We start from the raw sequence: 42,721 nt of genomic DNA, 5'->3' as shown, positions 1-42,721 counted from the left end.
GGTCGAGGGAGGCGGCGGGCGCGGCGGCCGGGGCGATCGCGACCGTCCGCACGAGCCCGCCGGAGGGGGCGACCGCGGCGCCCGAGGCGGCCGCGACGTCCGAGGGGGCCGCGGCCGCGGCCGGACCGGCCTTCAGCGCCGGGATGCCGTCGCGGATCTCCGGCATGTCGGTGATGCGCCCGAACCGCACCTCGCTCTGGCGCGGGCGCAGGATGTCGGTGACGACCGGGTAGGCGGCCGCCCCGAGCCCCGCGAAGCCACCGACGCCGAGGGCGGCCAGCATCGCGAGCCGGACCGGACGGCCCAGGCTCCGCGGGGCTGCCCGCGGCGTACGCATCTCTGTCGGATCGATCTCGACGGACATCATCGGCACGGGGCTCTCCACACGCAACGCCCTTGACCGTGCATCGAAGGCCACGAATCAGGCGCCAAGATGTCGGGCGGTGCGCGCCACCCGTGGATAAACCGGACGTTTCACGAATTCGTTAGCGTTCGCCGCGCGACGATGCCGCCCGCGCATCGCCCCGGGGCGGGGACGCCGGTTGACTCCCCGCCCGGCGAGGCGCTCCTGGCGCCGCGCGGGAGCGCGATCGCTGGCGCCGCGCGGAGGCGCGGTCGACGGGGAACGGGGTCGTGCGGGTGCGGAGAGAGGTCTGGATCGCCGCGGCCGCATTCGCGGCCGCGGCGGGCGCGGGCGCCTGGCTCGCCCGCGGGGGCGAGACCGGGCAGGAGATGACGGCGTTCCGCGAGGCGCGGGCGTTCGCGGTCTCGGCCCAGATCGGCCAGATCGCCGGCCCCTACAGCCTCCTCCTCGGCGATTCGCAGCTCGAGCGCCTCTACCTGCCGCGGCTCTGCGGCGCGCCGGCGGTCGACGCCGGCATCGCCGGGACCCGCGCGGCCGGGCTGCGGGGCGTCGTGGCCCGCATCCGCCTGCCCCGGCCGCCCGCCGCCATCGTGGTGACGGTCGGCACCAACGACCTCACCCGGCGCCACCGCGCCGCGGAGCGCGACGCGGCCGAGGGCTTCCGCCGGGACGTCCGCGGGCTGATGGCCGATCTCGCGCCCCTGACCCGGACGCTCGTCGCCACGCCGGTGCCGCCCTTCGATGCCGCGCGCGCGGGCATCGCCAGCCAGTATGACGCGGGCGAGGAGGCCGCCTACTCGGCGATCGTCGCGGAGGAATGCGCGCGCGCCGGCTGCCGCTTCCTCGACATCTACGCGGGCCGGCGCAGCCCCGAGGCCCTGGCGCTCTCGCCGGACGGCGTCCATCTCGGCCTCGACCCGGCGGCCCGGGACGACATCGCCGGGCGCCTCGAGGGCGCCCTCTGCGCCGACCGCGCCGTCGGCACGCGCTGAGCCCGCGCCCGGCTTCGCCGGGGCCGGCTTCGCCGGGGCCGGCCTCGCCGGCGGACCGCCTCGGGCCGGCCGGATCGGCATCCCGGCCGCCGCGCGTCAGTGTCGGAGAAGGTCGCGGCCCGCGGACGCGAGGCCGGCACCATCGTTTTACTTCGCCGCGCAGGGTTCCGACAGGTCGAGCACGCCCGGCTTCCCCGCGATCTGCCTCATCGCGATTGCCCGGTCGGCGCCTTCATCCCGCGGCCGAGCCGTTGTCCTGGAAACGTCTGTACGCGCCTGACGGAGAGGTGGTATCGGGATGCACTGTGTTGCGCCGGAACCAAGACTTCGTGTTTTCTCCGTGAACGGGATTTGCCAGACGCCGTCCCTGGGTTAGCAAGGAGAAGCTCTGTGCGTGCCCGATTCGGCCGGCGCCGCGATCGAGCCCCGGACGGCGCGGATGGTCGCCGTCGCGGCCCCGATCGGCGCCGACCGGTGGGACCCGGACGGTGCCGCGGGCGTGCGAGAAGGAAGACCGATGACCGTCCGGAGCCACCATCCGCTCAACGGCGTCCCGTTCCCGGTTCCGCTCGGCGATCTCGACGAGGGGGGCCGGGAGGAGGGCGCGGCGCGGGAGGCCGGCGACGCGCCCGCGCGCCTTCTGCTGGAGGCGATGCCGCACAAGGTCTGGCTGCTCGGCCCGGACGGCGCCGTCACGTTCGCCAACCGGTCGGCCCGCACGGCCTATTCCGACCTGTCGGAGACCCGCGGGGAGGCCGGCTGCCTCCACCCGGAGGACCGGGCCCGGGCCGTGGAGGCGCGGCGCGGCGCGCTCGCCTCGGGGGCGGCCTACGTGTTCACCGGCCGCTACCGGAGCGAGGACGGGAACTGGCGCTGGCACCAGACCGACACCGTGCCGATCCCGGGCGGGGGCGGGGTGGCCGGCTGGCTCGTGACCGCGGTCGACGTGGACGACGTCGTCGCCGACAACAAGGCCCTGGAGGCCACCACGAACCTGCTGCTCCTGGCCAAGAAGTCGGCCGGCGCCGGCCTCTGGGACTGGAACATGCGCTCCGGCGCCCTCTCCCTGTCGGAGCAGGGCGCGCACCTGCACGGGCTGGAGGCCCGCGCCTGCACGCTGACCTCCGCGGCCTGGACGGCGCTGATCGAGCCCGAGGACCGCAAGGTGCTGTGGGACGCCGTGACCCAGGCGGTGTCGACCCGGACGCCGTTCTCGGCCGACCTCCGGGTGCGGGACGGGGCCGGGGGCGTGCGCTGGATCCAGAGCATCGGCCGCGTGCTCGACGATGCCACCGGCACGAGCGCGCGCATCGTCGGCCTGGCCCTCGACATCACGGCCCGCAAGCAGTCCGAGCAGGCCCTGGCCCGGGCCCGGGACGACGCCGAGCGGGCGAGCCGCGCGAAGTCCGAGTTCCTCGACACCATGAGCCACGAGATCCGCACGCCCCTGAACGCCGTCCTGGGCTTCACCGACCACCTGCTCAAGCGCCCCCTCGACGGCGAGACGCTGCGCCAGATCGGCGTCGTGCACGACGCCGGGTCGGCGCTGCTGCGGGTCGTGGACGACGTGCTCGACATCGCCCAGATCGAGGCCGGCCGGGTCGCCTTCGACGTGGAGCCCTTCGGCCTCCAGGACCTCGTCGACGGGACCGTGGCGATCGCCCGCGGGGTCGCGTCCCGCAAGCGCCTGCCGATCGCCGTCCTGCGGGGCCCGGACCTGCCGGCCCGGGTCGTGGGCGACCCCGGGCGGATCCGGCAGGTGCTGCTGAACCTCCTCGACAACGCGGTGAAGTTCACGGCCGCCGGGTCCGCCACCCTGGCGGTGACCCTCGACGGCCTCGAGGCCGGGCAGGCCCGCCTGCGCTTCACGGTGAGCGACACCGGGATCGGGATCTCGCGGGCGCAGCTCGAGCAGCTCTTCGTCCGCTTCGGCCAGGCCGACGGCTCGATCCGGCGCCGCTTCGGCGGGTCGGGCCTCGGGCTCACGATCTGCCGCCACCTGATCGACCTCATGGGCGGCACGATCGGCATCGACAGCGAGCCCGGCCGCGGCACGCGGGTGTGGGTCAGCCTGCCGCTGCCGGTCGCGGAGGGGACGCCGGCGTGAGCGCCCGGCGGCAGTTCCGGTCGGGGCCGCGAGGCCCTATCATCCCGCGCCATGCAGTGGACGGATGACGGGCTGGTTCTCGGGGTGCGCCGGCACGGGGAGACCGGCAGCGTCCTCGAGCTGATGACGGCCGCGCACGGCCGCCACCTCGGCCTCGTGCACGGCGGGCGCTCGCGCCGGATGCAGCCGGTGCTCCAGCCCGGCAACCTGGTGCGGGCGGTGTGGCGCGCCCGCCTCGACGACAGCCTCGGCAGCTTCGCGGTGGAGCCGCTCGAGACCGCCGCCGCCCGGCTCATGGGGTCCCGGCTCGCCCTCTACGGCCTCGGCCACGCCGCCGGCCTGATGCGGCTGCTCCCGGAGCGCGATCCCCACCCGGCCCTGTACGCGGCGGCCCGGGTGCTGATCGAGCACCTGCACGACCCGGCCCTCGCCCCGGCCCTGATGGTGCGGTTCGAGCTCGCGATGCTGGCCGAGCTCGGCTTCGGCCTCGACCTCGCGACCTGCGCGGCGACGGGCACCAACGCCTACCTGGCCTACGTCTCGCCGAAGAGCGGCCGGGCGGTGAGCGCCGCCGCGGGCGAGCCCTGGCGCGACCGCCTGCTGGCCCTGCCCGACTTCCTGGTCCCGCGCGACGACCGCCGCGGCCTCAACGTGCCGAGCGCGGGCGACATTCGTCAGGGATTTACCTTGACGGGATATTTTCTCGACCAGCACATCTGGCGTCCGCGCGATGTTCCGGAGCCGGAGGAGCGGGCGCGTTTCGTCGCACTCGGCACCGCCGAGACGCGCTAAGTCACTGTCGGGCCTCGTGCCAGGACGTCGGGCGCGAACGGCGCGCTTCCTGGCCACGCGCCGATGTTCGTGTTATGTTCTGGTCTCGTGACCGGCGAATCGTGAGTTGACGGATCCCATGGGCAAGCCCTTCGAGCCACCCACCGACCGCGACGGCATCGAGAACGTCGACCTCAAGGCGGCGCTCGAGGAGCGCTACCTCGCCTACGCGCTCTCGACCATCATGCACCGGGCCCTGCCGGACGCGCGCGACGGCCTCAAGCCCGTGCACCGGCGCATCCTGCACGCCATGCGGCTGCTCAAGCTCGATCCCGGCAACGGCTACAAGAAGTGCGCCCGCGTCGTCGGCGACGTGATCGGCAAGTACCACCCGCACGGCGACACCGCGGTCTACGACGCCCTGGTGCGCCTGGCGCAGGACTTCGCGCAGCGCTACCCGCTGGTCGACGGCCAGGGCAATTTCGGCAACATCGACGGCGATAACGCGGCCGCCCAGCGCTACACCGAGTGCCGGATGACCGAGGTCGCCCGCCTCCTGCTCGACGGGATGGAGGAGGACGCGGTCGACTTCCGGCCCAATTACGACGGGCAGGAAGAGGAGCCGGTGGTGCTGCCGGCGGCCTTCCCGAACCTGCTGGCCAACGGCTCCCAGGGCATCGCGGTCGGCATGGCGACCTCGATCCCGCCCCACAACGCCGCCGAGCTCTGCGACGCGGCGCTCTACCTCATCACCCACCCGGCCGCGACCTCCGAGCAGCTGACGAACTTCGTCAAGGGACCGGACTTCCCGACCGGCGGCATCGTGATCGATTCCGCCGCCTCGATCGCGGAGGCCTACCGCACCGGGCGCGGCGGCTTCCGGGTGCGGGCGCGCTGGACGAGGGAGGATCTCGGCCGCGGCACCTGGGCCGTCGTGGTGACGGAGATCCCGTACGGCGTGCCGAAGGCGCGCCTGATCGAGAAGATGGCGGAGCTGCTCCAGGAACGGAAGCTGCCGCTCCTCGCCGACGTGCGCGACGAGTCGGCCGAGGACGTCCGGGTGGTGCTGGAGCCGCGCTCGCGCACGGTCGACCCCGTCATCCTGATGGAATCGCTGTTCCGGCTCACCGAGCTCGAGAGCCGCATCCCGCTCAACATGAACGTGCTGGTCGGCGGGCAGGTGCCCCGGGTCATCGGCCTCGCCGAGGCGCTGCGCGAGTGGCTCGACCACCGCCGCGTCGTGCTCCAGCGCCGCTCGCGCCACCGCCTCGACCAGATCGAGCGCCGCCTGGAGATCCTGGGCGGCCTGCTCATCGTCTACCTCGACCTCGACCGGGTGATCCAGATCATCCGCGAGGAGGACGAGCCCAAGGCCGAGCTGATGCGCGTCTTCCAGCTCACCGAGCTGCAGGCGAACGCCATCCTGGACACCCGCCTGCGCAGCCTGCGCAAGCTCGAGGAGATGGCGCTGAAGCGCGAGCTCGACGCGCTCACCAGGGAGAAGGCCGACCTCGACGCGCTGCTCGGCTCCGAGAGCCAGCAATGGACCTCCATCGCCAGGCAGATCCGGGCGGTGCGCAAGACCTACGGGCCCGAGACCGCGATCGGCCGCCGGCGCACCACCCTCGAGAACCCGCCCGACACCACGGGCATCGACTTCTCGGAGGCGATGGTCGAGCGCGAGCCGATCACCGTGATCGTGTCGCAGAAGGGCTGGATCCGGGCGCTGAAGAGCCACGTCGCCGACCTCTCGGGCGTCCAGTTCAAGGGCGACGACGCCCTCAAGCTCAGCTTCCCGACCGAGACGACCGCCAAGATCCTGGTGCTGGCCTCGAACGGCAAGGTCTTCACCCTGGAGGCGGCGCGCCTGCCGGGCGGGCGCGGCTTCGGCGACCCGCTTCGCCTGATGGTCGACCTCGACGAGGGCTCCGAGATCGTCACCGCCTGGGCCCACCGGCCGGGCGTCCGGCTGCTCTTCGCCACCAGCGACGGGCGCGGCTTCGTCACGCCGGCGGACGGGCTCGTGGCCAACACCCGCAAGGGCAGGCAGCTCGTGGCGCTCGACGACCCGGCGACCACGACCCACTGCGTCGAGGTCGGGGCGGGCGACCACGTCGCGGCCTGCGGCGAGAACCGGCTGCTCGTGGTCTTCCCCCTGGCCGAGGTGCCCGAGATGGCGAGGGGCAAGGGCGTGCGGCTCCAGCGCTACCGCGAGGGCGGCCTCGCGACCCTGAGCGTGTTCAAGCTCGCCGAGGGGCTGACCTGGCCCGACAGCGCCGGGCGCACCCGCACGGTGGCGGGCGAGGAGCTCGCCAAGTGGGTCGGCCACCGCGGCACGGTCGGGGTCATGGCGCCGCGCGGGTTCCCGAAGAGCAGCAGGGCATAGGGAGGCGGCAGGCCCGGCATGGCGAGCGGGCACCCCATCGATCAGAGCGGAGACCCGGGTCGCGGCGACGCCGCGGCCGAGGAGCGGCGGCGGGCGGAGGCGGCGCTCGCCCGGGACACGCTGATCCACAACGAGCAGGTGAAGCTCACCGCCAACCTGATGAATATCGGCGCGGCCGGGTTCGCCATCACGGGCATCGTCGCTCCGCTCACGGGCGCCCTGGCGACCACCGGCCGCATCGGCGACGATGCCCTGGCCCTGATGGTCGTTTGGTTCGTGCTCGGCGTTGGTCTACACTGCGGTGCGAGGCTGACGCTGACGAACCTGCGATGATGAGCCTGACGACCTACGCCTTCGTCCTCGTTCCGTGCCTGGTGAGCGGGGCCGCGGCGCTGGGCATCGTCACGCTCCGGCGCTCGGCCGCGCGGCTCGACCGGCGGATCGCCCGCCTCGCCGCCGAGGCCACCGCCTCGCCCCCTCGCGACCCCCTGGCCGACCGCTCCTGGCCGGCGCGCCGCGCCGTCGGGCGCTGAGCGGCGGCCCCCCTCCCGCGCCGGCCTGAAGAAGACCGGTACTCCCGGGAAGGCGCCGGCGGCCGGGCCCGCACGCCCGGCGCGCCGGCGATCCGGCCCGTTGCGGCGAGCTCGACCGATCCGATCCCCGCACGACCGGACCGCCGCCGCGGCCCCGGCTCCGCGCCCGGTCGCGCGCCGGCATGGCTGCGTGGCTGCGTGGCCGCGGCCGCGGCCGCGTTGGGTCGAGACAACCACAAGCGGTTGTGATCAAGCGTAACAACCAAGGTTCGTATGAGCGATAAATGCTCAAATTTAACTTGGCCATCGACTTATGAGCAAAAAGTGCTCTATTATTTTCTACTTGTCAGTGCTTGTGAAATTTACGATTGGGCCCTACAAGCGACTTCGGTCACCACTCCCGACGATGGCATCGCATGACAGCGAGATTCCGGCTCACTCGCGCCTACATCGACCTCGGCCGCGCGGGACGCCGACGCTGGCCGGCCGGCGCCGAGGGGCACCTGGTCAAGGAGCCGGCGGCGACCGGCGGGGAAGCCCGGGTCCCGGAGCGCGGGCGCGGCCTCGCGGCCTGCGCCGCCCCGGCCCCGCGGCGGCGCGCGACCGAGGCCGATCCGCTGGTGGCGGAGGTCCAGGCGCTCGCCGCGACGGTCGCCCGGCTCGGTCTCGGCCGCCTGCCGGCCCTGATCGAGCGCCGCTCCCGCGAGGACGTGACCTTCGGCACGCAGGCGCACGCGATCGACGGCCTTCGGGCCGACGTCGAGCAGAGCCTCGCGGCGCTCGGCCGGATGATCGACGCCGCGCAGGACCTCCTGCGGGCAGGGCGCGTCCCGGGCCCGGCGCTCGGGGCGCTGAGGGCGCGCATCAGGGTGGAGGCGGCGGCGTGCGGCCGCCGCCTCGAGGCCCTCATGGGCGCGCTCGAGGCCTCGGGCTGCCTGCCGGAGGCGGGCGGCGACGAGGCCGCCGGCTGATCCCGGGGCGGACGCGCCGCATGGGGGCGAAGGCCGGGCGGTCCTCGCGCCGGGGACGCCCTCGTCGGCCGCGCCGCCTCAGACCCAGGTGCCGGCGGCGGCCTCCGCCGCCCGCCGGAGCGCCGCGATGTTCGCCCCGTAGGCGTCGCGGCCCCCCTTGAAGATCGCCGAGCCGGCCACCAGCACGTTGGCGCCCGCCGCCACGACCGCGGCGGCGGTGTCCGGGGTGATGCCGCCATCGACCTCGACGTCGATGGGGCGGTCCCCCACCATCGCCCGCACGCGGCGCACGGTCTCGCAGGCGGAGGCGATGAAGCTCTGGCCCCCGAAGCCCGGGTTGACGGTCATGCAGAGGACGAGGTCGACCGCGTCGAGCACGGGCTCGACCAGGGACGCGGGCGTGCCCGGGTTCAGGGCCACGCCGGCGCGCTTGCCGAGCGCCCGGATGGCCTGGAGCGAGCGGAGCAGGTGGGGCCCGGCCTCGGCGTGGACCGTGATGATGTCGGCCCCCGCCTGCGCGAAGGCGTCGAGGTAGGGGTCGGCCGGGGCGATCATCAGGTGGACGTCGAAGACCGCCTGCGTGTGCGGGCGCAGCGCCCGGACCACGACCGGGCCGAAGCTCAGGTTCGGCACGAAGTGGCCGTCCATCACGTCGACATGGACCCAGTCCGCCCCCGCCGCGACCACGTCGCGGACCTCCTCCCCGAGCCGCGCGAAGTCGGACGACAGGATCGAGGGGGCGATCACCAGGGGACGGGTCATGGGTCTCAGGTCCGGGGCTCGGGTCCGTGACGTCGACGCAGAAGGGCCGGGGTTCTCACCCCGGCCCCAAGTGTCGGCTGGTCCGCGTGGCGCGGGCGGGTCGTCGGCGCCTCAGCGCCGGCGGAACTGGCCGCCGCGGAAGGGCGGGCGCGGCCCTGAGGCGCGCTCGTCCTTGTGCCGGAACACCAGCCGCCCCTTCTCGAGGTCGTAGGGCGACATCTCGACGGTGACGCGGTCCCCGGCCAGAGTCTTGATGCGGTTCTTCTTCATCTTGCCGGCCGTGTAGGCCACGATCTCGTGGCCCTGGTCGAGCTGCACGCGGTAGCGCGCGTCCGGCAGGATCTCGAGCACGAGACCGTCGAACTGCATCAACTCTTCTTTCGCCATTCACACTCTCCGCTCCGGGCGCCGTCGCGGTCGGCACGCCGGGAGCCTATTCTCGATCGAATCCAGCGCGACGCGGCCGGCCGTGAAGGAGCTCGGCCGGGGCCGGGCGCTCTGCGGACCTTCGAACGCTGGGCTGCATGTAAGGTGAGGCGTAGGGACGCGCAAGCCGTGCCGGTGACGGACGCACGGGTTCGTCACACGCGGGCGCCCGGAATCCGCGCGGGATGCCGGGCGCTCGCGCGCGGGGCGGGCCGGCCGGAGCGCCTCCGGCCGGCCGCCGGGAGGGCGGCGCCCTACTGGGTCAGCTCGTTGCCGGTGTAGTCGATGCGGCCGTCGGCGCCCTTCTTCCACACGTACATGATGTAGTCCGGGCGGGTGATGTCGCCCTTCTTGTCGTACGAGATGTCGCCGATCACGGTCTTGAACGGCTTGCCCTCGTGCATGTAGGCGGCGACCTTCTTGCCGTCGGTCGACTTCGTCGCCTCCATGGCGGCCTTCAGGATCTGGACGGCGGCGTAGGAGTAGAGGGTGTAGGCCTCGGGATCGTAGTTGCGGGCCTTGAACTCGGCCACGACGTCCTTGGCGTTGGGGTTCTTGCGGGCGTCGGGCGCGAAGGTCATGAGGGTGCCGTCGGCGCCCGGGCCGGCGATCTGGGCGTACTCCTTGTCGGTGATGCCGTCGCCGCTCATCAGGGGCGCGTTGAGGCCCTGGTCGCGCATCTGGCGCACGATCAGGCCGGCCTCCGTGTGCAGGCCGCCGTAGTAGATCACGTCGGTCTTGGCCTGCTTCAGCTTGGAGACGAGGGCGGAGTAGTCCTTCTCGCCGGGGTTGATGCCCTCGAACAGCACGTCCTTGCCGCCCTTGGCCTTGAGGGACTTGAGGGTCTCGTCCGCGAGGCCGCGGCCGTAGGGCGTCTTGTCGTGCACGAAGGCGATGTTCTTGCCCTTGAACTTGTCGGCCAGGTAGCTGCCGGCGACCGCGCCCTGCTGGTCGTCGCGGCCGCAGGTCCGGAAGGTGTTCCAGAGCTTGCGGTCGGTGAATTTCGGGTTGGTCGAGGCCGGCGTGATCTGGACGATGCCGGACTCGCCGTAGACGTCGGAGGCCGGGATCGAGACGCCGGAGTTGAAGTGGCCGACCACGGCCTTGACGCCGTCGGCCGAGAACTTGTTGGCGACCGAGACGCCCTGCTTCGGATCCGAGGCGTCGTCGCCGACCACCAGCACGATCTTCTGGCCGTTGATGCCGCCGGCCTTGTTGATGTCGGCGACCGCCTGCTCGGCGCCGTTCTTGAGCTGGGCCCCGAAGGCCGCGTTGGGGCCGGTGATCGGGCCCGCGACGCCGATCTTGACCTGGGCCTGGGCGGTGCCGGCCCAGGCGAGGCCGGCCGCGAGGGCGAAGCCGGCCAGTAGCGTGCGCTTCATCGGTGAACTCCTCTGGATCAGGTTCTGACGTCAGGCTTGTTGGGCCCCCGGGGGGGCCGGGACGAACCGGAGGGAGACCTCCGGAATCCTGCAACTCTCGCGCGCCGCTCCGTCGAAGTCACGACGGAAAAAGCGGCGCCCGCCCTACGCGCCCGCCCCGCCGCGGGTCCGCCACGTCAGCGGGCCGGTGCGCTCGTAGAGCCAGCGGTACTGGGTCGTCATCTGCCGGGCCCGGGTCGTGCGGTAGCCGAGCGAGCCGACGGCCAGCAGCACGATCGTGTCGACGACGTAGTAGTGCGGCGACACGAAGGTGCCCTCGAACAGCGCGTGGTGGATGAAGCGCACGGCGACGCCGAGGAGCAGCAGCGCCACGACGACCTGCCAGTAGGGCCGCCACCCCAGGGCGATGCCCCGGGCGATCATCCAGGCGCCCCAGCCGCCCATCACCACCGTCACGAACAGGAAGAGCCAGACCGTGCTCTCCTCGTAGAGGATGCCCTGCATCAGTGCCGCCCCCCCTCGAGGTAGGCCGCCTTCACGGACGGGTCGTCGAGCAGCTGCTTGCCCGAGCCCGACATCGTGATGGTGCCGGTGACCATGACGTAGCCGCGATGCGCGAGCTTGAGAGCGTGGTAGGCGTTCTGCTCCACCAGGAACACCGTCATCCCGTCGCGCTCGTTGAGCTCCCGGATCACCGAGAAGATCTGCTTGACGATCAGCGGCGCGAGCCCGAGCGAGGGCTCGTCGAGGAGCAGGAGCCGGGGCCGGCTCATCAGCGCCCGGGCGATGGCGAGCATCTGCTGCTCGCCGCCCGACATGGTGCCGCCGCGCTGGTGCAGGCGCTCCTTGAGGCGCGGGAACAGGCCGCAGACGCGCTCCAGGTCCTGCACGAAGTGGGTGCCGCCGTTGACCGCGGCCCCCATCTGGAGGTTCTCGTAGACGGTCATGCGCGGGAAGATGCGCCGGCCCTCGGGCGATTGCGCCAGGTTGAGCCGGGCGATCTCGTGCGTGGGCATCCGGGTGATGTCCCGGCCCGCGTAGGTGATGCTGCCTTCCCGGGCCCGCGGGCTGCCGAAGATCGTCATCATCAGGGTCGACTTGCCGGCCCCGTTCGCCCCGATCAGGGTGACGATCTCGCCCTCGTTGACGTCGAGGTCGACGCCCTTGAGGGCGATGATGTTGCCGTAATAGGTCTTCACGCCCCGCACGGTGAGGAGCGGCGCGCGGGCGCCCGCTTCGCGGGCGCGGGTCTCGTCGACCAGGACGTTGATGCCCGCGACGCTCACGGCGCGCTCCGGGCCGCGGCGAGGCCGGCCCCGATCAGGAGGCCGCCGCCGAGACGGTTGAGGAGGCGCCGCCGCCCGGGCCGGGCGAGGAGCCCGCCGGCCCGGGAGGCGGCGAGCGCGTAGCCGAGGGCGTTGAGGAGCGCGAGGGAGACGAAGGTCGCCTCGAAGATCGCCATCTGGGTCAAGAGGTCCCCTTGCGGGTCGAGGAACTGGGGCAGGAAGGCGATGAAGAACGTCAGGCTCTTCGGGTTGAGGGTGGTGACGAGCCAGGCCTGCGCCGCCATGCGGAGCGCCGGGGCGCCCGCCCGCGGCGGGGCCGCGACGGCGCCGCCCGCCCGCCAGAGCTTCACCCCGACCCAGACCAGGTAGGCCGCGCCGCACCACTTGAGGAGCGTGAACAGGCTGCCGGAGGCCGCCAGGAGCGCGCCGAGCCCGAGGAGCGAGAGCGTCATCGCGGTGAGGTCCCCGAGGGCGACCCCGATCGCGGCCGGCAGGGCCGCCCGGAAGCCGCTCCCGACGGCGTAGGAGACGACGAGGAGGATCGTCGGTCCGGGGATCACCAGCAGGAGCGCCGACGCCGCCGCGAAGGCCGCCCAGGTCGAGACCGTCATACGCCCACCTCCGCCTCGACCGTCTCGACTTCCTCGTCCTCGACGCCGAGATAGGCCGCGATCACGCTCTGGTCGCTCTGGATCTCGGCCGGGGTGCCGTCCGCGATCTTGGTGCCGTAATCGAGCACCACGACGTGGTCGGAGATCTCCATCACCACCGACATGTCGTGCTCGATCAGGAGCACGGAGGTGTCGTGGTCGTCCCGGATGGCCCGCAGGAGGTCGTTGAGCGCCAGCGATTCCCGGGGGTTGAGGCCGGCCGCGGGCTCGTCGAGGCAGAGCAGCACCGGGTCGGTGCACATCGCCCGGGCGATCTCGAGCCGGCGCTGGTCGCCGTAGGGCAGGTCCCCGGCCGGGTCGTCGGCCCGGTGGATCAGGTGGATGCGGGTGAGCCACTCCACCGCCTTGTCGATCGCCGCCTTCTCGGCCCGCCGGTAGGCCGGCAGGCCGACGAGGCCCGCGAGCGTGTAGCCGGAGGCCCGCATCATCGGGTTGTGCTGGGCCACCAGGAGGTTCTCGAGCACCGTCATGCCGGTGAAGAGGCGGATGTTCTGGAAGGTGCGGGCCACGCGGGCGCGGCGGTTCACCGCGTAGCCGGGCAGGCGCTCGAGCAGGAACTCCGCGCCGTCCCGGTGGCGCAGGGTCATCATGCCCTCGGTCGGCTTGTAGAAGCCGGTGATGCAGTTGAAGACCGTGGTCTTGCCGGCGCCGTTGGGCCCGATGAGGGCGGTGATGTCGCCGCGCCCGGCCCGGAACGTGAGGTCGTTGACGGCCACGAGGCCGCCGAACCGCATGGTGACGTGGTCGACCGTCAGCACCGGGTCGTCGAGGCGGGGGGAGGGGGCGCCCATCAGCCGTGCCCCTCCTTCACGAACGAGCCCGAGATGCGCTTGCGCTCCTTCAGCACCAGGGAGGGCGAGCGCTCCGAGATCAGGCCGCGGGGGCGCCAGATCATCATCAGCACCATGGCGAGGCCGAAGAGGAGCAGGCGGTACTCGTTGGGGTCGAAGCCCTCGCCGAAGACCGCGCTCAGGAAGCCGAGGTTGCGCAGCATCTCGGGCCCGCCGACCATCGCCACCGCCGCGATGGCGACGCCGATCTGCGAGCCCATGCCGCCCAGGACCACGATGGCCAGGATGATGGCGCTCTCCAGGAAGTTGAAGCTCTCGGGGCTGACGAAGCCCTGCCGGACGGCGAAGAAGGAGCCCGCGAACCCCCCGAACATGGCGCCGAGCGCGAAGGCGGTGAGCTTCGTGTTGGTGGTGTTGATGCCGAGCGAGCGGCAGGCGATCTCGTCCTCGCGCAGGGCCTCCCAGGCCCGCCCGATCGGCAGCCGGCGCAGGCGCAGGGTGACGAGGTTGGTGACCAGGGCGAGGGCCAGGATCAGGTAGTAGAGGAAGATCACCCGGTGCATCGGGCTGAACGGGAGCCCGAGCCGGGCCGCGAAGCCGTCCTCGTCCGCCGTGAACGGGATGCCGAAGAAGGTGGCGCGGGGGATGGACGAGATGCCGGCACCGCCCCCCGAGAAGTCCTGCCAGTTGATCAGGACGAGGCGGATGATCTCCCCGAAGGCGAGCGTCACGATGGCGAGGTAGTCGCCGCGCAGGCGCAGCACCGGGAAGCCGAGGATCATCCCCCACAGGCCCGCGAACAAGCCGGCGAGCGGCAGGCAGACCCAGAACGACCAGCCGAGCGTGGTGGAGAGGAGCGCGTACGAGTAGGCGCCCACCGCGTAGAAGGCTACGTAGCCGAGGTCGAGGAGGCCGGCGAGGCCCACCACGATGTTGAGGCCCCAGCCGAGCATCACGTAGGTGAGGATCAGGATGCCGAGGTCGACCCAGTAGCGCGATTCGCCGAGCCCCCCGGTGCCCAGGACGGCGAGGAGCGGGAACGTCGCGGCGACGCCGAGGAACAGCGGCAGGGCGAGGCCCGACACCCTCTGGCCGGCGTTCGGGGTCGCGTCCACGGCCTCGGTGGCCTGCCGGGGCGCCGGCGTCAGGGCCCGGCGCGCGTCGCGGTTGGCCACCACCGCGCGCTGGGCGAGGCGGCCCAGGAACACGAGCCCGCACAGGATGGCGACGAGGCCCCAGCGCGGCTTCAGGCCGAGGGCGCTGGTCTCGCTGAGGTCGGTGCGGAAGGCGATGATCGGGACGCAGAGGCCGAAGGTCACGAGCGCGAACAGGGCCGCGTCCCTGACGATCCCGGCGACGTCGAGGGGGGGGCGGGCCGCCGCGGGGGCGGCCGCGATGGCGGGGGCGGGGGCCGGCGTTGCCATCAGACCTTCTCGACCTCGGGCCGGCCGAGGATGCCGGAGGGCATGAAGATCAGCACGATGGCGAGGATCGAGAACGCCGCCACGTCCTTGTACTCGATCGAGAAGTAGGCCGACCAGAAGGTCTCGACGAGGCCGATGATGAGCCCGCCGAGCACTGCCCCCGGCAGGCTGCCGATGCCGCCGAGCACCGCCGCCGTGAAGGCCTTGACCCCCGGCACGAAGCCGTCGGCGAACGACACGACGCCGTAATAGAGGAGGTACATGGTGCCGGCCACGGCCGCGAGGCCGGCCCCGAGCACGAAGGTCAGCGAGATGGTGCGGTCGACGTCGATGCCGAGCAACGCCGCCATCTTGCGGTCCTGCTCGCAGGCCCGCTGGGCCCGGCCGAGGGGCGTGCGCTGCACGAGGTACCAGAACCCGGCGAGCAGCACGGCGGTCACCGCCATGATGACGATCTGCCGGTAGGAGAGCGCGACCGCGTAGCCGTTCTCCCCGGTCCAGAGCACGATGACCTCGCGCATCATCGGCGGCGTCGGCTTGTTGCGGGCGCCCTGCACCACCTGGACGAAGTTCGACAGGAAGATCGAGACGCCGATGGCCGAGATCAGGGGCGCCAGCCGGAACGAGCCCCGCAGGGGCCGGTAGGCGATGCGCTCGATCGACCAGCCCCAGAGGGCGGTCAGCACCATCGCCACCACCAGCACGATCAGGAGCGCGAGGGCGATCGACGAGATGCCGAGCCAGGTGGTGAGGATCAGGAAGGTGATCAGCGCGATGAAGGCGGACAGCATGAACACGTCGCCATGGGCGAAGTTGATCATCCCGATGATGCCGAACACCATCGTGTAGCCGATGGCGATGAGGCCGTAGATCGACCCCAGCGTCAGCCCGTTGATGAGCTGCTGCGCGAAGACCTCCATGCGGTCACGTTCTCCATAATCCTGGAGCGCAGCGGCGCTCGGGCCCCCCGGGTCGGCCGCGCGCGTGTCCCCGCGTGCCGGCCGCTCCTCGGGACCAGCCTTAGCAAGCACCGCACCACTCGACAATCGGGACCCGCCGGGCGGGTGTGCGAAAGGCCGGGTGGCTCGCGCCGAACCGCTCCGCTATCCTCGTGCGGGGCAATGTCCGCCGAGGGGGAGAGCGCCGCGATGGCGATGACGATGACGGGCGAGGTCGTGCTGCCCGCCGACCAGCAGACCGTGTGGGAGAAGCTCAACGACCCGGAGGTGCTCAAGCGCTGCATCCCGGGCTGCGACGTGCTGGAGAAGACCGCCGACAACGAGCTGCAGGCCTCGGCCAAGATCGCGGTCGGCCCCGTGAAGGCGACCTTCAAGGGCAAGGTCACCCTCTCCGACATCGACCCCCCGAACGGCTACCGCATCTCGGGCGAGGGGCAGGGCGGCGTCGCGGGCTTCGCCAAGGGCGGCGCCGTGGTCCGGCTCGAGCCGGTCGAGGGCGGCCAGACCAGGATGACCTACGACGTCGACGCGAGCGTCGGCGGCAAGATCGCCCAGCTCGGCGGGCGCCTGATCAACGGCGTCGCCAAGAAGTACGCGGACGGCTTCTTCGACACCTTCGCCAAGGAGGTGCAGGGCGGCCCGCCCGCGGCCTGACGCCCGCCGGCCGGGCGTCCCCCTGCCCAGGGCTTGATCACGCCCGGCCGGGCAGCCCTCTGCCCACGGCTCGATCACGCCCGGCCGATCGGCCGCCCCGTCGTGCGGCCGGGAGCCTGCCCGCGCCAGCAGGCGCCGGCCCGCGCCGGTTTGGCGGGATTTCGGCCGGTTTGGGCGTCCAAAGGTCCACCGGACCCCTCCTTGACCGTTCGTTCCGGGCGGTTGACACTCGAATTCGAGCAATTCCAGCCAGGACGCGGCCGGCCCTGGTCCACACACCGCACGGGACCCGCTCAAGGGTCCGGGGGCATCGGCCAGGAGGAGGAAGGCATCCCATGAGCTCCGTCAGCCTGACGGTGAACGGCAAGGCCGTGACCGCCGACATCGACCCGCGCACCCTGCTGGTGCAGTACCTGCGCGATTCCCTGCGCCTCACGGGCACGCATGTGGGCTGCGACACGAGCCAGTGCGGCGCCTGCGTGGTGCACCTCGACGGGCAGGCCGTGAAGGCCTGCACGGTGCTCACCGTCCAGTGCGAGGGCCGCGAGGTCACGACCATCGAGGGCCTGGCCTCCGGCGGCGCCCTGCACCCGATGCAGGCGGCCTTCCGGGAGCACCACGGCCTCCAGTGCGGCTACTGCACGCCCGGCATGATCATGACCGCGGTGGACCTCGTGCGGCGCAAGGGCCACGCCCTCGACGAGCACACCATCCGGCACGAGCTCGAGGGCAACATCTGCCGCTGCACGGGCTACCACAACATCGTCAAGGCGATCGGCGCGGGCGCCGCCGCCATGGCGGGCGGGCCGCAGCAGGCCGCCGCGGAGTAGCGCGCCCGAGGGCCCGCGGGGTCCCGGCGCGCCGGGACCTCGGGACAGGACCCCGGGACTGGACCCCGGGACTGGACCCCGGGACTCCGGGACAGGACCCCGGGACGGGGCCCCAAGACAGGAGGTCCGGTCCGGCGGCGAACCGTCCGGGGCCGGGCCGCGACCGAGCCGGCGCCCCGACGGGCCCGCGCCAGGCCATCACGGGAGAGAGACCATGACCGCCACCGGCATCGGCGCCCCCGTGCGCCGCAAGGAAGACCAGCGCTTCATCACCGGTAAGGGCCGCTACGTCGACGACTTCAACCGCCCGGGCCAGGCCCATGCCTGCTTCCTGCGCTCGCCCCACGCCCACGCGGCGATCCGCGGCATCGATGCCGGGGCGGCGCGCGCCATGCCGGGCGTGCTCGCGGTCCTGACCGGCGAGGACCTGGCGGCCGACAAGGTCGGCGGCCTGATCTGCGGCTGGATGATCCACTCGAAGGACGGCACCCCGATGAAGGCCGGGGCGCACCCGGCCCTGGCCCAGGGCAAGGTGCGCTACGTCGGCGACCACGTCGCCGTGGTGGTGGCCGAGACCCTGTCCCAGGCCAAGGACGCCGCCGAGGCGATCGCGGTCGCGTACGACCTCCTGCCCGCCGTGGTGGAGACCGCCCGGGCCGCGGGCGCCGGCACGGTCATCCACGACGTCGCGCCCGACAACACCGTGTTCAACTGGCACCTCGGCAACCAGGCCGACGTCGAGGCCGCCTTCGCCCGGGCGGCGCACGTCACGGCGATCGACCTCGTGAACAACCGCCTGGTGCCCAACGCCATCGAGCCCCGCGCCGCCATCGGGGATTACGACGAGGCCGAGGAGCAGTTCACCCTCTACACCACGAGCCAGAACCCGCACGTCGCCCGGCTGGTGCTGTCTGCCTTCATCGGCATCGCGCCCGAGAACAAGCTCCGGGTGGTGGCGCCCGACGTCGGCGGCGGCTTCGGCTCCAAGATCTTCATCTACGCCGAGGAGACGGTCTGCGTCTGGGCGGCCCGGAAGGTCGGCCGGCCCGTGAAGTGGACGAGCGACCGCACGGAGGCCTTCCTGTGCGACGCGCACGGCCGCGATCACGTCACCCACGCCGAGATGGCCCTCGACGAGAGCGGCAGGATCCTGGCGCTCAAGGTCCACACCATCGCCAACCTCGGCGCCTACCTGTCGACCTTCGCGTCCTCGGTGCCGACCTACCTGTACGCGCCCCTGCTGTCGGGCCAGTACAACATCCCGGCGATCTACTGCGAGGTCGACGGGGTCTACACCAACACCGCGCCGGTGGACGCCTACCGGGGCGCCGGCCGCCCGGAGGCGACCTTCGTGATCGAGCGCCTCGCCGAGGTGGCGGCGCGCCAGCTCGGCCAGGACCCGGCGCGGTTCCGCCGCCGCAACTACGTCAAGGCGTTCCCGCACCAGACGCCCGTCATCATGATGTACGACGGGGGCGACTACGCGGCCTCCCTCGACAAGGCGCTGGAGATCGCCGACCACAAGGGCTTCCCCCGGCGCCGGCGCGAGAGCGCCCGCAACGGCAAGCTCCGGGGCCTCGGCTTCTCGTCCTACATCGAGGCCTGCGGCATCGCCCCGTCCCAGGCGGTGGGCTCCCTCGGGGCCGGGGTGGGCCTGTGGGAATCCGCGGAGGTGCGGGTGAACCCGACGGGCTCGATCGAGGTGCTGACCGGCTCCCACAGCCACGGCCAGGGCCACGAGACCACCTTCGCGCAGCTCGTCTCCGACCGGCTCGGCGTGCCGATCGAGAGCGTCTCCATCGTGCACGGCGACACCGACAAGGTGCAGTTCGGCATGGGCACCTACGGGTCGCGCTCGGGCGCCGTCGGCATGTCGGCCATCGCCAAGGCGCTCGACAAGGTCGTCGCCAAGGGCCGCAAGGTGGCGGCCTACGCCCTGGAGGCCGGCGAGGGCGACATCGAGTTCAAGGACGGCCGCTTCTCGGTCGCCGGCACCGACCGGTCGCTGGCCTTCGGCGAGGTCGCGCTCCAGGCCTACATCGCCCACAAGTTCACCGGCGCCGAGCTCGAGCCCGGCCTGAAGGAGGGGGCGTTCTACGACCCCACCAACTTCACGTTCCCGGCGGGCGTCCACATCTGCGAGCTCGAGGTCGATCCCGACACCGGCCACGTCACCATCGAGCGCTTCACCGCGGTCGACGATTTCGGCAACATCATCAACCCGATGATCGTCGAGGGGCAGGTCCACGGCGGCATCGCGCAGGGCGTCGGCCAGGCCCTGTTCGAGGGCGCCGTCTACGATTCCGACGGCCAGCTCGTCACCGCGAGCTTCATGGATTACCGCATGCCCCGGGCCGAGGACCTGCCCTCGTTCGAGGTCGGCATGACGGTGACGCCGTGCCCGTCGAACCCGCTCGGCATCAAGGGCTGCGGCGAGGCCGGCGCCATCGCGGCCCCGGCCGCGGTGATGAACGCGCTGACGGACGCCCTCGGGCACGAGAACATCGCGATGCCGGCGACGCCGCTGGCGGTGTGGCGGGCCGCGCAGGCGAGCCCGCACCTCCAGCCCGCGGCCGCCGAGTAAGAGGGGACCCCCGATGTACGCCTTCGCCTACCACCACCCGACCAGCCTGAAGGAGGCCGCCGGCCTCCTCGCCAAGGACGCCGACGCCAAGATCGTGGCCGGCGGCCACACCCTGCTGCCGACGATGAAGCAGCGCCTCGCGGCGCCCGGCAGCCTCGTCGACCTCGCCCGGGTGCCCGACCTCGCGGGCATCGAGCGCACGCCCCGCGCCGTCACGATCGGCGCGATGGCCACCCACGCCATGGTGGCGGATTCGGCCGAGATCCGGGAGGCGATCCCGGCCCTGACCGAGCTCGCCGCCCTGATCGGCGACCCCGCGGTGCGCCACCGCGGCACCATCGGGGGCTCCGTCGCCAACAACGATCCCGCCGCCGACTACCCGGCCGCCTGCCTGGCCCTCGGCGCCACCATCGGCACCAACAAGCGCAAGATCGCGGCCGAGGACTACTTCACGGGGCTGTTCGAGACCGCGCTCGAAGAGGGCGAGATCGTCACCTCGGTGTCGTTCCCGATCCCCCACAAGGCCGCCTACGAGAAGTTCCGCAACCCGGCCTCGCGCTACGCCCTCGTGGGCGTGTTCGTGGCCAAGCGCCCGAGCGACATCCGGGTCACCGTGACGGGGGCGGGCTCGAACGGCGTCTTCCGCTGGACGGAGGCCGAGGAGGCGCTGGCCAAGCGCTTCTCGCCGAAATCCCTCGACGGCCTGTCGGCCTCGCCGGCGAACCTCAACAGCGACCTGCACGCCGACGCCGCCTACCGGGCGCACCTGATCGGCGTCATGGCCCGCCGCGCGGTCCAGAAGGCGGCCGACCGTTAGCGCCCGGGGTCTCCCCCCGCGGGGGGAGACCGCCCGCTCCCCGGGGGGGCGGTCGCCCTCCCGCCGGCCCCGGCGCCGGCCCGTCGCGGGGCTGCAAACGACCGCCCGCCGCGCGACAATGCTGGCGCACTCCACGGAAGCCGAATGACCCTGCCCACCTCCATCGACGCCACCCTGGCGCTGCTCTCCTCCGCCGGCTACGTCGCCGACCGGGCGCTCGCCACGGTGGTGTTCCTGTCCCTCAAGCTCGGGCGGCCGCTCTTCCTCGAGGGGGAGGCGGGCGTCGGCAAGACCGAGATCGCCAAGGTGCTGGCCCGCGGCCTCGGGCGGTCCCTGATCCGGCTGCAATGCTACGAGGGGCTCGACGTCGCGGCCGCCGTCTACGAGTGGAACTACGCCGGACAGATGATGGCGATCCGCCTCGCGGAGGCGGGCGGGAGCGTCGACCGCTCGCGCCTCGAGGCGGAGCTGTTCTCCGAGCGCTACCTGATCCGCCGGCCCCTGCTGCGGGCCCTGGAGCCGGGGGAGGGCGGCGCGCCGGTGCTGCTGATCGACGAGCTCGACCGCACGGACGAGGCCTTCGAGGCCTTCCTGCTCGAGGTCCTGTCCGACTTCCAGGTCACGATCCCGGAGCTCGGCACCATCCGGGCCGCCGGGGCGCCGGTGGTGATCCTGACCTCGAACCGGACCCGCGAGATCCACGACGCCCTCAAGCGGCGCTGCCTCTACCACTGGGTCGACTACCCGGACGCCGCCCGCGAGCTCGAGATCCTCAGGACCCGCCTGCCGGACGCCCCCGCCTCCCTCTCGCGCGACGTCGTCGCCTTCGTGCAGGCGATCCGCAAGGAGGACCTGTTCAAGGCGCCGGGCGTCGCCGAGACCCTCGACTGGGCGACGGCGCTCGTCGAGCTCGACGCCATCGCGCTCGACCCGACGCTCGTCATCGACACGCTCGGCGTGCTGCTGAAGTACCAGGACGACATCCAGGCCATGCAGGGCGGCCGCGCCAAGGCCCTGCTCGACGAGGTGCGGTCCGCCGCCCGATGAGCCAGAGCAGCGGCCGGCTCCCCGCCAACATCGCCTACTTCGCCCGGGCGCTCCGGGCGGCCGGCCTGCCCGTGGGGCCGGGCGACGTGCTCGACGCCGTGACGGCGGTCGAGGCCGCCGCCATCGGCACCCGGGAGGAGTTCTACTGGACGCTCCACGCCGTGCTGGTGCGCCGGCACGAGCACTCGGCCCTGTTCGCCGAGGCGTTCCGGCTGTTCTGGCGCCGGCGCGACCTGATCGAGGCGATGATCGCCCAGATGTCGCCGGTGGCGCCCGACAAGGCGCCGCCCAAGGCCCCCAATCCCGGCGCCCTGCGGGTGCGCGAGGCCCTGAGCCCGAAGGTCGAGCGCCGGCCGCCCGAGGTGAAGGAGGAGGACCTCTCCACCGCCTACCTGTCGGTCTCCGAGCGCGAGGTGCTCAAGGCCAAGGACTTCGCCCAGATGAGCGCCGACGAGGTCGCGCAGGCCCGGCGCCTGATCGCGGCCCTGCGGATGCCCGACGACGCGACGCCGACGCGCCGCTTCGAGGCGACGGCGCGGGGCCGCATCGACCCCCGCCGCAGCTTCCGCCGCACCGTGCGGGCGGGCGGGGCCATCGACCTCGCCTTCCGGAGCCCCCGGGTGCGCCCGCCGCCCCTCGTCGCCCTCTGCGACATCTCCGGCTCGATGGCGGAGTATTCCCGGCTGTTCCTGCACTTCCTGCACGCCGTGAGCGAGAAGCGCCGCGTGCACAGCTTCGTGTTCGCGACGCGGCTCACCAACATCACCCGCGAGCTCGCCCGCCGCGACCCGGACGAGGCGCTGGCGCGGGCGAGCGGCCGGGCGCAGGACTGGGAGGGCGGCACCCGCATCGCCGAGGCGCTGCACGTCTTCAACCGGCGCTGGTCGCGGCGGGTCCTGGGGGGCGGGGCGGTCGTGCTGCTGTTCACGGACGGGCTCGAGCGCGAGGTCACGCCGGAGCTGACCTTCGAGATGGACCGGCTCCGGCGCTCGTGCCGGCGCCTGGTCTGGCTCAACCCGCTCCTGCGCTTCGAGGGCTTCGCGGCCCGCGCCACCGGCATCCGGGCCATGCTGCCCCACGTCGACGACTTCCGGCCGATCCACAGCCTCGCCGCGATGGCGGACCTCTGCCGCGCGCTCGGCGCAGCCCCGTCCCGCGCGGCCGATCCGACGGCGTGGTTGCGCGCGGCCGGCTGACACCTACCTTGTGCGTGTCGCGCGCTCGGGGCCACGGGCCGGCGCGCGGGAGGCCACCGCCATGCTGTCGACCGACACCGACATCCTCTCCGCCGCCGAGGCTTGGCGCGACGCCGGCCGCGGCGTCGCCCTCGCCACCGTGATCGAGACCTGGGGCTCGGCCCCGCGCCCGGTCGGCAGCCACCTCGTCATCGACCAGGAGGGCAACTTCCTCGGCTCGGTCTCGGGCGGCTGCGTCGAGGGCGCGGTCATCGCCGAGGCCGCCGACGTGATCGAGGACGGCCGGCCGCGGGTGCTCGAGTTCGGCGTCGCCGACGAGACCGCCTGGCGGGTCGGGCTCTCCTGCGGCGGCCGCATCCGCGTCCTCGTCGAGCCGGTCGCGTGAGGCGGCCGTGAAGCTCGACCTCCTGCGGGACCTCAACCGCGAGCGCGCCGCCCGCCGCGCCGCCATCCTGGTCACGGCCGTCGCGGACGGGACGCAGCGCCTCGTGCGCGAGGCCGACGCCGAGGCCGACCCCCTCGCCCCCGAGCTGCTCGCCCGCTTCCGGTCCGGCAGGAGCGGGATCGTCGAGGCCGGGGGCGGACCGCTCTTCCTCACCGTGCAGGTGCCCCCGCCGCGGCTCGTGGTGATCGGCGCCGTCCACATCAGCCAGGCGCTCGCGCCCATGGCGGCGCTCGTCGACCTCGACGTCACGGTGATCGATCCCCGCACCGCCTTCGCGACGCCCGAGCGCTTCCCCGACGTCTCCCTGCTGCCGCTCTGGCCCGACGAGGGGCTCTCCCGGCTGCCGCCCCTCGACCGCTACACGGCCGTCGCGGCCCTGACCCACGACCCCAAGATCGACGACCCGGCGCTCGTCGCCGCCTCCCGGGCCGCGTGCTTCTACGTCGGCGCGCTCGGCTCGCGCAAGACGCACGGGCGGCGCGTCGAGCGCCTCGGGGCGGCGGGGCTCTCGGAGGCCGAGATCGCCCGCATCCGGGCGCCCATCGGCCTCGACATCGGCGCCGTGAGCCCGGCCGAGATCGCCGTCTCGGTGCTCGCCGAGGTGATCGGCGCCCTGCGCCAGGACCGGCGCCGGGCCCCCGCATGAGGTTCGGGCCGGTTCCGGTGGCGGAGGCCGCCGGGCTCATCGCCGCCCACTCGGTGCGGGCCGGCGACGCGGTGGTGCGCAAGGGCCGGGTGATCGGCCGCGAGGACGCGCTCCGCCTCGCGGCGGCCGGCATCCGCGAGGTCGTCGCCGTCGCGCTCGAGGCGGGCGACGTCGGCGAGGACGACGCCGCCCACGCCCTGGCGCGCGCGGCGGCCGGCCCGGGCCTCACCGTCGAGCCCCCGTTCACCGGGCGCTCCAACCTCCACGCCGCCGAGGCCGGGGTGCTGTGCCTCGACCCGGCCGTCGTCGCGGCCGTGAACGGCGTCGACGAGGCCGTGACCCTGGCGACGCTCCCGGCCTTCAAGCCGGTCGTGCCCGGCGAGATGGTGGCGACCGTCAAGATCATCCCGTACGCCGTGCCGGGCGCGGTGCTGGACCGGGCGCTCGCCGCCGCGGCGGCGCCGGCGATCCGGGTCGCGCCCTACCGGCGCCGGCGGGTCGCGGCGGTCTCGACCCTGCTGCCCGGCCTCAAGGCGAGCGTGGTGGAGAAGACCCTGCGCACCCTCGAGGCGCGCCTCGCGCCCACCGGCGCGGCGCTCGCCGCCGAGGTGCGGGTGCCGCACGAGGCCGCCGCCGTGGCGGGCGCCCTGCGGGACGCGGTGGAGCGGGACGGGGCCGACCTCGCGGTGGTGTTCGGCGCCTCCGCCATCGCCGACCGGCGCGACGTCATCCCGGCCGGGATCGAGGCCGCGGGCGGGCGGGTCGACCACCTCGGCATGCCGGTCGATCCCGGGAACCTGCTGCTCCTCGGCCGCCTCGGCGCCGTGCCGGTGATCGGCGCGCCGGGCTGCGCCCGCTCCCCCAAGGAGAACGGCTTCGACTGGATCCTGCACCGCCTGCTCGCGGATCTGCCCGTCACCCGCCAGGACATCGTCGGCTTCGGCGTCGGCGGGCTGCTGATGGAGATCGTGTCGCGGCCCCAGCCCCGGTCCGGGGGCGGGAGCGACGCGGATGCCTGAGGCGCCGGTCGGCCTCGTGCTGCTGGCGGCCGGGCGCGGCACCCGGTTCGGCCCGGAGCCGAAGCTCCTCGCCCGCCTCGACGGCGAGCCGCTGGTGCGCCACGCCGCCGCGGCGGCCCTGGCCGCGACGACCCTGGCCTCGGGCCTCGGGCCGGTGGTGGCGGTGCTCGGCCACGCCGAGCCGGAGGTCCGCGCGGCGCTGCGCGGGCTGCCCCTGACCCTGGTGCGCAACCCGGCCTACGCGGACGGCATGGCGACCTCCCTCAGGGCCGGGCTCGCGGCGCTGCCGGACGCCGTCGAGGGGGCGATCGTGCTCCTCGGCGACATGCCGCGGATCGGCGCCGGCCTGCTGGTGCGGCTCGCGGGCGCGTTCCGGGAGGCCGCCGCGGGCGGCGCTCCGGCCCCCGCCGCCGTGGTGCCGGTGCGGGCGGGGCGGCGGGGCAACCCGGTGCTGCTGAACCGGCGCCTGCTCGCGGACGGCCTGTCGTCCCTCGCCGGCGACCGCGGCGCCGGGCCCCTGCTGGCGGCCCGGAGCGACGTCCTGGAGGTGCCGGTCGAGGAGGCCGGGATCCTGCTCGACGTCGACACGCCGGCGGCCCTGGCGGGCCTCGGCGGGACGGCGCGCTGAGGCGGCGCGGGCCGCAGGCCGGCCCGCCCGGGGAGCCGCTCCGTCAGACGAAACCGCGCGAGACCGCCCCGAGGTTGAGGAGGCCGACGATGGCGGTGAAGACCGCGTAGACGAAGCCGAGGTTCAGGAGCACCCCGAGCACGCCGACGGTGAGGCCAGCCACCACCACGATGCCGTCGCGCTCCACGAGCCCGAGGCCCATCAGCGTGACGGCGAGCCCGAGGGGGATCTGCCCGACCAGGGGCGCCGCGACGATCAGCACCAGCGCCAGCGCGAGGAGCAGGAGCCCCATCGTGCGCATGCCGATGCCGTTCTCGAACACCCGCAGCCGCGGCCGGGACCAGCGCTCGAGCCGGCGCAGGAGCGGCACGGCGCGCGCCACGGCCCGCTGCAGGTCGGCCCGGGCGATGGAGCGGCCGAGGAGGGTGCGGGGCAGCCAGGGGGCCGACATGCCTGCGGCGATCTGCGCCGCCACCAGGGCGAGGAGCAGGCCGCAGATCAGCGGGATCGGCGGCGGCATCGGCAGGCAGTTGGGCAGGCCGAGCAGCACCACGAGGAGCGCGAAGGCCCGGTCGCGCAGGACCGACACGATGTCTCCCACGGTGAGCCGCTCCGATTCCTGGGCGGCCAGGACGGTGAGGACCTCGGAAGTACGCGCGAATTGGGTCAAGGGGGCTGGGCCGTCCGGTGCCGGGTTGGCGGGCTCCCCTCTAGCCCAGTCCGGTGGCCGGGCCAACCCGCGGGCCCGCGCCGCGGCGGCGTGGCCGCGCTCGCCCTCGCGGGGGGGAGCCGGGGGCAGCCGCCCGAGGCGCGCGCGCAGCGGCCGGGCCGCCGAGAGGAATCGTCTGTGCATTGCTCACCGAGGTGAATCGCCGATGCGGGCGTACCGTTCCCGCCCCGGTGCTCAGACACGGCCAAGCGGGCATTCGTGGGGCAGCCCGGATGAAAACCGCGCCCCGGCCCGCCTCAGTGCAGCGTCAGCACGCCGTTCACGGTCCGGAACTCCGCCGGCTTGATCAGGTGCGAGTGGGCCACCCGCACCGAGTGCAGCGGCCCGTCGAGCTCGCGCTCCCAGAAGGACAGGAAATCCGTCAGCACGGGGAAGCGGGGCGCGAGGTCGTATTCCTGCCAGACGAAGGTCTGGAGCACGCCGGGGTGGTCGGGGATGCGGTAGAGGATGTGGGCCGTCGTCAGGCCGTAGCCCTCGATCCGACGCATGAACTCCTTGGAGACCATGGAACCTCCTCGCCGCGGTGATGCCCTCGGGTGCGGGAATAGTTTGCCAGCCAAGCGTGCGATGATGTGGTTAAGCATCGGTTAAGATCAAGCACGCGTCATCGCGACGACATCGGACGACGCCGTCGTTGGCAGCATCAATGGATGAGTGCTGGCAGACCGCACTAATCGGTTCGGCACCGCATCGCGCAGGCCGGGGCGGTGCGGTTTGCAGTCGATCGGACCGATCGGCCGGTGCGGGTCGCGCGCGTGCCGACCGAATACCCGGATTCACGCCCGCGCGGCAACGGCGCCGACCTTCGCCGGGGATCCGCCGAGTCTCCGTTGCAGATCTCCATTGCCGGTCTCCAGGTTCTTACAGACGCCGCGCGTCGATCGGTGCTCACCTGGCGGCGGGATCGGCCGCAGATTTCCCGTATCGGGCCGCGTGACGCTGCGTTATACGGAAAGGAGATTTCCGCGATGTCGTTTCAGGGACCGTCCTGCCGCCGTGCGACGTCTTCCCGCCCGCCCGGCACGTCCCGGGACCATCCTGGTCGCCGCGGCGCTCTGCCTCGGGGCTGGTCCGAGCCGGGGCGACGAGCGCGCGGATGCGCGCACGGTGCTGTTCGGCAGCCTCGACGCCGGGCGCTCGTCCTTCGTCGCCGTCGGGGCCAAGCACGCTCCCGGCGGCCCGGCCGCGGACGGCTTCGTGGCGCTCGGGAGCGTCGGCTACGGCCTGCGCCCCGAGCGCGACTATTACGGCGATCCCCGGGCATCCGCGGGCGCCCGCCCCCCGCGCGTCCTGCGTCACACCGTCCTCGCGGGCGCGCTCGGCGGCTGGCAATGGCTCCACGCGTGGGGCGTCGTGACGCTGTTCGCCGGCCCCGAGCTCGCGTTCGAGGTGCTCGACAGCGCCGCGACGAAGCGGCTGCCGGCCCCCGCGCCCGGTCTCCGGCTGCACGGCGAGGTCTGGGCGCGGCCGACCGGGGCGACGCTGCTCACGGGCACGCTCATCGCCGGCAGCGCCCGGACCACGATCTGGGGCCGGGCCTCCTGGGGCGCGCGGGTGCTGTCGTTCTACGTCGGGCCGGAGGCGGCGCTCTACGCCGACCGCACCGGCTACCGGAAGTGGAGCCTCGGCCTGCACGCCACCGACGTCGCGGTCGGGCGCGTGCGCCTGCGCGTCTCAGCCGGATGGGTCTACGAGGAACAGGTCCGGCGTCCCGGCGTCTACGGCGCGCTCGCGGTGTGGACGCCGCTCTGAGGGCGCCCGCGGGGGGGCGGCCGCGGGAGCGTTGCCCAGGGAGGCGAGGAACCGGCCCGCGTCGGCGGTGATCTCCGCCCGCCGCGCCGCGCTCATCCGGGCGAGGGTGCGGTAGGGCATGGCGAGGCGCGGGTTGTGCCGCAGCCGCGCCTCGTGGGCGATCAGGAAGTTCCAGTAGAGGGCGTTGAACGGGCAGGCTCCCGGGCCGGCGCGCGCCCGGACGTCGTAGGCGCAATCCCCGCAGTAATCCGACATGCGGTCGATGTAGGCGCCGGACGCCGCGTAGGGCTTCGAGCCGAGGAGGCCGCCATCGGCCCACAGGGCCATGCCGTGGACGTTCGGCAGCTCCACCCACTCGTAGGCGTCGGCGTAGACGACGAGGAACCAGGCCTCGACCTGCGCGGGCGCGATCCCGGCGAGCAGCGCGAAGTTGCCGAGGACCATGAGGCGCTGGATGTGGTGGGCGTGGGCGTGGACGCGGGTGTCGCGCACGCACCCGGCCAGGCACGCCATGTCGGTCTCGCCCGACCAGTAGAACCACGGCAGGTCGCGGCCGGCGCTGAGCGCGTTCGTCCCGGCGTAGTCCGGCATCCGGGCCCAGTACAGGCCGCGCACGTACTCGCGCCAGCCGATGATCTGCCGAATGAAGCCCTCGACCGCGTTGAGCGGCGCGCCGCCCCGGCGGTAGGCGGCCTCGGCGGCCCGGCAGACCTCCTCGGGGTCGAGGAGGCCGAGGTTGAGGGCCGGCGCGATCAGGCCGTGGTAGAGGAACGGCGTGTCCGCCCGCATGGCGTCCTGGTAGTCCCCGAAGGCCGGCAGGCACGCCTCCACGAAGTGCCGCAGGGCGTCGAGCGCCTCGGCCCGGGTCACCGGCCAGCCGAACGCCTCTAGCTCGCCGAAATGGTCGGGGAAGCGCCGGGCGACGAGGGCCATCACCCCGCGCGTGACCGCGTCCGGGGCGAAGCGCAGGCGCCGGGGCACGGCGTGGTCGGCCGGCAGGCGGCGGCGGTTGTCGCGATCGAAGTTCCAGCGCCCGCCCGCCGGCTCCCGCCCCTCCATCAGGAAGCCGGTGCGCCGCCGCATCGCCCGGTAGAACGTCTCCATGCGGAGCTCGGCGCGGCCCTCCGCCCAGCGGGCGAAGACGGAGCGCGGGCACAGGAAGCGGGTGTCGTCGCGGATCTCCAGCGGCACCTCGAGCGCCTCGCCCCAGGCTCGCATCATCTCCCAGACCCGCCACTCGCCGGGCTCCGTGACGACCACCCGGTCGGGCCGGTGGCGCGCCACCGCCCGGAGGAGCTCGCCCGTGAACGACCCGGTGTTCCCGGGATCCTCCAGCGAGACGTAGTCCACGCGCGCGCCGCGCTCGCGCCGCAGGTCGGCCGCGAAGTGGCGCATCCCGGAGAGCACCAGCACGAGCTTCTGCTTGTGGTGGCGCACGTAGGTCGCCTCCTCGGCGACTTCGACCATCAGCACCACGTCGGCCGCCGGATCGAGGTCGGCGAGGCTCGCGAGGCGCGGGTGCAGCTGGTCGCCGAGGACGAGGCGGAGCGTGCCCAGGACGGTTCCCCCTCAGCCCTTGGTGCGCACCCGGGAGCGCCCGCCGTCGACGCCGATCACCTGGCCGGTGATCCAGCCGGCATCGTCCGAGACCAGGAAGGCCGCGAGGGCCCCCGCATCCTCCGGGACGCCGAGGCGCGCGATGGCGTGCATGCCGGCGATCCCGTTCGCCACGGTCTCGTTGGCGGTGAGGGAGCGGGCGAGGTTGGTGCGGGTGAGGGAGGGCGCGACGGCGTTGACCCGGATGCCCGGCGCGAGCTCGGCCGCGAGCGTCAGCGCGAGCCCCTCGACGGCCCCCTTGGCCATCGCCACCGAGGCGTGGGCCGTGAACCCCTGCGCCACCGCGACCGTCGAGAACAGCACGACGCCGCTCGTCCCCTCGCCGGCCCCCGCCTTCAGGGCCGGGGCCGCCGCCTGCACGGCCAGGAAGGCGCCGAGCGCGTTGATGCGGAAATCCGCCTCGATCTCCTCGGCCTTCAGGCGCCCCAGGGGCTTGAGGTTGATGGTGCCGACCGCGTAGACGAGGCCCGACAGCTCCCCGCCCGCCGCCTCGGCGGCGCGCGCGAACAGGGCCTCGTCGCCGACGTCGCCCGCCGTCACCGTGGTGTCGCCGAGCTCGGCCGCCAGCGCGTCGAGCCGGGCCGCGTCGCGGGCGACGAGGTGGAGCGGGTAGTCGCGCGCCCGCAGGGCCCGGGCCGTGGCGGCCCCGATGCCCCCGGTGCCGCCGTAGATCAGAACCCGTCCCATGCCGCTCCCCCGCCCGCTCTCCCACCCTAGTTAAAGCGGGGCGTGCGGGCGGGAAGCCGGGCGCTACTGCCGCAGGGCCGCGGGCTGCCGCGGGCCGTCGCCGGGGCGCGGCGCCGCCGCGGGCCCGGGGCCGGTTCGGGAGCCGGGGAGCCATGATGAAGTTCGCCTTCGCGGGGATCGACTTTCTCGGCGGCGTGTTCGAGGCGCTGGCCACGGCCGGCTGGCAGCCCATCAAGCTGTTCACCCGGCCCTGCGACGGGATCTACGACCACAACGAGATGGTGGTGGCCCAGGCCCGCCGGCACCGGCTGCCGATCCAGCTCTCGCGGATCCGCGCCGGCGACATCGAGGCGCTCTCGGCCGAGCACGGCCGCGACTGGGTGCTGGTGGTGGCGGGCTACCCCTGGCTGATCACCGGCTGGCCCGGCCGGGTGCGCTACGCCCTCAACCTCCACCCCTCGCCGCTGCCGGACGGTCGCGGCCCCTACCCGCTGTTCCGGGCGATCCTCGACTCCTACGAGACCTGGGGCGTGACCGCCCACGTGCTGGCCGAGGAGGGGTTCGACACCGGCGACATCCTCGCCCAGGACCTGTTCTCCCTGTCGGCCGCCGAGACGCACGAGACGCTGCTCGCGCGCTGCCAGATGGCGGCGCTCCGGCTCGCCCGCGGCCCCATCGCCCGCGAGCTGCCGGCCCGCTGGCGGGCGGCCGAGCCGCAGGGCGACGGCGCCTACTGGCCGCGCGTCACCGACGCCGACCGCACCCTCGATTTCCGCCAGGGCGTCGAGGACGTGCTGCGGCGGGTGCGGGCCTTCGGGGCCATCGAGACGCTGGCGCGGGTGGGCGACACCCGGATGTTCGTCGTCGCGGCGGACGGCTGGACCGAGCCCCACCGCCACGCCCCCGGCACGGTGGTGCACCGCCATCGCCGCCACCTCGTGGTGGCGGCGCGGGACGGCTACGTGCAGATCACCCGCTGGAGCACCATTTCGCTCGCCGACGCCGCCAACACGGTCCGCTGATGCCGCCGATGCGCCGCAAGGGCGACCTGCCCGAGAAGCCCTGCGCCCAGTGCGGCCGCCCGTTCGCCTGGCGCCGGAAATGGGCGCGGGTCTGGGACGAGGTGCGCTACTGCTCCGAGCGCTGCCGCCGGCAGGCGGCGGCGGAGGGGCGCCGCGGGCCTCACGCCTCCAGGTGACGCCCGGGCGCGAGGCGCCAGACCAGCCCGCCGCGCGGGCCGAGCAGCATGGAGGCGACGTAGAGCCCGCCGGCGGTGAGCACGATGGCGGGGCCGGTCGGCAGGTTGCCGTAGTAGGACACGAGCAGCCCCGCCGCGCTGGCCAGGAGGGCGGTCCCCATCGCCACCGGGATCAGCCCGGTGAGGTCGGTGGCCCAGAACCGCGCCGTCACGGCGGGCAGGAGCATCAGCCCGACCGCCAGCAGGGTGCCGAGGGCGGCGAAGCCCCCGACGAGGTTGAGGACGACCAGCGCCAGGAAGCCGTAATGCACCGGGCCGCTCGCCCGGCCCACCGAGCGCAGGAAGAGCGGGTCGACGCACTCCATCACGAGCGGCCGGTAGGCGAGGGCGAGGCCGCCGAGGGTCGCGGTGGCGATGCCGCCGAGGAGCACGAGGGCGTCGTCGTTGAGGGCCAGCACCGTGCCGAACAGGATGTGCAGGAGGTCGATGGAGGTGCCCCGCGCCGAGATCAGCAGCACGCCGGCGGCGAGGGAGATCAGGTAGAACGCCGCCAGGCTCGCATCCTCGCGCAGCACGGTCGAGCGGGCGACGAAACCCGAGAGCAGCGCCACCGCGAGGCCGGCGGCGAGCCCGCCCAGCGTCATCGCGGGCAGGGACAGCCCGGCGACCAGGAACCCGACCGCGGCGCCCGGCAGGATGGCGTGGCTCATGGCCTCGCTCATCAGGCTCATGCGGCGCAGCGTCAGGAACACGCCCACCGGCGCCGCGCCGACCGACAGGGCGACGCAGCCGGCGAGCGCCCGGCGCATGAAGGCGAACTCGCTGAAGGGCGCCGTCAGGAGGTCGATCACGCGGCGCGCCCGCAGGATGGGCACGCGGCGCGCCCGCAGGGTGGGCACGCGGCGCGCCCGCGCGGGAGGCCGGTCACGCGGCGTGCTCGTGCGGGGGACCGTGGTCGTGGTCGTGGTGGTCGGCGTGGGCGTGCCCGTGCGGGTGCCGGGCGGGGCCGGCCGGCGGGGCGCCGCGGCACACCGGCGCCTCGTCGTCCCAGGCCTCGCAGAGCCGGCGGGCCCGCCGCAGGTTGCCGGGCTCGAGGACCTCCGCGGTCGCGCCCCAGGCCACGGCCTCGCGGGCGAGGAGCAGCGTGACCGGGAAGTACCGGCGCACCTGCTCCATGTCGTGCAGCACCGCCGCCACGGTCCGGCCCTCGCCGTGCCAGCGCACGACGAGGTCGAGGAGCTCGGCGGTGGTGCGGGCGTCGACGCCCGCGAACGGCTCGTCGAGGAGGATCACGCGGGCGTCCTGCAGGAGGACGCGGGCGAACAGGGCGCGCCGGAGCTGGCCGCCCGACAGGGTGCCGATCGGCCGGCGCTCGAACCCGGTGAGCCCCACGGCCGCCAGCGCCTCCGCCACCGCCCGGCCGTGGGGCCGGAGGGAGCGCCAGGGCCCGACCCGGCGCCACAGCCCCATGGCCACGAGGTCGAAGACGCTGATCGGGAAGCTGCGGTCGATCTCGGCGACCTGCGGCAGGTAGGCGATCTCGCGCCGGGCGAGGCCCGGATGCGCGACCTCGCCCTCGAGGGGCGCGACCTCGCCGATGATGCCCTTGAGCAGGGTCGACTTGCCGGCGCCGTTGGGGCCCACCACCGCCAGGAGGGTGCCGGCCGGGACCGTGCCGTCGAGGTGGTGGACCGCCGGGTGGCGGGCGTAGCCGAGGGTCAGGCCCCGGAACGCCAGGGCGCCGCGGGCCGGGGCGGGAGCGGCGCTCACGCCATCGCCCACGCGATCACGCCCCAGACCGCGGCCGCGAGGAGCCCCGCCAGGACGAGGCGCGGCAGCGCGCCCTGGCGCAGGAGCGAGGGCTGAACCGCCGACGGGACGCGGCGCGGCGGGGCAACGGGGTCGGCCTGCATCGCGGGCCCTTCATCGTCTGGCGGTCGGCGGCCCGGAGCACCCCCGCGGGCCGCGCCCTCGGAGCGGCGCCCCGGATCCGCGCCCTTGGCGGATGCCGTCCGCCACCTCATTTGCTAGAGGTGGCCGGGTGCTGCCCTCGGGCCGGACCTGTTACACTGTAACAGGACCGGCCTGTCAACCACCGCCGGGCACGGAAGGCCGAGCATGGACGAGCACCCGAGCCGCGACGAGGACGCTCACGACCTCGCGGCGTGCGACCACCCGGCGTGCGGGCGCGCGGAGGGCCGCGAGGGCTGCGGCGCGGCGAGCCGGGCCGGCCTGGTGGACCGGGCCGAGCGGATGGCGCGCGAGCGCGGGCTCCAGTTCACGGCGCTGCGCCGGCGCACCCTCGAGGTGGTGGCGGGCGAGGGCCGGCCGCTCGGCGCCTACGACATCGCCGAGCGCCTGAGCGCGCCGGGCAAGCGGGTGGCGGCGGTCTCGGTCTACCGGGCGCTCGACTTCCTGACCGAGAACGGCCTCGTGCACCGCATCGCCAGCCGCAACGCCTTCGTGCCCTGCGAGCACGGCCACGGCGGGGGCGAGAGCGCGGTGTTCCTGATCTGCCGCCGCTGCGGGACCGTCGACGAGACCGTCTCGGCCGAGATCGAGCGCAGCCTCGACCACACCCTGGCGCGGGCCGGCTTCAAGCCGGCGAGCCGCATCGTCGAGATCGAGGGCGAGTGCGGGGCCTGCCAGGGCCGCGGCGCGCCCGCCGGGCCCCCGGAGGCGCCGGCTCAATAGGCGTTCCGGAAGGCGCTGCGCGCCGCCACCGTCATGACCAGGATCTTCAGGTCGAGCCAGAGCGACCAGTTGTCGATGTAGTGGAGGTCGTGCTCGACGCGGCGCCGCATGTCGGCGTCGGTGAGCGTCTCGCCCCGCAGGCCGTTGACCTGGGCCCAGCCGGTGATGCCCGGGCGCACGTTGTGGCGCCGGGCGTAGAGGGCGATGCGCCGCTCGAAGCTGCGGTCGTGCGCGAGGGCGTGCGGGCGCGGGCCGACCAGGGACATGTCGCCCCGGATCACGTTCAGGAGCTGGGGCAGCTCGTCGAGGTTGGTGCGGCGCAGGAAGCGGCCGATCCGGGTGATGCGGTCGTCGCCCCGGGTGGCCTGCCGGAAGGCCTGGTCCGGCGCCGCCCGCATGCTGCGGAACTTGAGGACCGAGAAGGCCTCCTGGTTGAAGCCGTGGCGCTTCTGGCGGAACAGGCAGGCCCCCGGGCTGTCGAGCCGGATCAGGATCGCGATCAGGACCAGGACCGGCGACAGGGCCACGAGGGCCGCGCTCGCGAGCACGACGTCGAAGACCCGCTTGGCGGCGACCTCCAGGGGCGCGAGGGGCGCGCGGCCGACGGCGATCCCGGTGAGCCGGCCGACACGGCCGATCCGGATGTCGCCGAGGCGGTCCATCACCCGGCCCGGCCGCAGGTGCAGGGCCGCCGGCACCCGCAGGAAGGCGTCGATGCAGGCCTCGAGGTCGTCGGCCTCCGCCCAGGGCACCAGGACGAAGACGTCGTCGGGCCGCAGGAAGCGCACCACCGAGACCGCGAGGTCGAGGTCCTCGGCGAGGGCGGCGCGGCGCGCGGCCTCGTCCGGCCCCGGCCCCGGCGCCCGCAGGGTGCTCACCCCGATCACCCGCAGGCCGAGGATCGCCGCGTCGTGGCTGGCGTAGAAGTGCGCCACGTCGGCCTCGTAGCCGATCAGGTGGATGCGGCGGGCCGAGTCCGAGCGCGGCGTGGTCAGCCGGCGCACCAGGGTCACGGTCAGGTGGCGCGACGCGAGCAGCGCCGGCAGCCCGGCCAGGAAGGTCGCCACCGCGACGACGCGGGAGAAGTCGCCCGTCGTCTTCGTCAGGAAGCCGAGGAGCAGCGCGACCGTCCAGGCGGCGAGCCAGAGGCTCGCGGTCCGCCGCAGGTGGGGGGCGCCCGACAGGGCGTTCTCGATGCCGTACTCGCCGCGCGCGACGTTGGGCGTCACCACGAGGAGGCCGAGGAACAGCCCGACCTGGAGGGCCGGCCCGAGGGACGGCCGCGTGTCGTAGGCCACGCCGTGATAGGCGAGGTCGACCGCGACCCCGACCAGCACCACGGCGGCGAGGTCGGCGAGCGCCGCCCCGCCCGCGATGGCGAGCCGCAGGAAGGCCCGGCCGCGCCGCGGCAGGAGCGCGTTCCAGACCGCGCGCCGCCCGGCCGATCCGAGGCGCGGGACGCGGTCGCTCTGGGGAAACCGTTCGTGTCGCATGGAAGGCCCGTGAACCCGTCTGTGCCGAAGCGGTCCTCCGGTGCGCCCGCCGCACCGGGTTCGGGACCGCCTGCGGCGGGCGGCTGTTCCGGAACGGCACGCTCGGCGTGCCGCAACCGTCAGCCGCACGGGACCGAGCAAGCCCGGGACCGCCCGCCGCGCCGAACCGGATTCCGCGTCGGCGGGCAGCGCCCGGCGCCGGGGCGCGGGACACCCTTGCGCCGGGGCGCGGGACACCCTTGCGCCGCGTGCGGGACTTGAAGCCCGGCCGCGCGGTATAGGAGGGCGGTCGGAGCGGCCCGGGGGCGGGGGCCGGCCCCGGCCGGGAGAGGGAGCGACCCGGGCGATGGATGCGCGAGCGAGCGAGGACGAGCTGACCCGCGAGGGGCTGGCGGCCGGCCCGGCGACCGGCCGGACGGCCGCGGCGCCGGCCTCCCGCGCGCCGCCGGCCGCGGCCGGGCCCACCGTCGCGGTGCTGGCGGGCCTGAGCCTGTCGCACCTCCTCAACGACATGATCCAGTCGCTGCTGCCGGCGATCTACCCGCTCCTGAAGCAGGCCTACAGCCTGGATTTCGGACAGGTCGGCCTGATCACGCTGGCGTTCCAGCTCACGGCGTCGCTGCTGCAACCCATGGTCGGCCTGCTCACCGACCGGCGGCCGATGCCGTTCTCCCTGGCGGGCGGCATGCTGCTCTCCCTCGCCGGGCTCATCCTCCTGGCGCTCGCCGGGAGCTACGGCGTCCTGATCCTGGCGGCCTGCCTGGTCGGCCTGGGCTCGGCGATCTTCCACCCGGAGGCGTCGCGGGTCGCGCGCCTCGCCTCGGGCGGGCGCTTCGGCCTCGCCCAGTCGGTGTTCCAGGTCGGCGGCAACGCCGGCTCGGCCCTGGGGCCCCTGCTCGCCGCCTTCATCGTGGTGCCGCACGGGCAGGGCAGCGTCGCGGTCTTCGCCGTCGCGGCGCTGATCGGGTTCGTGGTCCTCGGCCTCGTCGGGCGCTGGTACCGCGACCGTCTCGCCCACGGCGCCGCCCGCGGCCGCAAGGGCAGCGGGGCGGCGGGCGTCGCCCTGCCGCGCGGCCGGGTGGTGCGCACCATCGCGATCCTGCTGGTGCTGATCTTCTCGAAGTACTTCTACATGGCGAGCCTGAGCTCGTACTTCACCTTCTACCTGATCCACCGCTTCGGGCTCGGGGTGCAGGAATCGCAGCTCTACCTGTTCGTGTTCCTCGGCGCGGTCGCCACCGGCACCGTGGTGGGCGGGCCGATCGGGGACCGCTTCGGCCGCAAGGTGGTGATCTGGGGCTCGATCGTCGGCGTGCTGCCCTTCACCCTGGCGCTGCCCCACGCCAGCCTCGGCTGGACGGTGGCGCTGACGGTGCCGATCGGCCTGATCCTGGCCTCGGCCATGCCGGCGATCCTGGTCTACGCGCAGGAATTGCTGCCCGGCCGCGTCGGCCTCGTGGGCGGCCTGTTCTTCGGCTTCGCCTTCGGGATGGGCGGGCTCGGCGCCGCGGTGCTGGGGGAACTCGCCGACCGCACCAGCATCGAGTTCGTGTACGCCGTCTGCGCCTTCCTGCCGGCGATCGGCCTCCTGGCGGCCTTCCTGCCGCGCCTCGACCCGCCCCGCGGCGCCTGAGGGCGGACGGGGCGCGCGGCGGCCGGGGGAGCGATCGCGCGATCCGTCGCGCGCCGGTGCGGGGGCGGGCTCCCCCTGCGCGCAGGGCGGGCCCGCCCCCGTCCGGCCGCGCCTACTCGGCCGCCTGCGCGGCGGGGCCGGCGACGGTCTGGATCGCCTCGAACCCCTCGAATTGCGGGTGCGACAGGTAGAGCGGCTTCGTGCTGGGCGCCCGGCTGTGGGCCCGGCGGAACTGCTCGGAGCGGGTCCAGGCCTCGAAGGCCGCCCGCGAGGCCCACACGGTGTGGGAGGCGTAGAGCACGTGGTCCTCGTGCTCGGGGCCGCGCAGGAGGTGGAATTCCACGAAGCCCTCCATCTCGCCGAGGTGACTGTCCCGGCCGAGCCAGACCTGCTCGAAGTCCTGGGTGGCGTCCTTGTACACCTTGAACCGGTTCATCGCGATGAACATGCCTGGGGCCTCCTTGCGGGTCGAGAGCGGGGAGTGCCGCGACGGCATCCCGGTGGCGCGACTGAAGGCGATTTCGCGCCCCGGATCAAGCGGCGGCACGCCGCGCGGCACTGGTGCGGGTGCACCGGATCTCGGTATTTTTTTCTCCTTTGTTCCCTTGGGGAATTCGCTTGGAGCGTGTAGACGGGGATCGGGTTGCATGGCAGACCCGCAACGGTGCCGGTCGTGCGCGGAGCGGGGGGCGCCGCGCCGCCGGATCCGGGCGCCGGCCCGTCGCGGCGGGCCCCGGACGCGCTGGCCGGTTCGTTGCGAGGGGACGGCCGGGAACCCAGTCGAGGGCGGGCGCCTGTCCCGGATCGGGACGGCGCCGGGCCTCGCGAGGCCGAATCGGGACGGCGCGGCCCAGGCCGGAACGCCGTCGGCGACGGATTGCCATCGGCCGGATTCGCGGAGTGTCCGCGTCCGGCCTCCCAGTTTCAGCCCGCGGGGCCGCCGGCGCATGCCGCGCCGGTCGGCGCCGGGGCCAGATGATGCGGGTGCGCGGAGCCTTCGGGGATGGGAGGGCCATCGTCACCCCAAGCGACGACGTTGAGGACGAATGCCCAAGCAAACAACAGAGGTCGACCGCCTCGTCGGCGTGCGCATCACGGCGCTGCGCAAGGCGAAGGGGCTGAGTCAGACCGCCCTCGGCAACGCGGTCGGTGTCACCTTCCAGCAGGTCCAGAAGTACGAGAAGGGCCAGAACCGCGTCGGCGCCGGCCGGCTGCGGGAGATCGCCCGCCTGCTCGAGGTGCCGGTCTCGGCCTTCTTCGAGGAGCAGGCCGACAGCGAGAGCGGGGACGACAACGTCTTCGGCTTCCTGAGCGCGCAGGGCGCGATCGAGCTGCTGCGGGCCTACGTGCAGATCGAGGACGAGCAGCTGCGCCGCGAGGTGCTGGCGATCGTGCGCTCCGCCGCCCGCCTGAGCCGGGCCGTGTCGCCCCCGCCCCCGGCCCCGGCCCCGGCCGAGGGGCGCGACGCCTGAGCAGGGCCGGCCGGGACGGCCCGGCTCGGGCAGGCGCCGGTCCGCGCCCCCCGGGGCCGGTCAGCGGACGCCGATGAGGTGGAAGAAGCTGCCGCTGACGAGGCCGCGCCGGTGCCCGGCGAGCCCGAGCGCGCGGCCCTCCGCGTCCGTGACCCGGGCGAGCGCGACCGCCGCGTCCGGCACCCCGGTCACCTCGCCCGCGTAGTGGAACTCGTGCCCGACGAGCCGCCCGCCCGCGGGGCCGAGGGGGCCGTCGGCGAGCAGCGTCGCCAGCCGGTAGCCGAGATGCAGGCGGCGGCGCGCGTAGGAGGTCGCCACCGGCAGGAGACCCGCCATGGCGTGGGTGGTGCCGTCGGCGTCCTCCAGGGTCTCGCCCAGCACCATGTAGCCGCCGCACTCGCCGTGCACGGGCCGCGTGCGGGCGAAGTCCCGCAGGCCGCCGAGGAAGGCCGAGGCCCCGGCCAGGCGCCCGGCATGGAGCTCGGGATAGCCGCCCGGGAGCCAGCAGGCGTCGCAGCCCGGCGGCGGGGCCTCGTCGGCGAGGGGCGAGAAGGCGTGCAGGTCGGCCCCGGCCGCGCGCCAGCCCGCCTCCAGGTGGGGATAGACGAACGAGAACGCCGCGTCGCGGGCGACCGCGATCCGCCGCCCGGGCGGCGCCGGCAGGCTGGCCGGAGCCGCCGGCGGCACGTGGCCGGCCGCCGCCGCCAGGATCGCGTCGAGGTCGAGGGACGCCTCCGCCAGGTCGGCCAGCGCGTCGAGGCGGGCCGCGAGGTCCGCGGTCTCGCCGGCCTGGACGAGGCCGAGATGGCGCTCCGGCAGCACGAGGCCGGCGTCGCGGGGGAGCGCCCCGAGGACCGGCAGGCCGACCCGGGCGAGGCCGGCCTCGACGAGGCGCCGGTGGCGCGGGCTCGCCACCTTGTTGAGGATCACGCCGGCGAGCCGCAGGCGCGGGTCGTAGGCCCGGACGCCGAGCGCCGTCGCGGCGGCGGACTGGGCGGCGCCCGAGACGTCGAGCACCAGCACCACCGGCCAGCCGAAGCGGGCCGCCACGTCCGCGTTGGCGCCGCTGCGGCCCTCCTCGGCCTCGACGCCGTCGAACAGCCCCATCGAGCCCTCCGCCACCACGAGCGCGGCGCCCGCGCCGGCCTGGGCCGCCACGGCGTCGAGCAGTGCGCCGTCCATCGCGAAGCTGTCGAGGTTGAAGCTCGGCCGTCCGGTGGCGGCGGCGTGGAAGGCCGGGTCGATGTAGTCCGGGCCGCACTTCGCCCCCGCGACCGCGATCCCGCGCCGCCGCAGCGCCCGCAGGACGGCGAGCGTCACGGTGGTCTTGCCCGATCCGGACCGGGCGGCGGCGATCAGGAGCCCGCGGGCAGGGCGATCGGTCACGGGCGGGGATCTCCGGTGGCGGCGTCGTCGCGCGCGCGGCGCTTCCACGGCGCCGCCCCGGGGTGATACCACGCCGGATGGACGAGACACGACCGAGGGGCGCGCTGCGCCGCGGCTGGACCACCGGCGCCTGCGCGGCGGCCGCCGCCAAGGCGGCCTACCTGGGCGGCCGCACCGGCGTGTTCCCGGACCCCGTCGAGATCCCGCTGCCGGGCGGCGCGCGGCCGGCCTTCGCGCTCGCGGTGGCCGAGGCGACGGAGGGCGGCGCCCGGGCCGGCGTCGTCAAGGACGCGGGCGACGATCCCGACGTCACCCACGGCGTCCTGGTGCTGGCGACGGTGCGGCCGGGCCCGCCGGGCTCCGGCGTCACCTTCCGGGCCGGGCCGGGGGTCGGCACCGTGACGCGCGCCGGGCTGCCGCTGCCGGTCGGCGAGCCGGCGATCAACCCGGCGCCCCGCCGCATCATCGCGGCGGCGCTGGCGGAGGCCGCGGCCGGGCACGGCGGCGGGCCGGACGCCGTCGTGGAGATCGCGATCCCGGGCGGCGAGGCCCTCGCCCTGAGGACCCTCAACCCGCGCCTCGGCGTCCTCGGGGGCCTCTCGATCCTCGGCACCACCGGGGTGGTGGTGCCGTATTCCTGCGCGGCCTGGATCGACAGCATCCACCGCGGCGTCGACGTGGCCCGGGCCGGCGCCCTCGCCCACGTCGCCGGCGCCACGGGGTCGACCTCCGAGGCGGCGGTGCAGCGGCTGCACGGCCTCGCCCCCCAGGCCCTGATCGAGATGGGCGACTTCGCCGGCGGGATGCTGAAGTACCTGAGGCGGCACCCGGTGCCGAAGGTCACGGTGGCGGGGGGCATCGCCAAGATGACGAAGCTCGGCCACGGCTTCCTCGACCTGCATTCCCGCGCCGGCCCCGTCGACCTCGCCTGGCTCGCCGGGCGCCTCGCCGAGGCGGGGGCTGACCCGGACCTCGCCCGGCAGGCCGCGGCCGCGAACACGGCCCTCGCGGTGCTGGACCTCGCCCGGGCCCGCGACCTGCCGCTCGCCGACGTGGTGGCCCGCCACGCCTGGGCGACGGCCGCGCGGGCCCTGTCGGGCTCCGGCATCGCCCTCGAGGTGGTGGTGTTCGACCGCGACGGCTGGCTGGTGGGGCGGGCGCCGTTCCATCCCGTGGGGTGAGGGGTGCCCGGGTCGGGCTGGCGCGCGCGTCACGCCTCCGGCGCCGCCCGCCCGGCGCCCGGCCGGAAGCGCCGGTCGTAATCCGCCGAGTAGAGCGCGCTCTCGCGAAAATCCCGCGCCGCCAGCGCCGGGCCGACCAGGATCAGGGCCGTCCGCTCCAGCCCGGCCGCCGCCACCTGGGCCGGGAGGCTGGCGAGGGTGCCGAGCAGCACGCGCTCGTCCGGCCAGGTGGCGCGCCAGACCACGGCCGCCGGGCAGTCCGGGCCGTAATGCGGGATCAGCTCGGCGGCGACGCGGTCGACCACGTGGATCGAGAGGTGCAGCGCCAGGGTGGCGCGGGTCTGCGCGAAGGCCGCGAGGCGCTCGGTCGCCGGCATGGCCGAGGCGCGCCCGCCGGTGCGGGTGAGCACCACCGACTGGGCCACCTCCGGCACCGTCAGCTCGCGCCCGAGCACCGCCGCGGCGGCCGAGAAGGCCGGGACCCCGGGCGTGAGGGTGTAGGGGATGCCGAGGCGGTCGAGGCGGCGGGTCTGTTCGGCCACCGCGCTCCAGATCGCGAGGTCGCCCGAATGGAGCCTCGCCACCTCCTCGCCCCGCGCGTGGGCCGCCGCCATCTCGTCCACGATGGCGTCGAGGCTCAGGGGGGCGGTGTCGATCCGCCGGGCGCCCGGCGGGCACCAGGCGAGGATCCCGGGGGCGACCAGGGAGCCGGCGTAGAGGCAGACCGGGCAGCGGGCGATCAGGTCGCGGCCCCGCACCGTGACGAGGTCGGGCGCGCCCGGTCCGGCGCCGATGAAGTGGATCATCGCGGGTCGTCTCCCGGAGCGGCGAGCGCGCAGGTCGCCCCCGCGCTGGCGATGCGGGGCAGGATCAGGCGGCCGGCCGGCCCCGCCGCCGCCAGGGCCGCCGCCTCGGCGAGCGAGCCGACGCCGCGCAGGGTCTCGATCCGGGCCGAGCGCGTCACGCCCCGGCGCCCGGCCTCGCGCAGGGCCTCGACCGGGATGCCGAGGAGCGGCACGCCCAGGACCTCGGCCGCCGCCCGGATCGCGGCGTCGCCGGCGCGGTCCTCCGCGGTGGCGAGGGCGCCGAGGCGGGCGGCCCCGAGGGCGGCCTGCGCCAGCGCCTCGCCCACGAGGGCGAGGATCTCCGGGGCGGCGGTGGCGTGCCGGAAGCCGATGCCGGCGACG

General features: G+C 74.4%; 45 protein-coding genes and 1 pseudogene. 24 read left to right on the top strand and 22 right to left on the bottom strand.

Going from position 1 to position 42,721, the window contains the following annotated elements; translation table 11 throughout:
* Window positions 1–373 (bottom strand): annotated as a pseudogene (locus DT057_RS35530) (hypothetical protein); the annotation flags it as partial.
* 260 nt (window positions 374–633) lie between these two features.
* On the opposite strand from DT057_RS35530, the gene DT057_RS19000 reads away from it, so the two are divergent.
* The 7 genes from DT057_RS19000 to DT057_RS18970 all read left to right on the top strand — a co-directional run bounded on the left by DT057_RS19000 (window position 634) and on the right by DT057_RS18970 (window position 8,124).
* Window positions 634–1,356 carry an SGNH/GDSL hydrolase family protein gene (locus DT057_RS19000; protein ID WP_128563670.1) on the top strand — a complete coding sequence of 241 codons (723 nt, stop codon included), beginning with the start codon at window positions 634–636 and terminating at the stop codon, window positions 1,354–1,356.
* 517 nt (window positions 1,357–1,873) lie between these two features.
* On the top strand, window positions 1,874–3,463 hold the full coding sequence (locus DT057_RS18995) for a PAS domain-containing sensor histidine kinase (RefSeq protein WP_162501446.1): 1,590 nt from the start codon (window positions 1,874–1,876) through the stop codon (window positions 3,461–3,463).
* A 51-nt stretch (window positions 3,464–3,514) separates the two neighbouring features.
* Window positions 3,515–4,255 carry a DNA repair protein RecO gene (recO, locus tag DT057_RS18990; protein WP_128563668.1) on the top strand — a complete coding sequence of 247 codons (741 nt, stop codon included), beginning with the start codon at window positions 3,515–3,517 and terminating at the stop codon, window positions 4,253–4,255.
* Between the two features lie 118 nt (window positions 4,256–4,373).
* A complete protein-coding gene (gene parC, locus DT057_RS18985) occupies window positions 4,374–6,620 on the top strand; it encodes a DNA topoisomerase IV subunit A (protein WP_128563674.1) in 2,247 nt (748 codons plus the stop codon).
* 18 nt (window positions 6,621–6,638) lie between these two features.
* Window positions 6,639–6,953: a hypothetical protein gene (locus DT057_RS18980; protein ID WP_128563667.1), complete on the top strand. Its 315-nt coding sequence runs from the start codon at window positions 6,639–6,641 to the stop codon at window positions 6,951–6,953.
* The gene (locus tag DT057_RS18975) at window positions 6,950–7,153 is read left to right on the top strand and encodes a hypothetical protein (RefSeq protein WP_128563666.1); all 204 of its coding nucleotides are present in this window, start codon (window positions 6,950–6,952) and stop codon (window positions 7,151–7,153) included. The genes DT057_RS18980 and DT057_RS18975 overlap by 4 nt, the downstream gene beginning before the upstream one ends.
* A gap of 416 nt (window positions 7,154–7,569) precedes the next feature.
* A complete protein-coding gene (locus tag DT057_RS18970; protein WP_128563665.1) occupies window positions 7,570–8,124 on the top strand; it encodes a hypothetical protein in 555 nt (184 codons plus the stop codon).
* A gap of 78 nt (window positions 8,125–8,202) precedes the next feature.
* Here the strand turns inward: DT057_RS18970 and rpe are convergent, their stop codons facing one another.
* The 9 genes from rpe to DT057_RS18925 all read right to left on the bottom strand — a co-directional run bounded on the left by rpe (window position 8,203) and on the right by DT057_RS18925 (window position 15,786).
* Window positions 8,203–8,886, bottom strand: a complete 684-nt coding sequence (gene rpe, locus DT057_RS18965; RefSeq protein ID WP_128563664.1) for a ribulose-phosphate 3-epimerase — start codon at window positions 8,884–8,886, stop codon at window positions 8,203–8,205.
* 111 nt (window positions 8,887–8,997) lie between these two features.
* Window positions 8,998–9,273, bottom strand: coding sequence for a translation initiation factor IF-1 (infA, locus tag DT057_RS18960; RefSeq protein ID WP_128563663.1), 276 nt, complete (start codon window positions 9,271–9,273; stop codon window positions 8,998–9,000).
* A gap of 293 nt (window positions 9,274–9,566) precedes the next feature.
* A complete protein-coding gene (locus DT057_RS18955) occupies window positions 9,567–10,694 on the bottom strand; it encodes a branched-chain amino acid ABC transporter substrate-binding protein (RefSeq protein WP_128563662.1) in 1,128 nt (375 codons plus the stop codon).
* A 144-nt stretch (window positions 10,695–10,838) separates the two neighbouring features.
* Window positions 10,839–11,198 carry a DUF6867 family protein gene (locus DT057_RS18950; protein ID WP_128563661.1) on the bottom strand — a complete coding sequence of 120 codons (360 nt, stop codon included), beginning with the start codon at window positions 11,196–11,198 and terminating at the stop codon, window positions 10,839–10,841.
* Entirely contained in the window at window positions 11,198–11,980 is a 783-nt protein-coding gene (locus DT057_RS18945) for an ABC transporter ATP-binding protein (protein WP_128563660.1), read from the bottom strand. Before DT057_RS18945 ends, DT057_RS18950 begins: the two co-directional genes overlap by 1 nt.
* Window positions 11,977–12,591 carry a LysE family translocator gene (locus DT057_RS18940; RefSeq protein ID WP_128563659.1) on the bottom strand — a complete coding sequence of 205 codons (615 nt, stop codon included), beginning with the start codon at window positions 12,589–12,591 and terminating at the stop codon, window positions 11,977–11,979. The genes DT057_RS18945 and DT057_RS18940 overlap by 4 nt, the downstream gene beginning before the upstream one ends.
* Window positions 12,588–13,442: an ABC transporter ATP-binding protein gene (locus DT057_RS18935; RefSeq protein ID WP_128563658.1), complete on the bottom strand. Its 855-nt coding sequence runs from the start codon at window positions 13,440–13,442 to the stop codon at window positions 12,588–12,590. The genes DT057_RS18940 and DT057_RS18935 overlap by 4 nt, the downstream gene beginning before the upstream one ends.
* Window positions 13,442–14,866 carry a high-affinity branched-chain amino acid ABC transporter permease LivM gene (livM, locus tag DT057_RS18930; protein ID WP_128563657.1) on the bottom strand — a complete coding sequence of 475 codons (1,425 nt, stop codon included), beginning with the start codon at window positions 14,864–14,866 and terminating at the stop codon, window positions 13,442–13,444. The genes DT057_RS18935 and livM overlap by 1 nt, the downstream gene beginning before the upstream one ends.
* Window positions 14,866–15,786, bottom strand: a complete 921-nt coding sequence (locus DT057_RS18925) for a branched-chain amino acid ABC transporter permease (RefSeq protein WP_128563656.1) — start codon at window positions 15,784–15,786, stop codon at window positions 14,866–14,868. The genes livM and DT057_RS18925 overlap by 1 nt, the downstream gene beginning before the upstream one ends.
* Window positions 15,787–16,014: 228 nt before the next feature.
* On the opposite strand from DT057_RS18925, the gene DT057_RS18920 reads away from it, so the two are divergent.
* From DT057_RS18920 to DT057_RS18875, 10 genes are all read left to right on the top strand, one after another.
* A complete protein-coding gene (locus DT057_RS18920) occupies window positions 16,015–16,479 on the top strand; it encodes an SRPBCC family protein (RefSeq protein ID WP_128563655.1) in 465 nt (154 codons plus the stop codon).
* A 335-nt stretch (window positions 16,480–16,814) separates the two neighbouring features.
* A complete protein-coding gene (locus DT057_RS18915; protein ID WP_128563654.1) occupies window positions 16,815–17,309 on the top strand; it encodes a (2Fe-2S)-binding protein in 495 nt (164 codons plus the stop codon).
* A gap of 214 nt (window positions 17,310–17,523) precedes the next feature.
* Window positions 17,524–19,893 (top strand): xanthine dehydrogenase family protein molybdopterin-binding subunit, encoded by a 2,370-nt coding sequence (locus tag DT057_RS18910; protein ID WP_128563653.1) that lies wholly within the window; start codon window positions 17,524–17,526, stop codon window positions 19,891–19,893.
* A gap of 13 nt (window positions 19,894–19,906) precedes the next feature.
* Window positions 19,907–20,710: an FAD binding domain-containing protein gene (locus DT057_RS18905; RefSeq protein ID WP_128563652.1), complete on the top strand. Its 804-nt coding sequence runs from the start codon at window positions 19,907–19,909 to the stop codon at window positions 20,708–20,710.
* Between the two features lie 144 nt (window positions 20,711–20,854).
* Window positions 20,855–21,757, top strand: a complete 903-nt coding sequence (locus tag DT057_RS18900; RefSeq protein ID WP_128563651.1) for an AAA family ATPase — start codon at window positions 20,855–20,857, stop codon at window positions 21,755–21,757.
* Entirely contained in the window at window positions 21,754–22,953 is a 1,200-nt protein-coding gene (locus tag DT057_RS18895; RefSeq protein ID WP_128563650.1) for a vWA domain-containing protein, read from the top strand. The genes DT057_RS18900 and DT057_RS18895 overlap by 4 nt, the downstream gene beginning before the upstream one ends.
* Before the next feature lie 61 nt (window positions 22,954–23,014).
* Window positions 23,015–23,338: an XdhC family protein gene (locus tag DT057_RS18890; RefSeq protein WP_128563649.1), complete on the top strand. Its 324-nt coding sequence runs from the start codon at window positions 23,015–23,017 to the stop codon at window positions 23,336–23,338.
* A gap of 7 nt (window positions 23,339–23,345) precedes the next feature.
* Window positions 23,346–24,044, top strand: a complete 699-nt coding sequence (locus DT057_RS18885) for an XdhC family protein (RefSeq protein ID WP_128563648.1) — start codon at window positions 23,346–23,348, stop codon at window positions 24,042–24,044.
* Window positions 24,041–25,063: a molybdopterin-binding protein gene (locus tag DT057_RS18880; RefSeq protein WP_128563647.1), complete on the top strand. Its 1,023-nt coding sequence runs from the start codon at window positions 24,041–24,043 to the stop codon at window positions 25,061–25,063. Before DT057_RS18885 ends, DT057_RS18880 begins: the two co-directional genes overlap by 4 nt.
* Entirely contained in the window at window positions 25,056–25,691 is a 636-nt protein-coding gene (locus tag DT057_RS18875; RefSeq protein WP_128563646.1) for a nucleotidyltransferase family protein, read from the top strand. Before DT057_RS18880 ends, DT057_RS18875 begins: the two co-directional genes overlap by 8 nt.
* Before the next feature lie 43 nt (window positions 25,692–25,734).
* Here the strand turns inward: DT057_RS18875 and DT057_RS18870 are convergent, their stop codons facing one another.
* A complete protein-coding gene (locus DT057_RS18870; RefSeq protein ID WP_128563645.1) occupies window positions 25,735–26,361 on the bottom strand; it encodes an exopolysaccharide biosynthesis protein in 627 nt (208 codons plus the stop codon).
* A 296-nt stretch (window positions 26,362–26,657) separates the two neighbouring features.
* Window positions 26,658–26,927 (bottom strand): usg protein, encoded by a 270-nt coding sequence (locus DT057_RS18865; protein WP_128563644.1) that lies wholly within the window; start codon window positions 26,925–26,927, stop codon window positions 26,658–26,660.
* Window positions 26,928–27,417: 490 nt separating this feature from the next.
* Here DT057_RS18865 and bcsS point away from each other — a divergent pair, with 490 nt between their 5' ends.
* The gene (bcsS, locus tag DT057_RS18860) at window positions 27,418–28,173 is read left to right on the top strand and encodes a cellulose biosynthesis protein BcsS (RefSeq protein WP_238313619.1); all 756 of its coding nucleotides are present in this window, start codon (window positions 27,418–27,420) and stop codon (window positions 28,171–28,173) included.
* On the opposite strand, the gene DT057_RS18855 is transcribed toward bcsS, so the two are convergent.
* Complete coding sequence (locus DT057_RS18855; protein WP_128563643.1) at window positions 28,096–29,730, bottom strand: cryptochrome/photolyase family protein; 1,635 nt, start codon at window positions 29,728–29,730, stop codon at window positions 28,096–28,098. The genes bcsS and DT057_RS18855 overlap by 78 nt on opposite strands.
* A 12-nt stretch (window positions 29,731–29,742) precedes the next feature.
* Window positions 29,743–30,477, bottom strand: coding sequence for an SDR family NAD(P)-dependent oxidoreductase (locus tag DT057_RS18850; RefSeq protein ID WP_128563642.1), 735 nt, complete (start codon window positions 30,475–30,477; stop codon window positions 29,743–29,745).
* Between the two features lie 155 nt (window positions 30,478–30,632).
* Here DT057_RS18850 and DT057_RS18845 point away from each other — a divergent pair, with 155 nt between their 5' ends.
* Together DT057_RS18845 and DT057_RS18840 are read left to right on the top strand one after the other, a co-directional pair.
* Window positions 30,633–31,499, top strand: a complete 867-nt coding sequence (locus DT057_RS18845; protein ID WP_128563672.1) for a methionyl-tRNA formyltransferase — start codon at window positions 30,633–30,635, stop codon at window positions 31,497–31,499.
* Window positions 31,499–31,675: a DUF2256 domain-containing protein gene (locus DT057_RS18840; protein WP_203236320.1), complete on the top strand. Its 177-nt coding sequence runs from the start codon at window positions 31,499–31,501 to the stop codon at window positions 31,673–31,675. The genes DT057_RS18845 and DT057_RS18840 overlap by 1 nt, the downstream gene beginning before the upstream one ends.
* On the opposite strand, the gene DT057_RS18835 is transcribed toward DT057_RS18840, so the two are convergent.
* The 3 genes from DT057_RS18835 to DT057_RS36180 form a co-directional block, all read right to left on the bottom strand.
* Window positions 31,660–32,484 carry a metal ABC transporter permease gene (locus DT057_RS18835; RefSeq protein ID WP_203236321.1) on the bottom strand — a complete coding sequence of 275 codons (825 nt, stop codon included), beginning with the start codon at window positions 32,482–32,484 and terminating at the stop codon, window positions 31,660–31,662. The two genes, DT057_RS18840 and DT057_RS18835, sit on opposite strands and share 16 nt — an antisense overlap.
* Window positions 32,485–32,599: 115 nt before the next feature.
* Window positions 32,600–33,445: a metal ABC transporter ATP-binding protein gene (locus tag DT057_RS18830; protein WP_128563640.1), complete on the bottom strand. Its 846-nt coding sequence runs from the start codon at window positions 33,443–33,445 to the stop codon at window positions 32,600–32,602.
* Window positions 33,442–33,588 (bottom strand): hypothetical protein, encoded by a 147-nt coding sequence (locus DT057_RS36180; protein WP_203236319.1) that lies wholly within the window; start codon window positions 33,586–33,588, stop codon window positions 33,442–33,444. Before DT057_RS36180 ends, DT057_RS18830 begins: the two co-directional genes overlap by 4 nt.
* Before the next feature lie 205 nt (window positions 33,589–33,793).
* On the opposite strand from DT057_RS36180, the gene DT057_RS18825 reads away from it, so the two are divergent.
* Complete coding sequence (locus DT057_RS18825) at window positions 33,794–34,369, top strand: Fur family transcriptional regulator (RefSeq protein WP_128563639.1); 576 nt, start codon at window positions 33,794–33,796, stop codon at window positions 34,367–34,369.
* On the opposite strand, the gene DT057_RS18820 is transcribed toward DT057_RS18825, so the two are convergent.
* Window positions 34,363–35,862 carry an exopolysaccharide biosynthesis polyprenyl glycosylphosphotransferase gene (locus DT057_RS18820; RefSeq protein WP_128563638.1) on the bottom strand — a complete coding sequence of 500 codons (1,500 nt, stop codon included), beginning with the start codon at window positions 35,860–35,862 and terminating at the stop codon, window positions 34,363–34,365. The genes DT057_RS18825 and DT057_RS18820 overlap by 7 nt on opposite strands.
* 346 nt (window positions 35,863–36,208) lie before the next feature.
* On the opposite strand from DT057_RS18820, the gene DT057_RS18815 reads away from it, so the two are divergent.
* Window positions 36,209–37,495 carry an MFS transporter gene (locus DT057_RS18815; RefSeq protein WP_128563637.1) on the top strand — a complete coding sequence of 429 codons (1,287 nt, stop codon included), beginning with the start codon at window positions 36,209–36,211 and terminating at the stop codon, window positions 37,493–37,495.
* A 112-nt stretch (window positions 37,496–37,607) separates the two neighbouring features.
* Here the strand turns inward: DT057_RS18815 and hmuQ are convergent, their stop codons facing one another.
* Window positions 37,608–37,943, bottom strand: a complete 336-nt coding sequence (gene hmuQ, locus DT057_RS18810) for a heme-degrading protein HmuQ (protein ID WP_128563636.1) — start codon at window positions 37,941–37,943, stop codon at window positions 37,608–37,610.
* Window positions 37,944–38,541: 598 nt separating this feature from the next.
* Between hmuQ and DT057_RS18805 the strand changes: the two genes are divergently transcribed.
* Window positions 38,542–38,967, top strand: a complete 426-nt coding sequence (locus tag DT057_RS18805) for a helix-turn-helix domain-containing protein (protein WP_128563635.1) — start codon at window positions 38,542–38,544, stop codon at window positions 38,965–38,967.
* 60 nt (window positions 38,968–39,027) lie between these two features.
* On the opposite strand, the gene DT057_RS18800 is transcribed toward DT057_RS18805, so the two are convergent.
* Window positions 39,028–40,353 carry a cobyrinic acid a,c-diamide synthase CobB gene (locus tag DT057_RS18800; protein WP_128563634.1) on the bottom strand — a complete coding sequence of 442 codons (1,326 nt, stop codon included), beginning with the start codon at window positions 40,351–40,353 and terminating at the stop codon, window positions 39,028–39,030.
* Between the two features lie 77 nt (window positions 40,354–40,430).
* Here DT057_RS18800 and DT057_RS18795 point away from each other — a divergent pair, with 77 nt between their 5' ends.
* Window positions 40,431–41,534 (top strand): cobalt-precorrin-5B (C(1))-methyltransferase, encoded by a 1,104-nt coding sequence (locus DT057_RS18795; protein WP_128563633.1) that lies wholly within the window; start codon window positions 40,431–40,433, stop codon window positions 41,532–41,534.
* Window positions 41,535–41,563: 29 nt separating this feature from the next.
* Here DT057_RS18795 and cobM read toward each other — a convergent pair whose 3' ends face one another.
* Both cobM and DT057_RS18785 read right to left on the bottom strand, forming a co-directional pair.
* Window positions 41,564–42,340, bottom strand: a complete 777-nt coding sequence (gene cobM, locus DT057_RS18790; protein ID WP_128563632.1) for a precorrin-4 C(11)-methyltransferase — start codon at window positions 42,338–42,340, stop codon at window positions 41,564–41,566.
* The coding region (locus DT057_RS18785) for a cobalamin biosynthesis protein (RefSeq protein ID WP_162501445.1) at window positions 42,337–42,721 on the bottom strand (385 nt) is incomplete at its 5' end. The genes cobM and DT057_RS18785, both read right to left, overlap by 4 nt.

Origin of the sequence: Methylobacterium crusticola (genome assembly GCF_003574465.1) — a bacterium.
GTDB classification, from domain to species: domain Bacteria; phylum Pseudomonadota; class Alphaproteobacteria; order Rhizobiales; family Beijerinckiaceae; genus Methylobacterium; species Methylobacterium crusticola.
The sequence above is the reverse complement of the archived record's forward strand: the minus strand, read 5'-3'. Positions and strand labels throughout refer to the sequence as shown.

Bases quoted from the DNA above. Each gene is read 5' to 3' on its own strand.
- DT057_RS18995 (WP_162501446.1), top strand. From the start codon at position 1,874: ATGACCGTCCGGAGCCACCATCCGCTCAACGGCGTCCCGTTCCCGGTT.
- recO (WP_128563668.1), top strand. From the start codon at position 3,515: ATGCAGTGGACGGATGACGGGCTGGTTCTCGGGGTGCGCCGGCACGGG.
- parC (WP_128563674.1), top strand. From the start codon at position 4,374: ATGGGCAAGCCCTTCGAGCCACCCACCGACCGCGACGGCATCGAGAAC.
- DT057_RS18980 (WP_128563667.1), top strand. From the start codon at position 6,639: ATGGCGAGCGGGCACCCCATCGATCAGAGCGGAGACCCGGGTCGCGGC.
- DT057_RS18975 (WP_128563666.1), top strand. From the start codon at position 6,950: ATGATGAGCCTGACGACCTACGCCTTCGTCCTCGTTCCGTGCCTGGTG.
- DT057_RS18970 (WP_128563665.1), top strand. From the start codon at position 7,570: ATGACAGCGAGATTCCGGCTCACTCGCGCCTACATCGACCTCGGCCGC.
- rpe (WP_128563664.1), bottom strand. From the start codon at position 8,886: ATGACCCGTCCCCTGGTGATCGCCCCCTCGATCCTGTCGTCCGACTTC.
- infA (WP_128563663.1), bottom strand. From the start codon at position 9,273: ATGGCGAAAGAAGAGTTGATGCAGTTCGACGGTCTCGTGCTCGAGATC.
- DT057_RS18955 (WP_128563662.1), bottom strand. From the start codon at position 10,694: ATGAAGCGCACGCTACTGGCCGGCTTCGCCCTCGCGGCCGGCCTCGCC.
- DT057_RS18950 (WP_128563661.1), bottom strand. From the start codon at position 11,198: ATGCAGGGCATCCTCTACGAGGAGAGCACGGTCTGGCTCTTCCTGTTC.
- DT057_RS18940 (WP_128563659.1), bottom strand. From the start codon at position 12,591: ATGACGGTCTCGACCTGGGCGGCCTTCGCGGCGGCGTCGGCGCTCCTG.
- DT057_RS18935 (WP_128563658.1), bottom strand. From the start codon at position 13,442: ATGGGCGCCCCCTCCCCCCGCCTCGACGACCCGGTGCTGACGGTCGAC.
- livM (WP_128563657.1), bottom strand. From the start codon at position 14,866: ATGGCAACGCCGGCCCCCGCCCCCGCCATCGCGGCCGCCCCCGCGGCG.
- DT057_RS18925 (WP_128563656.1), bottom strand. From the start codon at position 15,786: ATGGAGGTCTTCGCGCAGCAGCTCATCAACGGGCTGACGCTGGGGTCG.
- DT057_RS18920 (WP_128563655.1), top strand. From the start codon at position 16,015: ATGGCGATGACGATGACGGGCGAGGTCGTGCTGCCCGCCGACCAGCAG.
- DT057_RS18915 (WP_128563654.1), top strand. From the start codon at position 16,815: ATGAGCTCCGTCAGCCTGACGGTGAACGGCAAGGCCGTGACCGCCGAC.
- DT057_RS18910 (WP_128563653.1), top strand. From the start codon at position 17,524: ATGACCGCCACCGGCATCGGCGCCCCCGTGCGCCGCAAGGAAGACCAG.
- DT057_RS18905 (WP_128563652.1), top strand. From the start codon at position 19,907: ATGTACGCCTTCGCCTACCACCACCCGACCAGCCTGAAGGAGGCCGCC.
- DT057_RS18900 (WP_128563651.1), top strand. From the start codon at position 20,855: ATGACCCTGCCCACCTCCATCGACGCCACCCTGGCGCTGCTCTCCTCC.
- DT057_RS18895 (WP_128563650.1), top strand. From the start codon at position 21,754: ATGAGCCAGAGCAGCGGCCGGCTCCCCGCCAACATCGCCTACTTCGCC.
- DT057_RS18890 (WP_128563649.1), top strand. From the start codon at position 23,015: ATGCTGTCGACCGACACCGACATCCTCTCCGCCGCCGAGGCTTGGCGC.
- DT057_RS18880 (WP_128563647.1), top strand. From the start codon at position 24,041: ATGAGGTTCGGGCCGGTTCCGGTGGCGGAGGCCGCCGGGCTCATCGCC.
- DT057_RS18875 (WP_128563646.1), top strand. From the start codon at position 25,056: ATGCCTGAGGCGCCGGTCGGCCTCGTGCTGCTGGCGGCCGGGCGCGGC.
- DT057_RS18865 (WP_128563644.1), bottom strand. From the start codon at position 26,927: ATGGTCTCCAAGGAGTTCATGCGTCGGATCGAGGGCTACGGCCTGACG.
- DT057_RS18850 (WP_128563642.1), bottom strand. From the start codon at position 30,477: ATGGGACGGGTTCTGATCTACGGCGGCACCGGGGGCATCGGGGCCGCC.
- DT057_RS18845 (WP_128563672.1), top strand. From the start codon at position 30,633: ATGAAGTTCGCCTTCGCGGGGATCGACTTTCTCGGCGGCGTGTTCGAG.
- DT057_RS18840 (WP_203236320.1), top strand. From the start codon at position 31,499: ATGCCGCCGATGCGCCGCAAGGGCGACCTGCCCGAGAAGCCCTGCGCC.
- DT057_RS18835 (WP_203236321.1), bottom strand. From the start codon at position 32,484: ATGCGCCGGGCGCTCGCCGGCTGCGTCGCCCTGTCGGTCGGCGCGGCG.
- DT057_RS36180 (WP_203236319.1), bottom strand. From the start codon at position 33,588: ATGCAGGCCGACCCCGTTGCCCCGCCGCGCCGCGTCCCGTCGGCGGTT.
- DT057_RS18825 (WP_128563639.1), top strand. From the start codon at position 33,794: ATGGACGAGCACCCGAGCCGCGACGAGGACGCTCACGACCTCGCGGCG.
- DT057_RS18820 (WP_128563638.1), bottom strand. From the start codon at position 35,862: ATGCGACACGAACGGTTTCCCCAGAGCGACCGCGTCCCGCGCCTCGGA.
- DT057_RS18815 (WP_128563637.1), top strand. From the start codon at position 36,209: ATGGATGCGCGAGCGAGCGAGGACGAGCTGACCCGCGAGGGGCTGGCG.
- hmuQ (WP_128563636.1), bottom strand. From the start codon at position 37,943: ATGTTCATCGCGATGAACCGGTTCAAGGTGTACAAGGACGCCACCCAG.
- DT057_RS18805 (WP_128563635.1), top strand. From the start codon at position 38,542: ATGCCCAAGCAAACAACAGAGGTCGACCGCCTCGTCGGCGTGCGCATC.
- DT057_RS18795 (WP_128563633.1), top strand. From the start codon at position 40,431: ATGGACGAGACACGACCGAGGGGCGCGCTGCGCCGCGGCTGGACCACC.
- cobM (WP_128563632.1), bottom strand. From the start codon at position 42,340: ATGATCCACTTCATCGGCGCCGGACCGGGCGCGCCCGACCTCGTCACG.